This window comes from Deltaproteobacteria bacterium (assembly GCA_016219225.1).
Taxonomy (GTDB): domain Bacteria; phylum Desulfobacterota; class RBG-13-43-22; order RBG-13-43-22; family RBG-13-43-22; genus RBG-13-43-22.
The window spans coordinates 1-57,671 of record JACRBX010000048.1; the positions used below are offsets into that span (position 1 = coordinate 1).

At 54.7% G+C, this 57,671-nt stretch carries 51 protein-coding genes (1 of these 51 running past the window's edge); 12 read left to right on the forward strand and 39 right to left on the reverse strand.

Annotation, left to right across the window (positions count from 1 at the left end; genetic code table 11):
- The 5 genes from HY879_03960 to HY879_03980 form a co-directional block, all read right to left on the reverse strand.
- A partial coding sequence (locus HY879_03960) for a disulfide reductase (GenBank protein MBI5602488.1) occupies positions 1-208 on the reverse strand: 208 nt, incomplete at its 3' end.
- Positions 205-1,080: a CoB--CoM heterodisulfide reductase iron-sulfur subunit B family protein gene (locus HY879_03965; GenBank protein MBI5602489.1), complete on the reverse strand. Its 876-nt coding sequence runs from the start codon at positions 1,078-1,080 to the stop codon at positions 205-207. The genes HY879_03960 and HY879_03965, both read right to left, overlap by 4 nt.
- A 4-nt stretch (positions 1,081-1,084) precedes the next feature.
- Positions 1,085-1,657, reverse strand: a complete 573-nt coding sequence (locus HY879_03970) for a 4Fe-4S dicluster domain-containing protein (GenBank protein ID MBI5602490.1) — start codon at positions 1,655-1,657, stop codon at positions 1,085-1,087.
- An 8-nt stretch (positions 1,658-1,665) separates the two neighbouring features.
- Positions 1,666-2,202 carry a 4Fe-4S dicluster domain-containing protein gene (locus HY879_03975; GenBank protein ID MBI5602491.1) on the reverse strand — a complete coding sequence of 179 codons (537 nt, stop codon included), beginning with the start codon at positions 2,200-2,202 and terminating at the stop codon, positions 1,666-1,668.
- Complete coding sequence (locus HY879_03980) at positions 2,199-4,175, reverse strand: molybdopterin-dependent oxidoreductase (GenBank protein ID MBI5602492.1); 1,977 nt, start codon at positions 4,173-4,175, stop codon at positions 2,199-2,201. Before HY879_03980 ends, HY879_03975 begins: the two co-directional genes overlap by 4 nt.
- A 742-nt stretch (positions 4,176-4,917) precedes the next feature.
- Here HY879_03980 and moaA point away from each other — a divergent pair.
- The 12 genes from moaA (at position 4,918) to HY879_04040 (ending at position 18,851) form a co-directional block, all read left to right on the forward strand.
- Entirely contained in the window at positions 4,918-5,913 is a 996-nt protein-coding gene (gene moaA, locus HY879_03985) for a GTP 3',8-cyclase MoaA (protein ID MBI5602493.1), read from the forward strand.
- Between the two features lie 163 nt (positions 5,914-6,076).
- Positions 6,077-6,607 (forward strand): transporter, encoded by a 531-nt coding sequence (locus HY879_03990; GenBank protein MBI5602494.1) that lies wholly within the window; start codon positions 6,077-6,079, stop codon positions 6,605-6,607.
- Positions 6,608-6,748: 141 nt separating this feature from the next.
- Positions 6,749-8,008 carry an amidohydrolase gene (locus HY879_03995; protein MBI5602495.1) on the forward strand — a complete coding sequence of 420 codons (1,260 nt, stop codon included), beginning with the start codon at positions 6,749-6,751 and terminating at the stop codon, positions 8,006-8,008.
- A gap of 13 nt (positions 8,009-8,021) precedes the next feature.
- A complete protein-coding gene (locus HY879_04000; protein MBI5602496.1) occupies positions 8,022-8,360 on the forward strand; it encodes a hypothetical protein in 339 nt (112 codons plus the stop codon).
- A 24-nt stretch (positions 8,361-8,384) separates the two neighbouring features.
- Positions 8,385-10,235: a proteasome ATPase gene (gene arc, locus HY879_04005; GenBank protein MBI5602497.1), complete on the forward strand. Its 1,851-nt coding sequence runs from the start codon at positions 8,385-8,387 to the stop codon at positions 10,233-10,235.
- A 26-nt stretch (positions 10,236-10,261) separates the two neighbouring features.
- Positions 10,262-11,827: a proteasome accessory factor PafA2 family protein gene (locus HY879_04010; protein MBI5602498.1), complete on the forward strand. Its 1,566-nt coding sequence runs from the start codon at positions 10,262-10,264 to the stop codon at positions 11,825-11,827.
- A 47-nt stretch (positions 11,828-11,874) separates the two neighbouring features.
- Positions 11,875-13,842, forward strand: coding sequence for an acetate--CoA ligase (gene acs, locus HY879_04015; GenBank protein ID MBI5602499.1), 1,968 nt, complete (start codon positions 11,875-11,877; stop codon positions 13,840-13,842).
- A 295-nt stretch (positions 13,843-14,137) separates the two neighbouring features.
- A complete protein-coding gene (locus HY879_04020; GenBank protein MBI5602500.1) occupies positions 14,138-14,332 on the forward strand; it encodes a hypothetical protein in 195 nt (64 codons plus the stop codon).
- Position 14,333: 1 nt separating this feature from the next.
- Entirely contained in the window at positions 14,334-15,809 is a 1,476-nt protein-coding gene (locus tag HY879_04025) for a proteasome accessory factor PafA2 family protein (GenBank protein ID MBI5602501.1), read from the forward strand.
- Between the two features lie 6 nt (positions 15,810-15,815).
- Positions 15,816-16,532 carry a hypothetical protein gene (locus HY879_04030; protein ID MBI5602502.1) on the forward strand — a complete coding sequence of 239 codons (717 nt, stop codon included), beginning with the start codon at positions 15,816-15,818 and terminating at the stop codon, positions 16,530-16,532.
- A gap of 13 nt (positions 16,533-16,545) precedes the next feature.
- Positions 16,546-16,857, forward strand: a complete 312-nt coding sequence (locus HY879_04035; GenBank protein ID MBI5602503.1) for a hypothetical protein — start codon at positions 16,546-16,548, stop codon at positions 16,855-16,857.
- Between the two features lie 161 nt (positions 16,858-17,018).
- Entirely contained in the window at positions 17,019-18,851 is a 1,833-nt protein-coding gene (locus HY879_04040) for a radical SAM protein (protein MBI5602504.1), read from the forward strand.
- Positions 18,852-18,901: 50 nt separating this feature from the next.
- On the opposite strand, the gene HY879_04045 is transcribed toward HY879_04040, so the two are convergent.
- The 34 genes from HY879_04045 to HY879_04210 all read right to left on the reverse strand — a co-directional run.
- Positions 18,902-20,926, reverse strand: coding sequence for a PAS domain S-box protein (locus HY879_04045; GenBank protein MBI5602505.1), 2,025 nt, complete (start codon positions 20,924-20,926; stop codon positions 18,902-18,904).
- Positions 20,923-22,086: an FIST C-terminal domain-containing protein gene (locus HY879_04050; protein MBI5602506.1), complete on the reverse strand. Its 1,164-nt coding sequence runs from the start codon at positions 22,084-22,086 to the stop codon at positions 20,923-20,925. Before HY879_04050 ends, HY879_04045 begins: the two co-directional genes overlap by 4 nt.
- Positions 22,087-22,138: 52 nt before the next feature.
- On the reverse strand, positions 22,139-22,747 hold the full coding sequence (locus HY879_04055; protein MBI5602507.1) for a hypothetical protein: 609 nt from the start codon (positions 22,745-22,747) through the stop codon (positions 22,139-22,141).
- 225 nt (positions 22,748-22,972) lie between these two features.
- Positions 22,973-24,715: an aldehyde ferredoxin oxidoreductase gene (locus HY879_04060; GenBank protein MBI5602508.1), complete on the reverse strand. Its 1,743-nt coding sequence runs from the start codon at positions 24,713-24,715 to the stop codon at positions 22,973-22,975.
- 47 nt (positions 24,716-24,762) lie between these two features.
- Positions 24,763-25,962, reverse strand: coding sequence for a nickel pincer cofactor biosynthesis protein LarC (larC, locus tag HY879_04065; protein ID MBI5602509.1), 1,200 nt, complete (start codon positions 25,960-25,962; stop codon positions 24,763-24,765).
- Complete coding sequence (larB, locus tag HY879_04070) at positions 25,943-26,818, reverse strand: nickel pincer cofactor biosynthesis protein LarB (GenBank protein ID MBI5602510.1); 876 nt, start codon at positions 26,816-26,818, stop codon at positions 25,943-25,945. The genes larC and larB overlap by 20 nt, the downstream gene beginning before the upstream one ends.
- The gene (gene mftF / locus HY879_04075) at positions 26,815-28,410 is read right to left on the reverse strand and encodes a mycofactocin biosynthesis glycosyltransferase MftF (GenBank protein ID MBI5602511.1); all 1,596 of its coding nucleotides are present in this window, start codon (positions 28,408-28,410) and stop codon (positions 26,815-26,817) included. Before mftF ends, larB begins: the two co-directional genes overlap by 4 nt.
- A complete protein-coding gene (mftC, locus tag HY879_04080) occupies positions 28,359-29,390 on the reverse strand; it encodes a mycofactocin radical SAM maturase (GenBank protein ID MBI5602512.1) in 1,032 nt (343 codons plus the stop codon). Before mftC ends, mftF begins: the two co-directional genes overlap by 52 nt.
- Positions 29,371-29,652, reverse strand: coding sequence for a mycofactocin biosynthesis chaperone MftB (mftB, locus tag HY879_04085; protein MBI5602513.1), 282 nt, complete (start codon positions 29,650-29,652; stop codon positions 29,371-29,373). The genes mftC and mftB overlap by 20 nt, the downstream gene beginning before the upstream one ends.
- Before the next feature lie 241 nt (positions 29,653-29,893).
- Positions 29,894-30,010, reverse strand: coding sequence for a mycofactocin precursor (mftA, locus tag HY879_04090; protein ID MBI5602514.1), 117 nt, complete (start codon positions 30,008-30,010; stop codon positions 29,894-29,896).
- 232 nt (positions 30,011-30,242) lie between these two features.
- Positions 30,243-31,052 (reverse strand): mycofactocin-coupled SDR family oxidoreductase, encoded by an 810-nt coding sequence (locus tag HY879_04095; GenBank protein ID MBI5602515.1) that lies wholly within the window; start codon positions 31,050-31,052, stop codon positions 30,243-30,245.
- Between the two features lie 60 nt (positions 31,053-31,112).
- A complete protein-coding gene (locus HY879_04100; GenBank protein MBI5602516.1) occupies positions 31,113-31,424 on the reverse strand; it encodes a hypothetical protein in 312 nt (103 codons plus the stop codon).
- On the reverse strand, positions 31,421-31,750 hold the full coding sequence (locus HY879_04105) for a hypothetical protein (protein MBI5602517.1): 330 nt from the start codon (positions 31,748-31,750) through the stop codon (positions 31,421-31,423). Before HY879_04105 ends, HY879_04100 begins: the two co-directional genes overlap by 4 nt.
- Complete coding sequence (locus tag HY879_04110; GenBank protein ID MBI5602518.1) at positions 31,750-32,109, reverse strand: hypothetical protein; 360 nt, start codon at positions 32,107-32,109, stop codon at positions 31,750-31,752. The genes HY879_04105 and HY879_04110 overlap by 1 nt, the downstream gene beginning before the upstream one ends.
- A 3-nt stretch (positions 32,110-32,112) precedes the next feature.
- Positions 32,113-33,039: an Mrp/NBP35 family ATP-binding protein gene (locus HY879_04115; GenBank protein MBI5602519.1), complete on the reverse strand. Its 927-nt coding sequence runs from the start codon at positions 33,037-33,039 to the stop codon at positions 32,113-32,115.
- Positions 33,040-33,135: 96 nt separating this feature from the next.
- Entirely contained in the window at positions 33,136-34,245 is a 1,110-nt protein-coding gene (locus tag HY879_04120) for a DUF362 domain-containing protein (protein MBI5602520.1), read from the reverse strand.
- Positions 34,246-34,418: 173 nt separating this feature from the next.
- Positions 34,419-35,777 carry a DUF362 domain-containing protein gene (locus HY879_04125; protein MBI5602521.1) on the reverse strand — a complete coding sequence of 453 codons (1,359 nt, stop codon included), beginning with the start codon at positions 35,775-35,777 and terminating at the stop codon, positions 34,419-34,421.
- Positions 35,778-36,346: 569 nt separating this feature from the next.
- A complete protein-coding gene (locus HY879_04130) occupies positions 36,347-37,681 on the reverse strand; it encodes a sigma-54-dependent Fis family transcriptional regulator (GenBank protein ID MBI5602522.1) in 1,335 nt (444 codons plus the stop codon).
- 34 nt (positions 37,682-37,715) lie between these two features.
- Positions 37,716-38,906 carry a PAS domain-containing protein gene (locus HY879_04135; GenBank protein ID MBI5602523.1) on the reverse strand — a complete coding sequence of 397 codons (1,191 nt, stop codon included), beginning with the start codon at positions 38,904-38,906 and terminating at the stop codon, positions 37,716-37,718.
- A gap of 11 nt (positions 38,907-38,917) precedes the next feature.
- The gene (locus HY879_04140; GenBank protein MBI5602524.1) at positions 38,918-40,078 is read right to left on the reverse strand and encodes an iron-containing alcohol dehydrogenase; all 1,161 of its coding nucleotides are present in this window, start codon (positions 40,076-40,078) and stop codon (positions 38,918-38,920) included.
- Between the two features lie 415 nt (positions 40,079-40,493).
- Positions 40,494-42,170: an SMP-30/gluconolactonase/LRE family protein gene (locus HY879_04145; protein MBI5602525.1), complete on the reverse strand. Its 1,677-nt coding sequence runs from the start codon at positions 42,168-42,170 to the stop codon at positions 40,494-40,496.
- Between the two features lie 247 nt (positions 42,171-42,417).
- Entirely contained in the window at positions 42,418-43,725 is a 1,308-nt protein-coding gene (locus HY879_04150) for a TRAP transporter large permease (protein MBI5602526.1), read from the reverse strand.
- On the reverse strand, positions 43,722-44,192 hold the full coding sequence (locus HY879_04155) for a TRAP transporter small permease subunit (GenBank protein ID MBI5602527.1): 471 nt from the start codon (positions 44,190-44,192) through the stop codon (positions 43,722-43,724). Before HY879_04155 ends, HY879_04150 begins: the two co-directional genes overlap by 4 nt.
- A gap of 309 nt (positions 44,193-44,501) precedes the next feature.
- Entirely contained in the window at positions 44,502-45,530 is a 1,029-nt protein-coding gene (locus tag HY879_04160) for a TRAP transporter substrate-binding protein (protein MBI5602528.1), read from the reverse strand.
- A 145-nt stretch (positions 45,531-45,675) separates the two neighbouring features.
- Entirely contained in the window at positions 45,676-47,328 is a 1,653-nt protein-coding gene (locus HY879_04165) for an AMP-binding protein (protein ID MBI5602529.1), read from the reverse strand.
- 14 nt (positions 47,329-47,342) lie between these two features.
- Entirely contained in the window at positions 47,343-48,797 is a 1,455-nt protein-coding gene (locus HY879_04170; protein ID MBI5602530.1) for an FAD-dependent oxidoreductase, read from the reverse strand.
- Positions 48,798-48,863: 66 nt separating this feature from the next.
- Positions 48,864-50,354 carry a hypothetical protein gene (locus HY879_04175; GenBank protein MBI5602531.1) on the reverse strand — a complete coding sequence of 497 codons (1,491 nt, stop codon included), beginning with the start codon at positions 50,352-50,354 and terminating at the stop codon, positions 48,864-48,866.
- Positions 50,355-50,666: 312 nt separating this feature from the next.
- Positions 50,667-51,986 (reverse strand): TRAP transporter large permease subunit, encoded by a 1,320-nt coding sequence (locus HY879_04180; protein MBI5602532.1) that lies wholly within the window; start codon positions 51,984-51,986, stop codon positions 50,667-50,669.
- Positions 51,987-51,990: 4 nt separating this feature from the next.
- On the reverse strand, positions 51,991-52,575 hold the full coding sequence (locus HY879_04185) for a TRAP transporter small permease subunit (protein ID MBI5602533.1): 585 nt from the start codon (positions 52,573-52,575) through the stop codon (positions 51,991-51,993).
- Positions 52,576-52,589: 14 nt separating this feature from the next.
- Complete coding sequence (dctP, locus tag HY879_04190) at positions 52,590-53,606, reverse strand: TRAP transporter substrate-binding protein DctP (GenBank protein MBI5602534.1); 1,017 nt, start codon at positions 53,604-53,606, stop codon at positions 52,590-52,592.
- A 169-nt stretch (positions 53,607-53,775) separates the two neighbouring features.
- Positions 53,776-54,384, reverse strand: coding sequence for a TetR/AcrR family transcriptional regulator (locus tag HY879_04195; protein ID MBI5602535.1), 609 nt, complete (start codon positions 54,382-54,384; stop codon positions 53,776-53,778).
- A 158-nt stretch (positions 54,385-54,542) separates the two neighbouring features.
- Entirely contained in the window at positions 54,543-54,953 is a 411-nt protein-coding gene (locus tag HY879_04200; protein ID MBI5602536.1) for a MarR family transcriptional regulator, read from the reverse strand.
- 75 nt (positions 54,954-55,028) lie between these two features.
- Positions 55,029-57,302, reverse strand: coding sequence for a molybdopterin-dependent oxidoreductase (locus HY879_04205; GenBank protein ID MBI5602537.1), 2,274 nt, complete (start codon positions 57,300-57,302; stop codon positions 55,029-55,031).
- Between the two features lie 21 nt (positions 57,303-57,323).
- Positions 57,324-57,671 carry the 3' portion of a xanthine dehydrogenase family protein subunit M gene (locus HY879_04210; protein MBI5602538.1) on the reverse strand. Its footprint extends 528 nt past the window's final position, so only the last 348 of its 876 coding nucleotides appear in the window; its start codon lies off the right edge, out of view — the gene reads right to left on this strand; it ends in the stop codon at positions 57,324-57,326.

Sequence of the window (57,671 nt, forward strand, 5' to 3'; positions counted from 1 at the left end):
AGGAGGCCTCCACGACACAATCCAGACCCAGTTCCTTGATATCGTCCCGGATCAGCTTCTGGCCGGGTTCGCTGCACATATACTTGTAATGACGACAGACCGCCACTTCCCGGCATTCGTCGCCGATCTCTTCGCTTATTTTGGCCACATCCACTGTTCCGGCGATATTGGTGCCGCAGTGGCAGATATAGACTCCGATCCTTTTCATGAAATAACACCCTTTGCTTTGAGCATCGCTTTGGGACTGGTCAGGTGGTGTTGCAGGCCCAGCTCCCGGTAGGGCAGACCGAAAGCCAGGCCCATGAGCTGCGTAAAATAGATAACCGGCAGGTGGTATCGGGTGCCGTGTCTTTTAGCGATTTGGGACTGGCGCATATCCAGATTGGCCTGGCAGAGCTGGCAGGCCACTACCAGGGCATCGGCCTTTCGATAGGCCGCCTCCCGGATGATACGTCCGCTCAGCTCGCCAACGGTATCGGTCTTGGTGACCGCCAGGCCGGCACCGCAGCATTCGGTCTTGAAGTCCCAGGGCAGGACCTCGGCCCCCAAGGCGGTTAAGAGCTGATCCATCGAAACCGGATTTTCAGGATCATCAAAGTGGGTTACATTGGCCGGCTTAACCAGATAGCAACCGTAATAAGGCAGCACTTTGAGTCCCTTCAGCGGCTTTCGGACCTTGCCGCCGATGGTCTCAAGCCCCAGGCCATACCGCAGAAATCCTAATAAACTTTTCACCTTCAGATGATCGTTCAGATCCGCCCCGATTACCTCCTGGACCTCTTGACGGGTTTTGGGATCCGAAAGGCCCTCTTGCTGGGCGCTCAGGAGTCGACGGAAGCAAAAGGGGCAGGGAATCACCACCTCTTCCAATTGCTGCCTTTGGGCCAGGGCCAGATTGTGGGACGCCAGGGAGAGGGAGAGCAGGTGGTCCATCTTCAGGGCCGGAGAACTGCCGCAGCAGGCCCAATCAGGGATCTCTTCCAGGACCACATCCAGGTGGGAACAGACCTGGCGGACCGATTGATCGAAGGAGGCCGCGGTCTCTTCCAAAGAACACCCGGGATAATAGCTGACTTTCATGGCCTCAGGCTTTCTGGTTTTGTTTCTGCCGGATTTTTTGGAATATCCGGGAGACCTTTTGGTCATGACGGCCGGGGCGGATCATGGCCGCCGGGGTAACCACCCCCTTAAGGGCCATCCTGGCGCCGATGACGGCATCATTAAAAGGGTGCCCTGATCTCAGGTTATAAGCCATGACCGTCTTGAGTTCGCGGACCCGGCCGCCCTTTTCCACCGATTTCAGAAACAGGCTTTCGAAAAGGTGAATGCCGGGCTCGCCGGCCTCGATGCCCAGTCCGGCGCCTATTGCACACAAGGCGGTCGACACCGCATACAGGTTGATCTCCACCGGGCAGCGGGTGGCACAAGTCCCGCAACTGACGCAATACCACCAGGTCGGGTCTCTCAAGGCCTCCTCCTGCATGCCGCTGAGTATCCGGGCAATCAGCCTCCGGGGGCCGCCGACGATCGGCGAGAGGATCGGGCAGCCTCCACTGCATTTCCCGCATTGAAGGCATTTCAGCAGATTCTGGCCACTTCTCTCCATTACCTGATCCAAAAAGGCTTTTTCGTCCCTATGACCTTTTAAACGAAACATGATGCGACCTATCCCCGGGTGGACCAGAAGGTTTGACTGATTTTGACCGCCTGGCACAGACGGCGTTGGTGAACGACCGCCTGGGGATCGCCATAGCTCAAGGCCCCGGTGGGACAGGTGAGGGCGCAGGCCGGCCACAATCCGACCCCCAGGCGCTGTCGGCAGCCGTCGCACTTGGCAATTTTGCCGGTGGCCGGATTCAGTTGCGGATGGCCGAAAGGGCAGGCCACCGAACAGGTTTGACAGCCGATGCACAATTCCGGGTCCGAAAAGACCAGGCCCCGGTCGTCCTTCTGCATGGCCCCGGTGGGACAAGCCAATACACAGGCCGGCCGGTCACAATGAAAACAGGTGGCGGGCAGATACTGGGTGATCAGTCCATGATCGGTTTCCAAAGGGCCTATCTGAATAGCCGCGATGGGCCGGGGTCCGGCAGGAAGTCCATTTTCAATTTTGCAGGCCACCAGGCAAGCCTGGCAGCCGATGCAGGACGAGGCCTCGATCATCAGAATCCTGTCTTTGGGTTTGGTTTCGTCCGTCATCATAAGCCAATCGTCTTCAATCGATCCCGGGCCTCTTCAGGGCCTTGGCCTTTGCGGTACACCAGCACCCGATCCGCTCGAAGGCGTTGCAGGGACCAGACCAACCGGGTCGGCACCAGACGGCTGATGGTCGCTGGGCCCTCGATGATTTCATCCTCGGAGGCCACCAGGATGGTCTCCCCATTTTCCACCTCCAGGGCCTGAGCGATCCGGGGATGGATCAGGATCCCCAGATCATCATCCAATTCCCTGGTCCAGGGCCACCACCGGCTGGCCTCTCCGGATCGGGTCATCGTCCGGGTGACCTGGAAGCTAAGGGGAAAAGCCGATGAAGCGCCGGAGGACGACGGGTCGGCCGCCGCCTGCGGGGCCGGAAGAAGCGTTGCCTCCGGTTGGGCAGACCCGGCGGCGTCCCGGCGCCAGTAGACCAATGGGTTGTCTGGTGCGATCTGATCCATGAGCAGCCCGCCGGTTTGGATGCTGTTTTCAAACAACCATTGGTAGAAAGCCTTCTGGTCAGCCAGACCATTGGCCTTTTTCCAGGGGAAGTAATCCCCCCAGCCAAAGCGCTGGGCCAGTCGCATCCAGAAACCCAGTCCGGTGCGGCAGGCATCATGGGGCTTGACCACCCGGGGACTCCATTGTACGGCCCCGTCATTGGAGAAACTGATACCGTCTCTTTCCGCCCAGACCGTAGCCGGAAAGACCATATGGGCGGCTTGGCGCGTCCGGTTGGGAAAGCTGCCGAAGTAAACCGTCAGGTCCAAATCGTTGGCCTTTTTTTGCAGGGGAGACAGAAAATCGTCCAGACAATTGCCTGAGCCGATCAGCGCTTTGATCTCCAGGGTCTCCAGGACATCGGGTCCCAAAAGGTTCGGCTGGTAAGGAAATGTCAGGCTGTCGTAACCTGAAACCGCCGGCGGTACCTCTTCCAATCCAACCGTGGAGTCGAGAGGGGGAATCCCCGATTCCAGAGGATACCAGCCGCCGCCGGTCGTCTCCTGCCAGCCCAGGACCTGGGCCATGGTCAGCCAGATGCCGTAATGCCGGGCGAAGGCCAGACGTTTGGCGGTGATCAGGACGGCCGGTTGGCGGTTTCCCAACATCTGGGCCATGGTGCGGATCTTTTCGGCCGGCACGCCGATGACCGCCTCGAGGCCTTCCGTCGGCCAGGCGGCATAGCTGTCCAACCACACCTGAAAATCTTTAAATTTGGTTTTAGCCGCCGGACTGATCCAAGGCCCGGCCAGCAGATTTTTCATCAAGGCCAACCCCAGGTCGTTGCCCCGTTTGGGCTCGATCAACACCGCCATGTCGGCCTTGGAGAGCGTGGTCGTAAAGCGCGAATCGACGGCGATGATCTTTGTACCGCCTCGCTGGGCCTCCAGCACCCGTTCAAAGGCCACCGGATGGGTGGCGGCCAAATCGGCTTCAATCAACATCAAACAGCGACTTTGAGACCAACGGGCGCTCCCACGGGTTGGATGCCGCTGTTCAGCAGGAAAAGCGGCCTCGGCAGCTTCCTGCCAGGGATGGTAAACATGGGGGGTTCCCCAGAGGCGGGCAAAACGCTTGGCCCCCAGGTAAAAATCGAGACCGGCCTCCGGATCGCAGCCGATGAGCAAAGATTCGGCTCCGTGTTGTTCTTTGACCCGGCGCAGGCGTTCCGCTAATAAATCGATCCCCTTTTCCCAGTTGTCAAAGGCCTCAAAAGGGGCATTCAGTCTATTACGCGTACCGGGCAGGGTTATCCGATCCGATGAGGTAAGTCCTTGAACAAAGGCCAGGCCTTTGGCACATAAACGGCCCCTGTTGACAGGATGGTCGACATTGCCCTGGATATCGACAATGCGCTCATCTTTAACATAAGCCATTAGACCGCACCCAACGGTGCATTCCTGACAACAGGCGGCTATGACCTGATCGTAATCCTTGCGGGATCCGGATATACGTCTTAAGGATATGGTTTCAAGCATGATCATCCCGGCTAAAAATGGAGGATGCCCTGGTAAAGGGGCCTCATTCTGACAGATCCAGTGTCGAATAATCCATCTGTCAGTGATGCCTGCACATAGAGCAAGGTTTGTGCCATCGAAAAAAAACCAGGCCCCCGATCGACTCAATTTTATTACTTATTGAAAATACAGTCTATTTAACCATCGGAGGGATTGTTCCCCCTTTTGGTTGCAGGGGGAAAAAAACCCCAATTTCAGGCCCTGGAGTTTTTGTAATTGTTTGATAGGTAAATAAAAAAATCGGGTTGGGGTCTATTGGGGCCAAAATGGGTTTTAAGGGCCTGTGAAGGACCTGGCCCGTCCAAAAGAGATTTCAGGCTTCTCGGTCTGATTTGGGCTAACTTCTACTATTCATTTCAAAATTTCCCCAAAAGGCTGAAAGGGACCCGAATCAAATAAATGGTGTGAATTTTGCAAAGCGTCCTTTGGGAAATAGTCAGATTACCAAAAAGTTTTAAGTTTCAAGTTTCAAGTTTCAAGATACAAGATGCAAGTTGCAGGTTTCGGGTTTTCGCTTTGAGCTATTTTCGTTCTAACCCCTCATGCCCCAGGGGGCACCACGAAGCATGAAAAAGCGAATAGCGAATCATGAATGTTGAAGGAGAGTTTCTTTTAAATTCCGAAATCCGAAATCCGAAATTGGAATCTATTCTCGTGTTAAAGAAGTCATCCTCCGGCACACGGAAAGGATAGGAGTTCAAAAATGGGACGGACGTTGAACCTAATGGGGAACCACTCTTTCCGTAAGGTTGATTATCTGAGGATTTCTATCACCGACCGGTGTAATCTGCGGTGCTTTTATTGCCAGCCGGAGGAGGTCCCGATTTTCCAACATACCGATATCCTCTCCTATGAAGAAATCCTGTTCATAGTCAGAGCGGCGGCCAAAGCCGGGTTTCACAAAATCCGTCTGACCGGTGGCGAACCGTTGGTCAGACGGGACATCAGCAACCTCATCGGCAGCCTGAACTCTGTGGACGGGATTGAAGAGGTGACCCTGACGACGAACGGTGTATTGCTGGAAGACCAGGCTTCTTCTTTAATCACAGCCGGTCTCCGGCGCATCAATGTCAGCCTGGACACCTTGCATCCCTTAAAATTCTATAAGATTACAGGGCAAAATAATTTTCATCGGGTCAGACGCGGTCTTGAACAGGCCCTGGCCCTGGGGTTTGATCCGATCAAGATTAACATGGTCGTCATCCGGGGGGTGAATGACGACGAGTTGGAACTGTTTGCCCGCTGGGCCATGGAAAGCCCTTATATCGTCCGTTTTATAGAATATATGCCGATCGGCCCCAGGAACGGCTGGCATCCGTCCAGGTTTGTTTCGATCGATGAAATGCGCAGCCGTCTGATGAAGATGGGAGCCTTAGAGCGGCTGACCCCTTCGGAGTCTGACGGACCGGCTCAATGCTTTTGTCTGAATTCGTCCGGGAAGATCGGTTTGATCGGGGCCCTCAGCCATTGCTTTTGTCAAACCTGCAACCGACTGCGGTTGACGCCTGACGGCAAGCTGCGGCCCTGCCTGCTTTCTGATCAGGAAATCGACGTCAAAGGCAGGCTTCGGAGCAACTGTTCCCAAGAGGATCTGATTCGTCTTATTCACCAGGCCGTATTGACAAAATTCGAAAATTCCGGATCCACAGAACCAAGGTCGCAGAGCTGCAGTCGCGGGATGTCCCGAATTGGTGGGTAAGGCCTCTGTCTTCAAATTCAATAATAAAGGGGGTTGGTAAGACCATGAAATGGAAGCTGGGGATGCGGCTTTCAATCAAAATTGACCAGATGAAGGCCGCTGTTTTTCGGAATGAATGAATGCCTATGACAAAAACAACGTCAGAAAAAAAGGAGGAATGGGTATGACTACGGCCTTATTGATTGCCATTGCCGTTATGTGGCTCCCGGTCGCTTTATTGAATCTTGGTAAAGGGGAGGCCAAAGGTACTGGTGCCGCCACCGGTTTTGTCGGCATCGTCGTGGTGTTGGGTGCGATTCTTCAGGCGGCGGTTTTTAAAGACGCCTTTACCGCCGGGTTGCTTTTCGCCCACGGGATCCTGTACTGCTGTGTGGCCTATGCCTTGCTGGCCGGACTGACTGATCTCCGTTCCGTCGGCAATGTCAGCCTGACGGTGGCGTTTATTTCCACCATTTATATGTTTCTTTTCCTCACCGGCGGGCCGGTAATGGCCGACGGCAAACAATTAGTCGGCCAGAGTTCCTACCTGGCCATGACCTGTCTCGGATATGCCGTATTAACCTTCGAAGTCTGGCTGGCCTTTTACGGCAAAATAGGCGCCGGCGTAGTCGCCTGGTCACTTATTATATGGGTTCCGGTGGGACTTTGGATCCCGGCCTTCTGGTTGTTGGCCGCCGGCAAGCTCCCCTTTTAAAAAGTGCGGTACAGGTCCGGATTCTTGCCCTTTCCAGAGAGAGGCGAGAATCCGGAAATTTTTTCCATCTGGTTACTGGTTGCCCGTTAAAACCAGTAACCAGTAACCAGCAACCAGCAACGAGTAACGAGTAACCAGCCCATGGAACGTAAAGAAGTCTATATCGGGTTTCCCCCCCTGGCGGAAAAGGCGGCCATCGTCGAAGCCCTGCTCACGGACCCCCCCGGGATACGCTGGCGTGTGGTCCGGGAAATGTTTCATATCAAGGATCAAAAGGACCGTCAGGAGATCATCGAAAAGCTGCGGCCTCACCTGGAGAAGGCTTCGGATTGGCGCCTTAAGAACAGAATTATTTTAGGGCTCCGGGCTCTGCACCATATCCCTCAGGAAACCGGCTACCGTTTGGTCCGGCATCAAGGCGCCTTAACACCCATCGAAGTGGAACAGAGGGAACCCCTGAACGCCTCCTGGTCCAACCGCCCCTTTTTCCCGGTCGTGGATTTCCACATCCATCCCAAGATACCGGATCTCAAGTTTTTTACGGATATGCGTGAGGCCGGCGTCACCCATGGCGTTATTCTGGCCACCGATACGGACCCGGAAGACGTGGAACGGCCCGAAGTGCGCCAGCAATTATATCAGGCCTTTTCCAAGGCCCCGGCCTCCCGGGGCCTGAGTTTCCAATCGCTGCTCCGACATATCCGGGCCAGTTTGTACTCCCCCAGCCATGTTACCAATCAGGACGTGGCCGACTGGGTCGCAGATTATCCCGACCGGTTGATCGGCTTTGGTTCCGTAAATCTCTCCAAAGACGGGGCTTATGTGCGGGAGAAACTGGACGAACTGCAGCGATTCCAATTGAGGGGAATCAAATTCCTGCCCCATTCCCAATTTTTTAATCCGGCTGAAAATGAACATCTGGGAATGGTCTTCGAGTTCTGCCGCCAGACCGGGGCCGTGATCCTGTCTCATTCCGGATGCGGTCCGGGGCCATTTGAAATTATCGAACTGAGCCAGAATTCCCATCCGGCCCTATGGAGCCAGTGGCTGGCCCGATACCCCGATGTGCCGGTCGTCCTGGCCCATTTTGGTTCATACAGCACCGAAGTCCCGGGAATCTGGCTCTTCGATACCCTGCAGTTGGGCCAAAAATATCCAAACCTCTATGTGGATCTGGCGGCCGTGGATTGGCTCCTGGATCGGGAGGTGGTGATCCAGGAAATTCGTAAAACGATCGGGTTCAATCGGGTCCTCTTTGGAACCGATTATCCCTTACCCCTGATGGCCGGGGTCAGTTGGGCCTCCATTATCCAGAGGATCAGGGTAAACAGCTATTTAACGGCCAAGGAAAAACATAAGGTTTTGGGACAGAATGCCGCCCGTCTGCTCGGGCTTGGTTAAGGAGACCTGACTGATGACCACTCCGATGGAAGAAGCGGAGCTTCTCCGACTGGAACAATCCAACCCTATTGTGCCGGTGGCCGTGGAACTCGGCCTGCCGGTCCGGGGCAACCTGGGCCGGTGTTTTCGTTCCGAAAGCCATCTCGAGAATGAAGAACCTACCCTGTTTTTCAATGTGGCCCAAAACAGCTTTTTTTGTAAGACCTGCAGCGAGGTAAAGGGTGGCGTGATCGATTTCGTCTGTCAACAGCAGGGCTGGGATCGCCAGCGGGCCATCGACTGGCTGGTGCATCGAATGGAATTCGACCGGCTGACCAAGCAGCGCTACGCCCATAAGGGCAAAAGGAAATAACTTTGAAAAAATCGGGGAAATCCTGTGAGCAGTAACCAGAGAAAGAAACCGACTGAGATCCGTCGGCCGATCACGGCTGACCAGAAGAAAAAGATTAAGGCCATTGTTGCCGAAGCCGAATCGGTAGGTGGAGCAGGTCCCCTCAATCCGGAGAAGGGTCCCTCCGGGCCGGATCAAGCCTCCGATGACCTGCTGCGGCAGCATTTGGACGAATCCGAACGGAAACGCCTGATGCTCACCGAGGCGCTCCATGCCTCCAGGGATCAATTGCGTAAAATCAGAGGGCTGCCCGCGGACGAAGATGAGCGGGCTTTACCCTTCGGTTTCTTCGTAGACAACGGTCGGGAAACCCCTGAAGGACGGACGGTCATTATCCGCCATCACGGCCGTCTTTACGAAGCCAGGGTGGTAACGCCCGAGGCCTTTGAGACGCCAGGGCCCAAGGGGGCGACCTTTCATGCCCTGCGACAGCGTCGCCAGGATCGGGACCGCACCCCTGGTAATTTCCAGCCGGGAGAACTGTTGTTGCTCAACAACGACCTGCAGGTGATCGAAGCCCGGGGTTTTGACCTGATCTGCGGCAACCTGGCCACCGTCGACCTGGTGCTTAATGATGAAAAACTACTCATCCGCACGGTCGGGGATGAAACCATCCTGGTCAAGCGGGCCCAGCCTATGATGAAAGTCAACCTGGTGGTGGGTGACAACGTGGAATATGACCCGGACGCGCTGTTCGTTTACAGCCTGTTGCCTAAAGGCCAGGTGGACCGTCTGGCCCTGGAAAAGGTGCCCGATATCAGCTTTGCCGAAATTGGAGGCCTCTCCGGGGAGGTCCAGCAGATCCGGGATGCTATTGAACTGCCCCATCTTTTCCCGGAGACCTTTCGGGAACATCAGTTGGTTCCGCCCAAGGGGATCCTCCTTTTCGGGCCACCGGGTTGCGGCAAGACCCTGATCGCCAAGGCCGTGGCCAACAGCCTGGCCCGCAGCATCTGCGAAAGGACCGGGGAAAAGGGAGAAAGCTATTTTTTAAATATCAAGGGGCCGGAACTGCTCAACAAGTACGTGGGCGCGACGGAGCAGGCCATCCGCGACCTGTTCGCCCGGGCCCGCCATCAGGCTACCTATCGTACGCCGGTGGTGATCTTCTTCGACGAGATGGATGCCATGTTCCGGGTCCGTGGTTCGGGGATCTCTTCGGATATGGAAGCCACCATTGTACCCCAGTTGCTGGCTGAACTGGATGGGCTGCAAACCCTGGAACACGTCGTGGTCATCGGCGCCACCAATCGGGAGGATCTGATCGACCCGGCCCTGTTACGCCCAGGCAGGCTGGATCGGAAGATACGCATCCCCCGTCCCGACCGGCAGGCGGCCGTCGATATTTTCACCAAATACTTAACGCCGGACCTGCCCATCGATTCCGTTCTTCTCGAATCCTGTGGCGGTCCGGAAGTAGCCGTGCAAGGCATGATCGCCCGGGCCGTGGAGGAGATGTATAGCCTGAAGCCCGAAAATGAACTGTTGGAGATCTCCTTTGCCGACGGCAGTCGCAAGATCCTTTACTCCCAGGATCTGTGCAGCGGTGCGATCATTGCCAATATTACCCGGCGGGCCAAATTCATGGCGGTCAAGGACCTGGTCCAATGCGGACACAAGGGGATCCGGATCGAACATATCCTTCGGGCCATACGGGCCGAGTTTGACGAGAATGAAGATTTGCCCAGCAGTTCCAATGCGGCCGAATGGCACCGGATCATCGGTCGGGGCGGGGAACGGGTCATCCGCGTTCGATCCCTGCAGGTTCCCAGGGCCGCGCAGGACGGAAGCCGGCCTGGGGCAAGCCAGGTGAACATCCCGGACCAATTGAAGTGATCCTGATCTGAGGGAGAAGTGCAGCTATGAGTATTCCTAAAATCATCGGCCTCGAACAGGAATATGCCATGCAATTTAAAGGGGGCTCCAATCTCTCGGCCTTTGAGGTCTCCTGTCTGCTCATTAACACCTATGCCCGGAAAATCGGATTAAGGAAACCCGGTCAAGGTCTGCTCTGGGATTACGCCCACGAGACACCTTATCAGGATATCCGGGGGACCTTATTCCGGAAAAGCGCCTTCCAACAGATCGTCGGAGAGGAAGACAACCGCCGGATCAATGCCCCTCTGCCCAACGGCGCCCGGTTATATACCGATCACGGCCACCCGGAGTACAGCACCCCGGAGTGTTTAAGCGCCCGCCAGGCCCTGGCTTGCGACAAGGCCGGTGAGGTTATCCTGGCCCAGGCCCTGGAGGCCATGAAAGCCGTCTATCCCGAACTCCGCCTCCGGCTTTTTAAAAACAACAGCGATCATCAGGGACACAGTTATGGCTGCCATGAGAACTATCTGATGGATGCCACCGACCACCAGGCCTGGCTGGTCGAAAACCCCCATTGGGCCGCCAGGGTGTTGATCCCCTTTCTGGTCACCCGGCAGGTCATGGCCGGAGCGGGCAAAGTCGGCAGCGAAGAATCGGCCAGGCCCGGGGTCCTGTATCAGGTATCGCAACGGGCCGATTTTATGGAAAACCTCTTCGGCCTGGAAACCATGTATGCCCGGCCGATCATCAACACCCGAGCCGAACACCACGCCGATGCCGGCCGCTTCCGTCGTCTCCATTTGATCATGGGTGACGCCAATCTGTGCGAGACAGCCGCTTTTCTGAAACTGGGCACCACCCAGATTGTCCTCAAAATGATGGAAGATCATTTTATCCGGGAAGATCTGACCCTCCAAAACCCCCTGAAGGCCATTCGACAGGTGTCGACGGCCTTTGACCATCCCCTCGAAATGAGCCAGGGACCAAGGATGACCGCCCTGCAAATCCAGCGTCGCCTCCTGGAAAGGGCCGAAGCCTACCAATATTCGGATGCGGCGGCCCAATTGCCTGACTATGGTTTGATCGTGGAACGCTGGGCTAAGGTTTTGGACGGCCTGGAGGGATTGAAACTTTCAACCGACCTGGATATCGAAGATGATCCCGGCGATCTGATCCGGAAACTGGATTGGGTCCTCAAGCTTTGGCTCCTCAACCGCTACCGGCATTCCAGGAATTGCGGCTGGGACCATCCCTGGCTACGGGTACTCGATCTGCACTATCACGGGTTGGATGATGGCGAGGGGCTTTTTTATCACCTGCAGGCCGACGGAATGACCGACCGGCTGATTGCCGATGAGGAAATCCGGCCATTCGTTTACGAGGCCCCGGAGGATACCCGGGCCTGGTTCCGCAGCCGCTGCATCCAAAAATTTGCTGCCGAGATCCTCTGGCTCAACTGGGAGGTCGTGGGGTTCAATCACGGGAATGTCCATCGAATGATCCCCCTGCTCAATCCACTTCAGGGAACCCGGGATCAGTTTGAAAGCCTTTTTACCGAGGCCCGGAATTCCGTCGAACTGATTTCCCGATTGGAGAGCACCGGGATCTGATCTGGAATAATGTTTTTATCGCTCAACCCAAGTAAGGAGATTCATTCATGTCCCAAGGCATACAGGTATTGATGTCAGAGGAACGGACCTTTCCGCCGCCGAAGGAATTCAGCGCCAGGGCCCACATCAAAAGCATCGAGGAATACCAAAAAATCTATAACTGGTCGGCGGAGAATACCGAGGAATTCTGGGCCAGGATGGCCGGGGAGCACCTGACCTGGTACAGAAAGTGGGACAAGGTCTGGGACTGGGATTTTTATAAACCCTCTGTCCAGTTTTTTGTGGGCGGCAAATTAAACGCCTCCTACAACTGCCTGGACCGGCACCTGGGTTCCCCGCTGCGCAACAAGGCGGCCCTCATCTGGGAAGGGGACCTGGGGGACTACAAGACCTATACCTACCAGCAGCTCTATACCGAGGTGAACCGCTTCGCCAACGTGCTGAAGAAAAACGGGATCACCAAAGGCGACCGGGTGACCATTTACCTGCCCATGATCCCGGAACTGCCGATCGCCATGCTGGCCTGCGCCCGGATCGGGGCCATCCACAGTATCGTCTTCGGAGGCTTCAGCCCTTCTTCCCTCAGGGACCGGATCCAGGACTGCCAGTCGACCCTGGTGATCACCGCCGACAACGGCCTGCGGGGAAACAAACTGGTGCCCTTGAAAACCAACGCCGACGAGGCCCTCAAGGAGTGCCCTTTCGTCGGGAAGGTCATCGTGGTCAACCGGGCCGGGAAGACCGAAATGCAGACCGGCCGGGATCTTTGGTGGCACGAACAGATGAAGGCCCCGGATATCGGCAATTACTGCGAACCGGAGGTGATGGACGCCGAGGACCCCCTGTTCATTCTCTATACCTCCGGCTCCACCGGCAAACCCAAAGGGGTGCTGCACACCACCGGCGGCTATCTGCTCTATACCAACCTGACCTTTAAGTGGATCTTCGACTATCACGAGGAGCTGACCCATTTCTGTACGGCCGATATCGGCTGGGTGACCGGGCACAGCTACATCGTCTACGGGCCCTTATCGGCCGGGGCCACCAGTCTGATGTACGAAGGCATCCCGACTTATCCCAATGCCGGCCGGTTCTGGGATATTGTAGACAAACACCAGGTCAACATCATCTATACGGCCCCCACAGCCATCCGGGCCCTGATGCGGGAGGGGACGGACTGGGTCACCAGGCATGATCTGTCTTCGCTGCGATTGCTGGGTACGGTAGGTGAGCCCATCAACCCCGAGGCCTGGATGTGGTATTACAAATATGTCGGGAAGGAGAAGCTGCCCATCGTAGACACCTGGTGGCAGACCGAGACCGGCGGGATACTGATCACCCCCCTGCCCGGGGCCATGACCCTCAAACCCGGTTCGGCCGCCGGGCCTTTTCCTGGCATATTCCCCAAGGTGATCAAAGAAGACGGCTCGGCGGCCAAGGCCAATGAGGGGGGATATCTGATTATCGAAAAGCCCTGGCCCGGTATGCTGCGGGGCACTTACGGCGATCCGGAAAACAAGCGGATCAAGGAAGTCTACTTTTCCCGGTTCCCCGGGATGTATATGACCGGTGACGGGGCCAGGGTGGACCAGGACGGTGACTACTGGCTCCTGGGCCGGATCGACGACGTCATCAACATTTCCGGACACCGTCTGGGAACGGCGGAAGTCGAGTCGGCCCTGGTCAGTCACCAGTCGGTGGCCGAATCGGCCGTGGTCGGCTTTCCCCACGAGATCAAGGGTGAGGGCATTTATGTCTTTGTAACCTTGAAAGAGGGCTTTGTCCCTACGGATGAATTGAAGAAGACCCTGGTGGCCCATGTCCGCAAGGTGATCGGACCCATTGCCTCACCGGACAAACTGCAGTTTACTTCGGGGTTACCCAAAACCCGTTCGGGAAAGATCATGCGCCGGATCCTGCGCAAGATCGCCCAGGGCGACGTGGAGGAGCTGGGCGACGTCTCGACCCTGGCCGATCCGAGCGTAGTAGGGAGCCTGGTTAAAGAGAGATTATAGAAAAAAGCGAATGTCGAATATCGAATACTGAATAATAAATGTCGAAGGAAGGAAAATACAACCCACTTCATGATTTGAAATTCGATGTTCGATTTTTAATATTCGTTTTTTCGTTCTAAACTCTCATGCCTCCAGAGGCACCACGAAGCATGAAAATTTCTTTCGCCAGACATCGATTTTAAGGGTTTTTTTACTTACTTTGAGCTTTCAGCTTTGAGCTATTTTCGCAATAAAATACCCGGGGGCCCGCTAAGGAAAAGCGGCGCCTCGCCAGGTCTTCATCAGTGGAGGGACCATGCCTGACAGTTCGCAGATCCAGAAAACGCGGAAAAAATCGCCATTTAAAAAGACCCCACCGGAATCCCGGCAGGAGCCCCTTTCTCAGGAAAAACAGAGAAAGCTCAAAGAATTGGATGATTATATCGAAAGTGTCCTCCAGGAGGCCGGTGAAGATTTCTTAGATCGTTTCAAACAGGTCGAAGGGGAATAGGTTGCGTCACAGGATCTTCGGAACCGAAAACGAATATGCCCCTTTTGACCATAACCAGACGGCAACGCCCCAGGTCCCGCTATCCAACAGGGGTTGGCCCGAGGATCAAGGGGAATTGGCCGCCGGCCTGATCGAAGGCCTTCAGGGGTGCCAATACCCTCGGGCCGGAGAATTTTTGGGCAACGGTGGCCGATTGTACCTGGATCGGGGCGGGCACCCGGAATACGCTACCCCGGAGTGCCGCACGGTAAAAGACCTGGTGGCTCATGAAAAGGCCGGGGACGTCCTTATCCAGGCACTGGTGGAGAAGGTGCGCTCCCAACAACCCCACAACCGCCTCCATGTATACAAGAACAATTGCGATTCTTATGGCCACACCTATGGCGGCCATGAGAATTACCTGGTCACTTCCCTGGCCATGAAGCATCTCGATCGTCTCGTCCCTTTCCTGGTTACCCGCCAGATCTATACCGGTACGGGCAAGATCATGACTTCCCCGCTCTGCAGCCTTCCGGCCTTCCAAATCAGCCAGCGGGCCGATTTTTTCGACGCAACCTTTTCCGACCGGACCTCCGAGACCCGGGGCATCATCAACATCCGTAAACGCGAAATAGCCCGGCCCGGAGAAAACCAGCGCCTGCATATCATCGTGGGCGACAGCAACATGTCCCAACCGGCCCTGGCCCTCAAAATAGGAACCACGGCCCTGATATTGCGGCTGTTGGAAGAAGAGGCCCTGGGCGAGGTCTTGGCCCTGGGCGCACCGGCCCAGGCCATCAAAGCGATCTCCCGTTCTTTGAAGGCCCCGGTGGCCATCCGGCGTCAAGGGCGGACCTTGCAGTACACGGCTTTAGAGGTCCAATCCCTGTATTTGGAAAAAGCCCTTCGATTCTGTGCCCGTCCGGGCACCGACCCCGAAGAGATCCGCTGGCTGGGCCTCTGGGAATATGTTTTGAAGGCCCTTAAATTTTTGGAAATCTCTCAGTCCGAGATGCTTCTTATCAACGACCCGGGAGAATTGAAAAGAAAAATCGACTGGGTACTTAAACTCTGGCTCCTCAGCCGCTCCCGGTCCAAGGGTGCCGATGATCGGCAATTGAAACTCCTGGATCTGATATACCACGACCTGGACCCTGCCTCCGGGCTCTTTGAACGTTGTCAGGCCCTGGGGCTGGTAGACCGGCTTGTGGACGAGGAGCGCATCCGACAGGCCCGGCGCAATCCTCCTGCGGACACCCGGGCCAGGCTGCGGGGCCTGATCATACAAAAAGCTTTTCATCAAAACGTGGACGTCCAGGTGGAGAACTGGGAAAGCATCCAGGTCCGGGCCCATCATCGTCGGGCCGGGATAAACCACCCTTTCCGCAACCTTACCACCGCGATGAACAAACTGGGGATCCGTCTGGATGACCCCTTCCAGGGAGAAAATCCCCAGGCCCTGGAGGAACTGGAACAATTTATTTTGGCCTGGGGCTGATAGACTATGGATGGTCCGGATAAAAAAATCGTAAATATCAATAGAGACCTCGAACGCAGCCGGGTGCGTCACGTCGTGATCGGCCAGTATATGCTGCACGAGGTCCAGCACCATTCCTTGCAGCACACCGGTTCTCCTTCCCTGATCCCCAAGGCCCACAGCCCGATGGATATATACAAGTGCCTGCATCAGGGGGAATTCGGCGTGGGCCACAGCCTGGATTATCCCAAACGGTTCCGGCAGCGTCTGGTCCGGGAAACGATGGAAGACGAGCCGGAAGAAGGCGCCCAGGAACCGGCCTTGGAAGACATCTCGGCCGAAGGCCGGGTACTGCGGGTGAACCTGCGCGCTTTTAGAGGCCTTTTTAATCACGAAATAGACAAGCGTATCGACCAATTGGCCCAGGTCTGTTTTGAATCCGCGGAAACCGCCCGAGGGAGTGAGACCCGTTTCAGGGAAACGCTGGCTTTTTTTAAGGACCTCAATCAGGCCAATGAATTGAGGATCGGAAGGCAGTCCTTCGCCTTTCCCGGAGAAATGGTCGATCGATTCCTGCTCGAGGTCCATGATTTAACCCGACGTCTGGGGCAGGTCCCGATCTTCGGTCATTCGCCGGACTACCGCCGGCTCAATCATCCGGCCTACCGGGTAGTAGATCGGACGGTCCTGGAAAAATCGCCTTTGGCCGGACTTTTGAAAAAGACGCCGGAACCGACCAGGTAACGGAGGAAGATCCATGGATATCAAAACCGCGGCGGCGGAGTTTCACGGGGCCTGTCTGGCGATTCTGGATCAACCAGAACTCCCAGCAGAATTAGCCTACCGGATGCAGCGGATCATAGACCGCTTCCTGCCGGTGGCGGATAAGATGTATCTCAAGACGGTAAAAGGCTTCCAAACCGTTTTGCAGTGCACCCAGCAGGCCAGGACCATTACAGATCACCTGCCAGCCGGCCGGTACCTTTTCTATCGGCAGGTTACGGATCTGGAAAATACCCTGGAGGAACTCCTCAAGGCGGCCTACGCATTTCGCATCAAGGCCGGCTGAAATGAACCTGCCTTGGATTGTGGAGTTCGGAGTTCAAAGGAGTTTTCGATTGAAGAGTTAAGATCTAAGATATACGGATTTGATTTTGACTTCCTTCGACATTCATCATTCGTTATTCGATATTCGATATTCGCCTGTTTTATAAGGGTTCAAGAGAAAATATGGAAAATTCAAGCACTTCCTTCCAGGCCCTTTTACTGCAACCTCCCCCGGGAGATTTGACCGGCCCTTATCCGGCCCTGGGCTATTTGAAATCCTACGCCGCTCACCAGGGATTTTGCGTGAAAGTCAAAGATCTGGGGATCGAAGCCCTGGATCATTTAACCCGGCCAGACCGGATCGCCCCCCTTCTCGACCAGGCCCGATCCATGCTTGGAGGGCTCAAGGCCCAAAAAGCCTTGGATGCCTCGGCACAGCAGCATTACCGCTTTTTATTGGCCGCCCTGGCGGCCGGACGACCGCCTCAATGGTTCTCCACCAACCTGGAAATTTTCCGGGACCCCGACCGGTTTTATGACTATCGGGAATATCAGAAGGCCCGGCTGGCCTTGAATGCCTTTTTCGGTCTGCTCAGCGCCGTCCATTTTCCCACCGTTCTGACTGCCGCCGAGTATCCCACGGCCGGCAGTCTCAAGACCTGGCCGGCTATCCTGGAACATTGCCAGGCCAGGGTCAACCCTTATGTGCATTACTACGAAGAGGTCCTCTTCCCCCTGTTAGCCGCCCATCCGCCGGCCCTGGTAGGCATCTCCATGGTCTTTGCCAACCAGTCGGTCCAGGCCCTGGTCCTGGGCCGCCTGATCAAGAGGCACTTCCCCCAGATCCAGGTGACCATGGGAGGCGCCTATCTTTCCCAATGGGTCATGCTCCTGGAAGGTGCCCGGCTGGAAGAATTTTTTCAGTGCACCGATTCCATCGTTATCGGGGAAGGAGAAAAACCCTTTGCCCGGCTGCTGGGAAAAATTAGCAACGGCCAGGGGCTGGAGGCGGTCCCAAATTTAGTCTATCGCCAGCGGTCAACGGGGAGGATCCATCGGTCGGCCGCTTTTGAATATACGGATATCGCTCACCAGCCTCCCCCTGATTTTTCCGATCTCGACCTGGCCGCCTATTTGAGTCCCCAGCCTGTTATCCCCTACTGCATCAGCCGGGGTTGTTATTGGGGGAAATGTGTCTTTTGCCAGAACCGCTACGGGGACCGGCAAGTTCGCCGCTATCAGGTGGTTCCCGTAGATAAAGCCATCGAAGAACTATCGGCCTTGGCGGACCGATACGGCTCGAACCATTTTAATTTCAGTAACGACGTGATCGATCCGAAATATCTGAAGCGGTTCAGTCAGGCGGTCGAATCCTCCGGCCGGAAGTTTGTCTGGAATACGGATTTACGGGCGGAGAAGGCCTATACCAGGGATGTCTGCCGACTGATGGCCAGGGCCGGGTTAAACGCTGTGGCCATCGGGTTTGAAAGCGGCTGCCAGAAGGTCCTGGAAGCCATGGATAAAGGCAATCGGGTGCCTACCACCCGGCAGGTCTTGAAAAATTTATACCAGGCCGGGGTGGCCACCCAGGCCATGGGCTTTTTTGGATTCCCCGGAGAAACGGAAGCAGACGGAGAAAAGACCGTTCGGTTTTTGGAGGAAAACATCGCCTGTATTTCTTATTATGTTATGGGTCTTCTGCTGGTGCTTCCCGGCTCCAGGATGTACGAAGACCCCCGGCGGTTCGGGGTAACCGCTCTCCGATACGAAGGCAATTCCCTGATGACCCCGGAGCCGGTCTGGAAATCAGATATCCGTATGTCCATGGCCGCGGTCAATCGTCTCTATCAGCGGTTGAGCCGGCTGGAAGCCCTTTATCTCCTGGATGACTATCCCTACGTGGGAGGCTTATCCACCAATCATGGTTTTCTTTATTTTAAGTCCGGACCGGACATCCTCAAGGTCCTGCGAAAGCAGGAAAAGGAAGGAACCCATCAACAGATGCTGGTTGCTTGATATTGGGGTAGAGATTTTATCCAGCATCCCGCATCCAGCATCCAGCCCTTCTAATGCTCGCTGCTGAGGTGAGGCAGGTGACCATAGCCGGTTTGAATCTTGTACAGGATACGCAGGAGTTCAGCGCAGGCAATGGGTTTGCGCACCACCCGATCGACCCCGCAACGGGACAGTTCGGCCGGATCAAGCTTTTTATCCACACCGGTATAGAGCAGAAAAGGGGTTTTCGGACGTCCGGTCTGTCTGGCGTAATCCAGGGCGGCCCGCCCGAGTTCCAGTCCATTCATCCCGTCCATGCCAAAATCACACAGGATCACATCATAACGGTCCCCATAAATAGAGGCCAGACCTTTCTCGGCTGTACCGGCGGTCGTAAGATCGACCGGGGAATCTTCAAAGAACATCTCCATCATCTTGAGAATATTCTTTTCGTCGTCGATGAGTAAAAATTTTATTTTTGTTTCGTTTGAGGTTCGTTCGCCGGGGATATTTTCCTTCTCTTCTATGGCCGGAGCCTGGGACCGGGGCAGGATGATGGTAAAAGTGGCCCCTTTCCCCGGACCGCTGTTAACAACCATGTCCCCCTGGTGTTTCTTAATGATGCCATAACTGGAAGAAAGGCCCAGACCGCTGCTCTTTTCCCCTTTGGTTGTAAAAAAGGGCTGGAAAAGACGTTGCCGGTTTTCTTCTAAAATCCCTTCCCCCGTATCGCTGATCGACAAAAGAACATGTTCCGGTCGGTTCTCGGGAGAGATCGTCAGGACACCCCCTTTCGGCATGGCCTCCAGGGCGTTTTTGATAAGGTTCACCAGAACTTCGTACAGTTCGGACGGATTACCCCTGACCCGGCCTCCCAAAGGCCGGATATAGTTCAGACGATATTTGCCCGGGTTGGCCGGATTGGCCCAGAGTGAAGAGGTGAGCTGCACGGCTTCGGATACCAGGTCACCCAGATCGAACACCTTGGCCTCTTCGATTTTATCGGTCTTGGCTGCGGTAAATTCCTTGATCCGCCGGACAATATCGGCTCCTCGATGGCAGGCTTCCATCATGGTCAGAATGGCCTCGCGGCTTTTTCGGATTTCTCCGGAAGCCAGCTTGTTCAGGGCCGCTTCGCCGCCCCCCAGGATCATTTGAAGAAGGTTATTGAAATTGTGGGCCACGCCGCTGGCCATTTCCCCAACGGCCGACAACCGTTCGCTTCGAATCAGTTTTTCTTCCATCCGTTTCCGGGCGCTCAAATCCCGGGCAACGCTCAGCACCGCCGGTTTGCGTTGAAAATCGATAAGCCGCGAATGAAATTCATAGGGGATGATCTCACCGGATTGGGTAATTGTTTCGAGTTCAAATTGAACCGTTTCTCCGGAGCGGACTTTTTCGCCCATACGCCGCAAAACCTTTAATTGCGTCGGCCGGACAATGTCGGTAAAGGTCAGGTTAAGCAACTGCTGGCGGGTGTATTGCAGCCGGAGGCAGGCCACGTCGTTGACCTCCAGAAAGGCTCCCTGGGAATGACTGATAAAGACCGGATCGATGACGTTATCAAACAGTTCCTTATAGCGCAGCAGCCCTTCGTTTTTTTTACGTTCGGTGATATCCCGGGCCAGGGCTACAAAACATTTTTTCTCCTGAACCTCCACAACCATGCCGGTGACTTCGGCATCGACCAGATCCCCGTCCCTTTTGCGAAAGCTTCTTTCTTGAATGTGAACAACGCCCTCGGCCACTGCCTTGCGAATATTCTCGATGACCCCTTCGGCACCCGGGGCGAGAATATGTTCGATCCCCATGGTCAGGAGCTCGGCCCGGGAATAGCCCAACCATCGCAGGGTAAAAGGATTGCAGTCCAAGATGCCGTGGCTCTCCATATCCAGGATATAGATGGCCTCTGGGGCATTTTCTATAATGGCCCGGAAGTTGGCTTCCGAAGTACTGACCTTTTCCAGGACTTGATTGAATTCAGCGGTGGCTTCCTTGAGCAGGTTGGTCAGGATGTCCGACTTACGCTCAGATTGCTCCAGAAGCTCTTCCAACTCCTGGATCCGTTGTTCGAGGCTTTGGATCCTTTCCATCATCCAATTTCAAGAAGACTCAAGGTAATCGTTTCGTTATGGAAATAATTCGGCCCTCCGGCCGAGATCCGGCAGTATTCACCGTAGGTATAAAATCCGATGATGGGAACCGACAGACCGATTTCAGTCCGAACTCTTTGGATTTCTTCTTCGGTCCGGCGACCCAGAACGATCTTCCGGGCCATGCAGGAATAGCAGAAGGCTATAGACGGGGAATGGCCGCTCAAGGCGGATTTGGCCAGACCGGTGGCCTGATCGGCGGCCTCCAGGATGGAGGAGACATCACCACAGGTCAGATGGACCAGGGCCCCTTCGGTGATCTCCCCGGCAAAAGTAATGGAACGCTCCTCCCGGTTGACGGCCATTGTGGCCCGGATCAGATGGTAGTCCTCCTGGCCATCTTCCCCGCACCGTTCCAGAAGACCGAGCGGATATTCTACCCCAATGACCGGCAGCTTTTCGGCATGACGCCCCAGAAAGCGTTCGTAGACGTTCAAAGCCGGTTCACCATTCAATTCGTAGAGCACATTACCCCGGGAACGGGTAACCCGTTTGGCCAGCCCGATCGGCGACCAGCCGCTGCGTACCCCTGTTCCAAGACGGAAATCCCCATAAAAGGCGATGCCGCAAAGGGTATCCGTGTAGACCTGATCGCCGGCAAATTGCAGGGTCTTCAGAAATTTGCCGTTGTCCCCGGCGGTTCCTCCGGCGATGGGGATATGCCCGCCCAGGACAGAGGTGATACCCTTTAAGATGGCGCAGCCGTCTCCGGTCAGTCCGTCTGAAAAAATCTGTATATACCGGGGTGGTTTGGAGAAGGCCCCGGCCAGCCGCCGGCCAGCCCCTTCGCTGTCCTGACCGAGCCCCTGTACCGTGGCGATTTCAAAATCGATCTGATCGGTGGCGATACCCCCCAGGACGACCGAATTGGTGCTCAAGCCGTCTCCCGAGATCTCACCGTCAGTGGTACAACCCACCAGATTCTGACTGCCCAGGCTTTCCCCGATACCCTTAAGCAATTCCGGAATCCCTGAAGACGGCGCAGAGAATAACCAACAAGCCTTGGGGGTTTGCCCCAGCTCCCTTTCCAGGGTCTGGCCCAGTCGATGGCCCAGGTGCCGGGAAGGTGACTCGTTGGATCGGATGGTTGCTGCCTTAAACATTACGATTCCCCTATTCCATGTTCCCTTTTCCGGTCTATGCCCTGCTCTTGCCTTACCCGAACAGGACCTGAAGCCGCACCAGTCCCTGACCTTCGGACCAGTCCCGCAAAGATAACTCTGGCGGATCCAAAGGCTGCTGATTCATCTCAGCCCCTGTGCAGCTCTGCCAGCCCTCCTCCGCCAGCCGATTAAAAAGGTCTTTCATCTGCTGGAGGGAGATCAGTATCCCCCGGTTTAAAAAACAGGGACCCAGGTCTTTGATCAACAGGTTGAACAACTTAATGGTCAGAAGGCCCCCCGGATGACTGATCCGGTCCGGGATTTCCTGATAGGTAATGGTGTTACGAAAACAGGCCAGCAGGCCGCCCGTGCGCATGGTGGCTCCCACCAGCCCCGGCAGGGCCGCGGAAAGGGCCAGGGTATCCCCATTTTTGACTACGGCTGCTCCCATTTCGTCCACCGGCTTTCCATTTAGAAAAAGGGTCTGGATCTTATTGCCTATCTGCCTGGGGCTGAGCCCGTAAACTTCACAGAGAATATCCCGGATGGTCTGGCTTTGTTCGATAAACACACCGAACCCCTGCTGCAAGATAGGAAAGAAAGGGATCATCTGCCCGGTTTTGATAAATAGGCGAATATCGGCCATCTCAGGGGCCTTCATGGTTCATCTCCTTATTCGATATTTTTATTTTTCGCTGGTGTGCCACAGGAGGTATGGATATTTGATAATAATAGGTTAATCCTGGTCGGAAATCAAGAATTTTAAGGGCCGGTGCCAGGTCTGGCCCCGGCCCTCCGAAACCGGTCGAATCCTTCTCCCATTTTATAAAACCGGAGAGCCCCGATCAAAGGGGCTCCCCGATAAACGGACCCGGAGGAAAAAGGTCTACCAGTTGAAAACAGTATCCAGATCTTCGTCTTTGACCTGAAAAGTCACATTGTGGGGCGGAAGCATCTCGGTCTTGAAAAATCGGGGTAGCCGGTCGTGTTCGGAAGTAAACCCGGCCTTCTTGTTGAACTCTCTTTCGCCCTTCAGAATCGACTTGCCCAATTCTCCGACATCATTGGCCGTCAGGTTCAACCCATAAAAGGCATTGATCATGTCGATCAGGGCCTGAAAGGTCTCCGGCTGATCCAGGACGGCAAAGGCAATGAAAAGGCACATCCCCGTGGCATCGACAGCCGCTGTGGCAATTTGCAGATTCCGGGAAAGTTCGATCTGCCCTTCAGGCTTGAGGGGGTCAACCGTACCCCCCACCCCCAGGATATTGGTGGCCACGGCATATCCGGCCGTATGGTCAGCCCCCATGGGACTGGTGGCATAGGTCACCCCGATCCCTTGGACCCCCCGGGGGTCATAGGCCGGCATTGCCTGACCCTTGACAACCGGCACCCGTTCAACACCGAAGACTTTACCGGTAACGGCCGCGCCGTTGCCCAGGATCCTCCCCAGATGCGTCCCCTGCCCCACTTCATTGAGCAACTGGATGGCGGCCGCGGCATCCCCAAAGGGTACCAGGCCGGCCTCCATGGCCACTCCGATGGTGGCGCCCATTTCGATGGTGTCCAGACCGAAATCGTCGTCCATCCGGTCCAACCGGGCGATGACATCGATATCGCTGATCCCGCAGTTGCCCCCGTGGGCCCAGACCGTTTCATACTCGGGCTGCTTGGTTAAAAAGGCCCCGTCTTTGTCATAGAAGGTGCCGGAGCAGCGGATGATGCAGCCCCGATGGCAGGGGTGGGTGGCGCTTCCCTTGCCCCCCCGTTGTTCTTCCAGGGCGGCCAGAGTCTCGCCGCTGATCATGGAACAATTATCAAAGCGACCCCACATGAAGTTTTTGGTCGGATAGGCACCGGCTTCATTGAGGACGTTGGTCAGCACATTGGTACCATAGGCCGGGAGGCCTTCTCCGGTGACCGGATGCTTCTTCAGACCGGCCACGAAAACCTGGTTGGCTTCTTTGAATTTTTCGGGATCTTTGGGCGGCCGCATATTCAGGCCGCTGTCATCGAGCACAATGGCCTTGACGCCCTTGGAACCCATGACCGCACCCACGCCGCCGCGGCCGGCGTGACGGGTAGGTCTCAGTTCCATATCGGTGACCGCCACGGAGGCCGCACTCATTTTCCGCTCACCGGCCGGACCGATGGAGATGACGGTAATCTTGTCACCATATTGCCCTTTCATCCGGTCCACCAGGTCATAGTTGCCGAGATAACGCAGCCCGTTGTCCGCATTGACTTGGACACCGTCCTTGTTGATATAGATGTGATACAGGGTATCGTCCGCCGGTTTTCCCTCCAACACAATGGCCGCATAGCCCAGCCTGGCCAGTACCTGTGCGCCCTGTCCCCCGGCGTTGGCTTCTTTGATCCCGCCGGTCAGGGGGCTCTTGCACCCGACGGACAACCGGCCGGACATGGCGGCCGTCGTTCCGCTCAACAGGCCCGGGGCGATGACCAGCTTGTTTTCCGCGCCCAGAGGATGACAGAGCGGCGGCACCTCCTTGGCTATGACAGCCGATGTCATGGCCCGTCCGCCTGCCCCGGCGTAATCCCCCAGGGATGAAACAGTCGTTTGGGGTTCACCATCCGGTCCCATAATGATTCTTAAGATTTTGTCCATACGTTCTTCTCCTTTCTGAGTAGTTACTGGTTGGGACTTCTGTTTTTTTAGAGCTCTTCCTGCTGAACCATCTCCGAGGCCTTACATTGCGCCTCTTCCCATACCTTTTTTATTGGCACATGCTGTTCCCGGGCGATCCGTTTACAATCCTCATACTCCGGGGCGATGTTGACGGCCCGGTTATCGAACCGGGCCACTTTGCACTGGACCCGCCCGAAGCGGGTGCTGACCTCCTGGATCTTTCGGTTGAGCCGCAGACGCTGATCCAGACGCCAGCGCAGTCCGATGGTCGTGGTCTCCCGAAAAATAAAATCGGCCAGACCGGGCAGTTGTTCGAGACGGCAGAGGATGGTCACCAGGACCCCGGTGCGGTTTTTTTTCATCTGCACCGAAGTGAAAAAAATATCCAGGGCGCCCTGTTGTAAAACCCTTTCAATCAAAAAATCATAGAACTGCGGGTTCATGTCATCGATGGTCGTTTCAATAACCGCCGTTTGTTCCACTTCGTATTGGGTCAACCCCTGGGCCGTTTGTCCGATAAAAAGACGCAACAGGTTGGCCAGGGAGCGATCGGCGGTTCCTGCGCCCTGTCCGACCTTTTCCACGGTCATGGCCGGCATGGGCCCGAATTCGGTCGCCAGGGTGGTCAAAATTGCGGCCCCGGTCGGGGTAAGCAATTCCCCTTGAACCCCGGTAGCATAAACCGGCTTCCCGATGATCAACTCAGCCGTGGCCGGGGCCGGCACCGGCAGAAGGCCATGAGCGCATTCCACGGTTCCTGTTCCCACATGGAGTGGCGAGCAATGGATCTTCTCGATCCCCAGTCCCCGTATACCGATAGCCGCACCGACCACATCAATGATGGCGTCCATGGCGCCTACCTCGTGAAAATGGATGGAAGCCACCTCCGTCTGGTGCACTTTGGCCTCGGCCTCGGCCAGACGGCTAAAGATCTTCAGACTGTCGTCTTTAATAGCCTGATCCAGACGGCTTTCTTCAATGATCGCCCGAATGTCTTCCAGGTGTCGATGATGATGATGGTGATGATCCTGGTCGATAGTCACCAGGGCCTGGCTGCCGGACAACCCTTTTTTAACGACCTTCACGACCTTAAGGTCGTAGTGGGACAACGACAGCTTGGACAGTTCATTTTGTAGATACTCCAGGGGCAATCCCGCATCCAGGAGGGCCCCCAGAATCATATCGCCGCTGGCTCCGGAAAAACAATCAAAATAAGCGATCTTCATTTTCCATTTTCTCCTTTCTGTTCAGGAGGCTTCCATCCGGGTCCAGGGTTGTTAACCGGGAAAGATCGTTATGGCCGACAGGAGGTTCAAGAGGTTTTTGCTCTTGGCCGGCCGCGAGCTGATTAATGAGGCTGGCTTGATATCCTGCTCCGAAACCGTTGTCGATATTCACCACAGAGACCCCCGAGGCGCAACTGTTCAGCATGGAAAGCAGGGCGGCCACCCCCCCAAAACTGGCCCCGTAACCCACGCTGGTCGGAACCCCGATCACCGGACAGGAAACCAGCCCGCCGACAACGCTGGCCAAAGCCCCTTCCATCCCGGCGATGACGATAGCCACCTTGGCCTTGAATAAATCTTCGCAGGAATTCAGAAGGCGGTGCAGGCCGGCCACCCCCACGTCGTACAGGCGGTCGACCCGGTTGCCGAGGGTTTCGGCCGTAATGGCCGCTTCTTCGGCTACGGGAATATCGGAAGTGCCGGCACAAACCACGGCAATCCGGCCGGATTTTATAACCGGCCTGGGCTTGACGACCACAATGCGGCCCATGGGGTGAAATTGACAGTCGGTGGTGATTTCCAAGATAGCCTCATGGACCAGGCGGTCGGCGCGGGTGGCCAGGATGTTGCCGTGGTGTTTGGCCATCCTCTCCACTATTCCCTGAATCTGCTCCAGGGTTTTACCTTGACAATAGATGACTTCCGGGACACCATTGCGCAGACAGCGATGGTGATCCACCTTGGCATAACCCAGATCTTCGAAAGGCAATTTTTTTAAACGCTCCAGACCGGTATCGACACTTACCCGCCCCCCCTGGATATTTTCCAATAGATCTTTCAGTTGCTGTCTGTTCATCTTTTCCAATTCCTGTTTCCGTTTTTCGAAAAACGGGCTTTAGCGGTAAAAGGGTTCTGCCAGGGATCCGGCGGTTCAAGGCGAAAGAGGATTACCCGGCCAAAAACGATCCGGTAGAGCCGAAAACTTTTCTGTTTGATACATCCCCAAAAAACGCCGCTCTGGTAAAAAGCCTGCTCGGATAAAAAGAAGAAAGCAAAAAACGGAAACCCGAGCCTCGGTTTCTTGCGCAGGTATTCTACCAGGGTCGGGAAGACTATCAAGGCCGTCCCAATCAGCGCCCAATCGCTGAAGGCCCATAATAAAACAAGGATAAGCAGCAGGTAATAGCGGATCAGATGATAAGTCAGAAAAAAAATCAAGTGGAAATGGCCTCTGACTACGGCCTCAAAAACCAGACCCCAGCCCGGAATTTGATCCATTTTCCCGCCTAAACGAATCCGTCGGTAAATAGTCTCGGCTGCCAGGATTCCGATGGCTGGGACCAGCCAGTAAACCGAGCGCGTCCAAAGGGCCGTCAGAACCGCCAGAAAGAGGCCCAGTCCGCCGGCCTGCCAGGGAAATCGCTTGGAAATCTTGGGGTACCGTTCATACAAGAGGGCCTCGGAGGTACCATAATCGAACCGGCGCCGGTACCCGGCCATAAAACGGTTGCGGTGTTTATGCCGGACAACGCCTTTGGGAACATAGGTCAGATGATGTCCTGCAGCCATCAGTTTCCAGCATAAATCCACGTCCTCGCCCACTCTCAGATCTGCATCCAGCCCGCCGTGCCGATTAAGGGCCTCTTTGCGGACGAGCAAGTTACAGGTGGGGACATAAAAAGGGGAGTGCTCCCCTTGACCCATGATCGGACGGGGTCCCATATCCAGAGCCGAGCAGACTGCTTCATAACGGTCCATCCGGCTTTCCCGAAAAAAGCCCTCCACCCGCCCGCCCACCAGGACCAGCCGAGGGTCTTGAAAATAGGGGACCAGATCCTCCAACCACCCCGGATCGGCCAGACAATCGCTATCGATAAAGGCGATGATTTCTCCCCGGGCCGCGGCCGTGCCGGCATTGCGGGCCGCTGCCGGCCCTTGATTACGGGAAAGGGTAATCAACTGGACCCCGAAGCCTTTAACCACCGCCGCGCTATCATCCTTTGAAGCGTCATCCACCACGATGATTTCCAGTTTGGACCGGGGATAGCGGAGGGCGGACAACGATTCGAGGCAGGCCGCGATCTCGGCCGCCCGGTTATAGACCGGAATGATGATAGTGACGAAGGGATAAAAAGGTGCTGGAGAGGGGGCCCATTCCAGAAGGCCGGCCTGATGGAGCCTATCCAGAAAAGCCCTTTCGGCCGGCCGATTAACGAGGTCTTGATTCTGATCCTGCAAGATACCCTGCTCCAATTTCTTTAGCATCTCAAAGGCCGGGCCATTGACTTTGATGAGCCTCAACGGATTTTCCTGAATAACCATTCCCCCTTCGGCCGCCGGTTGGAGTCGCACCCCGGACTTCAGGGAATAAGTGCCTTGAAAAGCTGAGCCGCTCATCATCCTGTCCCGGCCATCAGAGGTTTGATCTGGACACAGTTCACCAGACATCCGGGGTCCGGCAATCCCAGCCTTCTTTGGGTGTGGTAGGCAATGGCCGGACAGCCTCCGTGGCACAGGTCGAAGCGGTAACAGCTTTCACAGGATTGTATTTCCAGTCCACGAAAAGACTGAAACACGGCAGAGGTCTCCCAAATGAAACCGAAGTCTTCCTCCGGCAGCCTTCCGGCCAGAAACTCCAGCTCCTGTAAAAAGGCACAGGGGTAAACCTGGCCCTCGGGAGACAGACAACAGGTGAGCTTGCCGGCCCCGCACATGTTTAATCCTAAAGAGCGCCGTTCTTCAGAGGTGACCGAAAAAAAGGAATCTCCGGTGGAAACAGCCAGGTGACGGCCCAGCCAAAGAGAGAAATCGGCCATTTGCTCAGGGGTGACATTCAGCCCGGACCAGAACCGTTTTCCTCGGCCGGAAGGTCTGAACCGCGAGACCCGCAGCTTAGCCCCGTAAGCGGCTGCCAGGCCGACCAGCTTGTCTAATTCCGGAAAACTGTATCGGGTCAGGACCGTGTTGATGCTGACCTCGATGTCTCGTCGGCGTAAACAGTCCAGGGCCTTGAGCACCCGCTGGAAACTCCCCGGACCCCGAACAGCATCATTGGAAGAGGCCGTGGCCCCATCCAGACTGACCTGGATATAGACCAGCCGATGATCCAATCTCCGGGCCGTCTCTTCGTCGATCAAGGTGCCGTTGGTACTGATGCAGGTGACTATCCCTTTTTGATGGGCATAATCCATTAAGTCCAAAAAATCCGGGCGCAGGAATGGTTCCCCGCCCCCGATATTCACTTGAAAAACCTTGAGTCCGGCCAACTGATCGATGATTCCGAACCCCTGGTCCGTGGAAAGCTCGCCCGGTTGTTTTTGCCCGGAATCGGAAAGACAGTGCAGACAACTCAAATTACAGGCATAAGTCACCTCCCAGGTGACGTTTACCGGGGCCGAAAGGCCCATCTCAACAAACCGATTCCCCATGAATGAGACCTTTTTCTTCCAGAAGTTGTATCAGTTGCCTTAGCTGCCGGTCGATCCATTCCCGGGGCCGGGTGCTTCCGGCCTGCAGCGCTTCCGCCCAGTCATTGATCCGCGTTCTCCCCTCAAAAAGACCTTCGTCGAGAAACTCTCCGCTGGCCAGAAAATAAAGCCGGGGCCCCCGGTAGTTATAAAAAAGAAGGCCGAATTTTTCCCGGCGCACCTGAACCCCGACCTCTAAATGATAAATCCGATTGGATTCCATATTAAATCCTCAAAGCCCCAGGGGGCACCACGAAACATGAAAAAGGATTCAAGGGGTCCAGGGGCCAAGGATTCAAGTGAAAGGCGTGGAATTTAAAACCCTGCGATTCCCCGGAGGGGAACCTTTTCTATAGCTCGACGAATCGGCTCCCAAAAGGGGGCCTCTTCGGAAGCTCGGCAGAGCCGAGCGGGTCGAGCGGCTGAACCCTCGAATCCTGGAATCCTGGAACCCTATTTTCGAACTAATATATCCCGCAAATGCCGTCTACGGCCAGTTCTTCAAGAACAAAATCCTCGAGGATCTTCGGCTGTTCCTGAATCTGCTCATCGGCCCTGATTTCTATGGTTTTGTTTTCCATTTCCAGTACTGAGATCATGGTATTTCTCCTTTGCTGTTTTCGTATTAAACCGCCATGCCCCGCCTTTTGGGGCATGGCACCACGAAGCATGAAAATAGGCTCCTTGGAAGACGGATGCTATTTTCGAACTAAACCGTCATGCCCCTGGACGCCAAGAAGCATAAAAAAATTTTCTCCGAACTCCGAACTCTAAACTCCTAACTCCGAACGACGAACACCGAACGGCATTTTCTTACGGCGCCTTGGCTGTCCAGCCGCCATCAACGGTAATCATGTTGCCGGTGATGCAGCGGGCTTCGTCGGTCACCAGCCAGCGTACAGCCCGGCCGATATCCTCGGGGGAGACCTCGGGGTCTTTGATCATGTGGCCGGCAAAAAATTGTTGCTTGGCCTCTTCCCCCTCCAGTCCGAAGTAAGCGGCTATTCCTTGCATCATGGGGGTCCAGACCGTGCCGGGACAGACCACATTGCAGCGGATATTGTGATCGGCCACCTCCATGGCTATTGATTTATTGAGACCGATGATCCCGTGTTTGGCCGCACAATAATGGCCGCCCATGCCAAAGCCGCGCTGGCCGCCCACTGAAGAAATGCTGACCACGTTGCCACTATGCTGCTCAATCATATGGGGGAGAACATACCGGCAGCATAAAAAGGTTCCCTTCAGATGGGTGTCCAGGACCTCGTCCCAGATTTCTTCGTCCATTTCGGCTATAGCCACCATGGAGGTGTTGCCGGCATTATTGACCAGGATGTCGATCCGGCCGAAGACCTCCATCACCTGTTCCACCATGGCTTCCACGTCGCCCCTCTGCCGGACATCACACTTGAGTCCCATGGCCCGGCGCCCCATAGCCTGGAGGCCGGCCACAGCCTCGTTCATTGATTCTTCAGTGGACATATCGTAGGGGATGGTATCCATGTTGGCACAGATGTCGGCCACGGCGATATGGGCCCCTTCTTCGGCCAGACAGCGGGCAATCGCCAAACCGTTGCCCCTGGCTCCTCCGGTGACGATGGCCACCTTACCTTCCAGTTTCATGCATTGGCTCCTTTCATTGCATTCAGCAGTTTATATCATCCAAATTCCAAATTATCCGGTTTAAAATTTTTGCAGCAGTTCCTGGAGCATGCGGATATCCTCGGAGGCCACACTGGCGCCATACTCAGCCACCTGAAAATCCAGCTCCTGCTGCAAGGAAGACAAAATCATCAAGGCATCCAGGTAATAGACCAGCTGCGGATTATGTTTAAAATCATCCTGATACCGTTCTAACAGGCTGTTGACCTCCAGCGCTTTCAACCGGTCGAAATAAGTCGCCTGATCGATCCGGTCCCGCAGGAAGCCGTCCATGAGATCGATGGCCTGATGGGCCGCCTTAACCACAGGTTCATGAATCGGATGGGGCATCATATAGGCCTTTCGGGTGAAGATTCAAGTCCATAACGGGCCAGGCTGGCCTCAGCCCTGGGGGTGATGATAAAACGGATGACGGGGCCGCTATCCGGTCGATCCACCCGCTCCCGCTCGACCAGCCCCAGGCGAAGCAGCGTCATTAACCGGTTCTTCACCCCCTGGGAGGAGATATTCAGGATCCGGCCGAAGGTATGGCAGTGAAACTCCCCAGGTTTGCGGTGGTGGCAGGTGCCGGTACAATAAGTGCCGCCTTCTTTTTTCAAAATATTCAGGATCTCGATCAAATCTGCACTTAATGGCGGCCCGGCCATGGCCATATTCATCAGGTCATCCGGACTACAAACGTTTTGGTCTTATGGATCAATTGGTCCAACTCAGCGGTGAGATCTTTGGTGATCTCCAGAGACTTCGCCTCGTCACCAGCGGTCATGCTGTCCTTCAGCTCCAAGGCCTTTTCCTTCATGTCCCAGGCGGTTTCCCCGGCCTTAACGGTTTTCAGGTAGGCCATTTTAATTATTTTTTCAAGTTCAGCACTCCGTTCCCCTAATTGAGAGGTGATCAGCAAAGCGGCTTCCTGGGATAATCCCTGGGAGTTGGCTTGAATGGCCTGGAATACCTCCAGCATTTCACGAGTCAAGGTAGGGCCTTTACCCACCACGTTCGGTCTGCTCTTTTCCGTCATTGATTAACTGCTCCTTTCCATGGCTTCTTGATAGCCTTGTAACTTTGGCTTATGATGATCACGACCCATTTCCCAGGGCCGCTCTGACACCACTACTTTTTCACGTGGCGGCAATTGCAAAAGCAGCCGGTCGGCAATCCCCATCATGGCTTTGGCCGACAAAGACTCCGGATTTTTATAGACAATGGGTATACCGCTGTCGGCCGCTTCGGAATATTGTCCATCCAGAGGGATCCCCCCTAAAAAAGGGATTTCGAAAGTTTTGGCCAGCCGCTCGCCGCGGTCTTTTCCAAAAAAGTGTTCGATCCGTCCACAATCCGGACATTGGTAGTGGTTCATATTTTCAATGAGTCCCAGAATGGGCGCCTTCAATTCCCGGGCGGCATTAATGGCCTTGCTGCAGACAATGGTGGAGATCTCCTGGGGTGTGGTGACCACGATCATGCCGTCCAGGTCCGGTATGGACTTCATGATGGTGATCGGTTCATCCCCTGTCCCCGGCGGCAGGTCCACGAATAAAAAATCCATTTCATACCACTTGATGGAACTCAAAAACTGCCTGAGCACCCGGGCCTTATATTGTCCACGCCACATGATGGGGGTCATCTCTGTCGGCCAGATCAAGGCCACAGACATAACCTTCAACCCCTGGGCGGTTATGACCGGATCGATTCCGTGAGAGCCGTGCAGGATATCCCGCATCTCAGTCCGGATGCCGACCATCTTGGGAACGCTCGGACCATGGACGTCGGCATCGAAAATCCCCACGACCAGATCTTTCTTGCGAACGGCGGCTGCCAGGTTGACCGTCACACTGGTCTTGCCCACGCCGCCTTTTCCGCTGATAATGGCGATTTTATAATTGACCTTGGCCATGGCATCGCGAATAGGGCCATGGTGATGATGCGGCTGGTGATCCATTGAATCCATCAGGTTAACCTCTCCTTCGAGTGATATTTCTTAAATTCAAAACGCGCAATAGGCGCTTAAATTGCCATTCAAATAGGTTTGGCTGGTGTTTATCCGCTATCCTGCGGAAAAAAATTCAAAAGTCCGGCTTCCGAGTCCTGATTGCTCGGCGTAGGCCAGCAGGTGTTCGGGGGTCTGGCCGGTGATGGCCTTAATTTTATCTTCCCCCTTGTCCAGGACCTTCAGGTCCTGGGCGATGGATCCTGGTATTCCCGGACTCCGAAGGATCATCTGGGTCGTGGCCCAATCGACAGCCACGGGATCACTGGATGCGATAATGCCGAGATCCGGCACGAACGGGATATCGGAAAAAGGGAATTCATCGGGCTGGGGGGTGACGGAACTCAGAAAATTGATAAAGAAGGCCTTCCCCCGCAGTTGGCTGAGGACCGTCTGGGCCGCCTCGATGACACATTCCTGAAAGATTGGCAAGCCCTCCGGCTGGATATGAATCGCCCGGCTTGGACAGCTTACAAAACACCCCAGACAACGGTTGCAGACCCGGGGGTCGAATGTTACCCGGCCGGGTTCACCGGCCATGGCCTTGGTGGGACAAAAGGACAGACAAATGCCGCAGTGATCACATTTTTCGGCCTCGTACTCGATTTGCAGACAGGCATGGACCTTGAGTTTTCCGGAAGCGGTCAGAAAGCCCAGTCCGAGGTTGTAAAGGGCGCCGGCAATCCCGAGCAGCGGATGGGCGGTAATGTGTGAAACAACGATCAGATTACCGGTGTCGGTTAGCAAGCTGCCGATGTCGATACCGGCTAAATGCCGGCCATCGGCCGGCCAGAATTTACCTTCTTCGTTGGTATAGCCCCCTGATTGCAGCAATTGGTTATGAAAGGTCTCTCCGCTGCTGAACCCCTGCAGTAAAGCCCCATCAACCCAACTGTAGCCATCAAAGCGCGAGCCCTTATAAAGGCTGCAACCGTCGGTCAACAGGGGCTTGGCACCCTGGGACCGGGTTTTTTCAAACAAGGTGCTGAAGATGACCGGCGGAAGATAATGACCGTAGCCCATTTCGCTTAGATTAAACTTAATGGCCAGGCTGATCTCCGGGACCACCAGGGAGGCCAATTCTTCCAGGCTCAGCAGGGTGTCGATCTTGCTGATGAGATTTTTTTCACAGGTTTCTGATCGGCCTTTAATCCAGTAGACATTCATACTAAGCCCTCATGCCCTTTTAAGGCACCATAAAGAATGAAAATGGTTTTCTCCGAACTCCGAACTCTTAACTCCGAACTTTATTGTTGTACTGAAATTTTTCTGAAAAGGGTTTCATCCCCGGGGATGCGGACAGGGTCTGAACCCCGCCCGCATCCCTTATCACCTAAAGATTAGATGGTTGGGTCAAAATTTTTCCAATCCCCGAGCCACTTGTCGAGGGGTTCGCGGTTGAAGGGAAACTCCCGGGCGATGTGATGGTTCTTGAATACATGCCGCATGGGCGTAACGGTCATCGGAATCTTGCGGATCTGCCACTTGGCGATATTCTCCGGATTGAGCTCCGGTTCATATTCGATCAATTCGTAATTCATGGTCCCCATGCCGATCTTCTCGGCCGCCTTGAGCTGAATTCGAGGCGTAAAGGCGTTGACCGCTTTAAATTTGTCTTCGCCCGGTTTGAGTCCCAGTTCCTCGGCCCTGGAGTTGGGGCCGATGGGGGCCTTGTCGATCATGTCGCAGACGGCCGAATCGATGGCCACCGGGTCTTTGGAGGCGAACACCCCCACATCCGGCGCCACATAGGTGCCGTTCCAGGGGAAGCAGTCACACTCCGGGGCAATGTCGAAGGCATAGGCCATGTAACCGATCTTGCCCGGTTTAAAGGTTTTGATACAGCCCAGGGCCGCGTCCGACATGGCGATTTGGGCCAGCGGGAAATAATCATCCCGAAAACCGATACCTTCCATCCCGGTAAACATACAGGTCACCTGGCAGGAATAGCACAGGCAGCACTTGGCATAGTCGATCACCACCCCATCGGGTTTGACGGTGATGGCCTCATCCGGGCAACTGTCTTCGCACATCTTGCTGAAGGGACACTCGGTGCCCTTACAGGAAGTCCGGTTGACCTTGGGATAGCCGATGGCTTCTTCCGGATCGCCCCAAAAGGCCAGGTGCGTCTGGTACTTGCCCCGTTTGGACTGGGCCCCGATGCCGAAGTTTTTGATGCATCCGCCATAGGCGGTAATGGGATGTCCCTTGGCGTGGGCCAGGTTAATGATGGCATCCGCTTCGTAGATCCCGCGGCCGATATAGGTCTCTTTTAAGATGTTGCCTTCGGGCAGTTCCACCCGGAGGTCGTCTTCACCGAAAAAACCATCGGAGATGATGAAAGGCGCGCCCAGGCTGGCCCAGTTCAAACCATGACGATTGGCGCCTTCCTGTTCCAACTGCCCGGTGCAGCGGTTGTTATAGAGATGATAGGTCAGCGTGGTGGTGTCGGTGACAAAGGGCCGACCGCCGCAGGCCTTCACTTCTTCCACGATGGCGGCCACAAATTCCGGTCGCAGACAGGCGGTTCGATTCCATTCGCCGCAATGAACCTTTACCGCGACGCTGTCGTCCTTTTCAATGCACTGGTCAAGGCCGGCGGCATAAAAAAGATCCTTGGCCTTGCAGATGGTGCTTTCCGTCCAGTTCGTCGCGCCGGAGGCCGCGAACCAGACCTTGGAGGATTTATTTTTGGACATTACTGATCTCCTTTCTTACTTGCAAAGTAGTGGATGGTCATATTTTCCAGATTAAAAAGTTTCCGATAGATCGAGCCGGATGGAAGGTCGTACCAACCCCCTTTCGGTGTTTTAGACTTGATAAATCGATGCCGTTCTCCGGATCCCCGGAATACCCGCTGAGGACTTCGATCGTTCGCATCGTTTCATCGGTCCGGATTTATCTCTGCAAGAAATAAGGTCAGCAGACATTATATGGCGGGGACAAAGCAAGTATCGTGCCTGCCTGTCCCATGGTTAAAACGAGGGACCGGCGGACATCCTGTTTTATAATTGATTTTATATAGATAAAAAATTACCCCCCTGAACCTGAGGAGGGGAGGCCGGGGCCGGTAAAGGGAAAGGAACCGGAGGGAGCCGAGAAAAAAGCCCCCGCCCGGAGGGGGAAGAACAACATCCAACTATTTGAATTTATAATTTTTTATTATTTTTTACCCCCATGGGGTTAAATGGGACAAAAGGCCACAATACAATTTGATAAACGCTCTTCGGTTTCGCTGAAGGCTGAAAGCTGATTGCTGACCGCTCTTTTACGAAAATATCTTATAGGTTTTGATTTTTTTGTAGAGGGTCTTGCGGTTGATTCCCAGGACTTCGGAGGCCCTGGTCTGGTTGCCTTCTGTTTCGGCCAGAACGTTCATGATGTGTTCTTTTTCCATATCCTCCAGGGTCTTGGGCTGACGTGAGGTATCATAATGCCTGGCCTTCACCTGGGCCGGAAAATCCTCGGCCCGGATCATTGAGTCGGCCAATAAAGCGGCCTTGCCGATGACGGCCTTCAACTCCCGAATATTCCCAGGCCAGGGATAATCGGCCAAGACCCCCAGGGCCTCTTTGGAAATATCCATTTTCTGTCCGTCTTTAACATAATGGCCTAAAAAATATTTGGCCAGGATGGCAATATCTTCAGGCCTTTCCCGCAGCGGAGGGATCGGTATCACAAATTCGGTCATGCGGTAGAACAGATCGCTTCGCAGGTCTCCCTTGCGGATGGCTTCCTGCAGATCCAGATTGGTGGCCAGGATGATGCGGGTGTCGATGTGTTGTTCTTTCACCTCACCAATCCTCCGGAACCGGCGGGTCTCTAAAAAGCGCAGAAATTTTTTCTGCAGCTCCATGTCGATGTTGCCGATTTCATCCAGAAAAAGAGAGCCGGCGTGGCTTTTTTCCACCAGCCCCAGCTTGGCTTCGGTGGCCCCGGAGAAAGCCCCTTTACGGTGGCCGTAGAGCTCGCTTTCAGCCAGATTATGAGAAAGGAGCCCGCAATCCACCGTCACAAAAGGCCCGTCCTGGCGCAGACTTTGTTGATGGATCTGGAAGGCCAGCACGTCTTTCCCGACACCGGTTTCCCCTTGGAGCATAACGGTGTAATCGGTTTTGGCCACCCGGGCGATCAGGTCGTAGACCTTTTCCATGCCCGGGCTCGGACAAAGGACGATAGGCGGGGTTTCCGAAGGCCTTTCCCCGGTCCATTCCGGTTTGGACAGAGATTTTTCCCGAACCTCCTGGACGGCTTTTTTGACGATGGAAAGCAATTCATCGAGTTTGAACGGCTTGGTCAGGTAATCCCGGGCCCCTAACTTAAGGGAATCCACGGCTGTTTGAATATCTCCGTAAGCCGTGATCATGATCACTTCAGGAGCGGGATCCTTTTTTTTCAACCTCCGGAGGACTTCGATACCGTTCATTCTCGGCAGCCGGATATCCAGCAAGACCACATCAAAAGAATTTTCCTCGAATAATTTCAGCCCCTCTTCTCCGCTTCCGGCCGTGGTGACCTTGAAGCCTTCCAGGGAAAATTCATTCCTGATCAGATGCCGGATATTCGGCTCGTCATCGATGGCCAGAATTTTTCCCTGATCCATGACTTAATCTCTCCTTGAAAATTTAACCAGTCTCTCAGGACAGGCTCGCCGGGAAACGGATGGTAAAGACGTATCCCCTGCCTTCCTGAGCGGTATAATAGAAATCACCTTGGTGGTTTTTTATGATGTTGTAACATAATGAAAAATCGACTCCGGAGTCTATCTGCCGGCTGGGACAGGAAGGTTCATCCCCCGGTTCGGATGGTCCGGGTACCGAAAGACGCCCTGTGCTTGAAATCTGGATCTCAATGCTGTTTCCTTCGTTTCTGGCCGACAGGATGATCTCTCCGCCGTTTTCCATGGTTCTGAAGCCGTAATTCAGGAGATTTAAAAATACATGTTTCAACTGGGATTCGTTTCCCAGGACCTCTTTGAGGCCGGCAACCAGGTTATCCTTAAGGATGATTTGGATAGCGCTGTCCTTGGCATGCTGCCGAATGAGGGCCACCGTATCGTTGATGATATCGCCGATCCCCACCACCTCGTAATCGTCGCTGGAGATTCGGCTGAATTCCTGCAGATTCCGGACGATATCATTACAGCGATAGGCTTCGTGATTGATAATTTCCAGATACTCCTTGAAATATTCCCTCGTTTTAGGGTCTCCCCATTCCGGAAGGCTGGCCAGCCGCTTGAGTAGTCCTTCCGAAAAACCGGCAATGGAAGCCAGGGGATTGTTGATCTCATGGGCGATACCGGCCGCTAAAAAGCCTACGGCGGCCAGTCGGTCGGCTTGAATCAGTTTAAATTCGGTGTTTTTTCTTTCCGTGATGTCCCGCCGGTGGAGGAGAATTTCATTCAAGTGACCGTAGGGATTCTTGATAGGGGAAGTGGTCCATTCATAATAGCGTCCGGAAAAAACCCCCTTGGTGATGAGGACTTCCCCGTGGAAAATCTCTTCGGTCTCCAGGGTGCGCAGAGCCGGGCATTCTTTGCAGGTCCGGCTTTTTCCGTAATAGATCCGGTAACATTTTTCACCGATGACCTTGGGAAACCGGTTCCTTTGTACCTGATTGGCAAAGACAATGTTCAGGTCCCGATCCAATATGGTCAGCCAGTCGCTCATGCTGTTGAAAATGGCTTCCAGTTGATTATGCCGTCGCGCCAGCTCGATATTCAGATCTTCCAGTTCCCGGATTTTGGAACGGACTTCCTTGAAGTAACCGATTTTGGAAAAACCGATACCCTTCAGGTCGACATGAATCGGTTTTGATTCTGGGCTCATGGCATCCCCGTTTACCATACCTCTCGATAAATTTTCTCGATTTCGGCCACGGAATAGTGGTAGGGATTGGTCAGCATGCACACTTCTTCCTTGGCCATTTGAGCCAGCGTGGGAATATCTTCTTTTTTTACACCGAGTTGGGAAAGCCTGTCCGGCAGGCCGAGCTCTTCGATCAGCCGGCTGATTTTCTCCGGCACCTCTGAGGCCAGATCCTTGACGTCCATCCCCCTGGATTTTACCCCCATGGCCCTGGCTACATTGGCGAACTTATCCTGGGCATGTTCCATATTCTGGCGGACCACGACGGGAAGCAGGATCGAATTAATCAAGCCGTGGTGCAGGTCGTACATGCCGCCCAGAGGATGAGCCAGGGCGTGCACCGCACCCAGGATGGCATTGGAAAAAGCAATTCCGGCCTCCAGGCTGGCTACGGTCATACCGCTTAAGGCGTTGAGATCCCGGGTTTGGGCGGCTCGGACCAGATTGCCGGAGGCCAGCTTAACCGCGTGAATAGAGTGGGGATCGGTCAACGGCCAGGAAAGGGAGGATACATAAGCTTCGATGGCATGGGTCAGGGCGTCCATACCGGTGCTGGCAATGAGCTCTTCGGGCAGGGTAAGCAGGAACCGGGGATCGATAATGGAAATATCCGGCATGATGGCCCGGCTGAGAATGGTCATTTTCATGCTCCGACGGGTATCGGTAACGATGGCAAACTGGCTGACATCCGCACCGGTACCGGCCGTGGTGGGCAGACAGACCATGGGAGGAACCGGCTGGGTGATGAGGTTGCACCCTTCGTAGTCGTAAATCCGGCCGTTGTTGGAGGCCAGGATGCCGATGCCTTTGGCCGTATCAATGGGGCTGCCGCCGCCCAGGGCTACAATCACATCGCATTTTTTCTTCAGATAGAGATCGACGCCTATTTCGACCTGGAAATCCCGCGGGTTGCTTACCACGTTGTCATAAAGAACGTATTTCAAATCCTCTTTTTCAAGGTATTTGATGGTCTCATCCAGCCATCCGGCCTTTATCACCCCCGGATCAGTGACCAGAAGAACCCGCTCACCTCCCAGGCGCCTGGCGCACTCCCCGACTACGGACAGCGATCCGGCGCCGTGGATGATCTCCGGAACTTCAAATTTAAGCAAACAGTCGTCAAGGTTGGGCATTGAATAAATCCTGATTGAATGAGGACGCTGATTTTCGCCGATACCCGCAGATAACTATTCTTTATATTCAAAATCTTGGCAATCTGCGTCCAAGAAGGAATTTCCTATACTATTGAATTAGGAAATTTCAATACAATTCAGCCAATTGGTTTTCATCCGGAAACTCAAAATTCCCGGCTGAAGCTTGGCTCACAGGCTTTTAGAAGGAGGTTGTCGTATGGTTGGGCCGCCTGTGATTAGACGAATTGATTCAATTCTTAGTATTTTTCAAAAAAGGAGTCAAGGATTATATTTTGTCAGGCACTGCTTCGAGGTGCCAAGGGTGCTCTTCTCGACGGCTATGACCGGAGGCGGGACAGGTTGCAAGAGGGCCTGACCCGCCAGGGGGCCGGGCACTCTTGCTCTTAAGGAGAGTTTACTTCGGAGAAATCTTATAGACGGCGTTTTCCACATCGCTGGTTACATAAATGGCCCCGGAGTCGGAGACTGCGACGCCGGTCAGCATATAGGCCGGCATGAATCCGGACGGAACAGGAAGGCCGACAGCCAGATTGATGACCAAGGGTTTCGCCTCTCCGGTGGCCGGATCAATCTGGATGAGTTGTCTGGTTCCGGTATCAACCACCAGTATCTTGCCGTCCGGTTTCACGGCGATCCCCTTAGGGGCCGAAAGTCCCGAAGCAATGACCTTCTTGCTTCCGGTTTTAAGATCGATTTTGGTAACCCGGCCGGCCCCGAACTCGGTGACATACACGGCCCCAGGTCCGGCTTTGGCCAGATAGGTCGGAACGGCCAGGTCTTTGGCGATCGGGGTCCGCTGTTTGCCTTCTTTGTCTGCAACCCGCAAAATACTTCCCGTACCGACCTCGGCCACCAGGATACTCCCGTCATCCAGCATCAGGGTGCCGGTGGGGGTTTTGAATCCCCTGATAACATACAGCAGGTTATCCGTCTTACGGTCAAAGACCTGAACGGCATTGGTGAACCAACCGGACATCAAAACAGTATCCCCGTGGATGGAAGCGGTGTTCGGGAAGGCCGCGCCCTTGTTGGGATCTTTGATCGATCCGGTAAATCCGTCAATCCTTTTATAAGTAAAATTGTCCGCCACGTAAAGGGTGTCTCCATCGGGATCCGTTGCGACGGCGATCCCTTGAGGACAGGCCAATTTCCCTTCTATGACGGTCCGGACCTTTCCTGTTTTCACATCCACCTCATAGAGACTGTTATTTCCCATATTACTGACAAACATCCGGTCTTTCGAATCGATGGCCAGGTTGTCGAGATGGGACTCCAATTGGGCGACCACCTTTTTTTTACCGGTCCTGATGTCCACCTGGACCACCTCGCCCGTGGCTGTGTCCAGGACAAAAAGATTTCCCTTGGAATCAAACTTGGCCGCTGCCGGGACCTTGAAGCCGTCGGCGACAATCTCCACTTTACCGGTTTGCACATCTACTTTGGCCACCTGTCCCTTGAACCATAGAGGCCCATAGATGTAGCCATCGGCCCCGACCCGGAAGGCATTGAGACCGCCGAGCTTTTCGGCAATTTTTCGGTTCTTCTGCCCTCCCGAGAGGTCCATCTCCCACAGGGCATCCCCCAGGAATACCTGGGATACAAAAACGCGTCCGTCTTTACTGGCCGCTATGGAGTTGGCCCCGGGCATATTATCGGCCAGGGTGACAGTTTTTCCATCCGCACCTTTAGCAAAGACCTTTCCCAAAAAAAAGGCGTTCCAGATAACCCTTCCACCCGGTTCAAAAATGAGGTCATCGGCGCCGCCGGTGGGAGGAGGTAAAAACATCATGGTCTCGCCGGTTTCTTTATTGATGCGATAAGTTGCCAGACCGGCCACGGTGCCTCCATAAAGGGTATCCTGGCTGTCAAAGGCCAAACCGTTCAGACCGGTAAAATGGCAACCGGGAACGAGGACCTGGATCTTGTACCCTGGATCCAGAACGGTCGGCATGGTGGTGCTAAATGCTTTGACTTGTGCCGGGGCAAGAATAAGGAAACAGAAACCAATGAAAATGACCATAGATCTTACGACAAGACTCCCTGAAACCAGTTTCCAATTCTTTTTCTTCATTTCCTTTCCTCCTTTTCGTTATTGATGGAATCGTAAAAAAACGCTGAAACCCGCATCACGTCATTCCGGCGAAAGCCGGAATCCAGGGAATTCAACTATTCCTGGACCCCGGCTTTCGCCGGGGTGGCGGCCTCGGGAAATTTTTACATAGTCATCTGTATTGATGAGTTCGTAAAAAACCCTTGAGACCTCAATTGTGTCATTCCCGTAGTCATCAGTATTGTGCCTGTCTTTTGTCCAATACGTTTTACTTCCCGAGCATCAAATCGGGCAGAAAGGTGGCTAATTGGGGGAACAGGAAAAGCAAGGCCCCCACGACGACAAAACTGGCCAGAAAGGGAACCACGCCGGAATAGATGACATTAAAGGACTCGCCGGTGATGTTCTTAACCACAAACACACTGATGGCCACCGGCGGGATGATCGTCCCGACCATCAGGGTAACCCCGATCATAACGCCGAACCAGATAGGGTCATAGCCGAGCTTTTGGACCGCCGGATAGAGGATCGGCGTGACCAGGATCATAAAGGCCAGGTCATCGATAAAGGACCCGCCCAGCAGGTAGAAGAGAAAAATGATGACCATGACGAGCACCCGAGGGAAAGGGAGAGCTGCCAGCCAATCGCCGGCGGTCTGGGGGATTTGGGTGATAGCCAGAAAGTGGCCCAGAATGGCCGAGCAGGCGATGAGGATAAGGACCATCACCGCCGCCCTCAGGGACTCATCGATAGACTTGACAAATCCCTTGAAGGTCAGGCTCCTCCGGAGTAAGGCCAGGATCAGGACCGCAATGGTTCCGATGGTCCCGGACTCGGTCGGGGTAAAGATACCGGCCATCAGACCGCCGATGACGATCCCGAAGATGATGGCCACGGAAATGAATTCCGGCAGGGAACGCATTTTTTCTCCAAAGGTGAATTTTTCTGTGCTCCTCGGACCAAGGGTCGGGTCGACCTTGCACCAGACGTAGATAATACCGACAAAAAAGGTGCAGATAAGCAATCCGGGTATGAGGCCGGCCAGAAAAAGACGGCCGATGGATTGCTCAGTCATGATGCCATAAATAATCATGGTGATACTCGGCGGGATGAGAATGCCGATGGTGCCGACACTGGCCACAATTCCGGTGGACAACTTTCTGCTATAATTATACCGGGTCATTTCCGGGACGGCCACACTGGAAAAGGTGGCGGCCGTGGCCAGGGTCGAGCCGCACATGGCCTTAAAAAGAGTAGCGGCCACGACGGTGGCCATAGCCAGGCCGCCGGGGACGCGGCCCACCAGTTTGTAGGCCGCTTCATAAAGCTTCTTGGCGATGCCGGCGTTAAAGGCAATCTGTCCCATGAGCATGAAGAGCGGAACGACGGTCAGGCTATAGGAGGACAGAACGTCAAAAAAATCCTGGGCCATGAGACTATAGGCGGCGTCAAAACCGGAGAGAATGGCAAAGCCGCAAATACCGACCATGGCGATTCCAAAGGCGATCTCAACCCCGGTGAGGAAGAAAAAAATCAGGAAAAGACAAGCCGAAAGGCCTAAGACATATTCATTCATTTTTCCCCTCCCTGGTCATAAAAAATTTCAGCCACCGATACGAGGCACTGGGCCAGACTACTGATGGCCAGGCCAAAAACCACCGGGTAGAAAGGGAGTCTCAAGCTGAGGGTCACCGACCGGGTGTCGATAAACTTTTTCCCCATGAGGATAAAATACCAGGCCGCTATGAGAAACATGCAAAACACCAGGATTCTTGTGATGATTCGAAGGATCCTCCGTGGTCGGGGCCCAAGCTTATCAATCAGAAGATCCACATAGACCTGGGCCTTCATCTGTGATGCCCGGGGCAGGGCAAATCCGGTAACCAAAGCCCCTAAGAAAGCGACGACTTCGTAGACCCCGACGATCGGTCTCCCCACAAATCGCAGAACAATGTCCGAGAAGGTGAGCACCATCATGATGAGCAGGACTATCCCGGCAATCACGGACAATAAGCTGGACAAACGATTGACCCATACCCGCATAGGTATCCTCCTTGACTGTATTAAGCCTTCATGCCCCATGGGCAAACCACAAATAATGAAATATCGAACATCGGATGTCGAAGGAAGGCAAGAACAAATTATTTCATGATTCGAAATTCGATATTCAAAGCGTCCAGGGGCCAGGGGTTCAAGGGGCAAGGTTTTTACACTTGCAACCTGCAACTTGAAACGTGTATCTTTCTTCTTTAACTCAACCCTGCCCCCTGATCCCCGACCCCTGAATCCTGATTCCGTTCTTCATGCGTGCAACCGCAACTTGAAACTTACAACTTGCAACTTTTTTTCTCATCACGGATTAGGATTGGCTTTCAGCCAGTCCTGAAGGAATTTCAGGGATTCCTCTCCGGGCAATCCCAGCTTTTTCATGCTTTTCACATAATCATCCAGGATGGGTTTCATCTTCTGACCTGACAGGGCGACCTCTTCTTTGGAGATCTTAAAGACCTTCGCGCCTTTGGAAACCGCGAAATCGATGCCCTCCTTGTCGATATCGTCCCAGGCCAGGGCGGTTTTCTCGATCCATTCCTTACTGACCTGCTCCAAGGCCTTTTGAAATTCCGGCGGCAAAGCGGCCCACTTGGCTTTATTCATCACCACGCCCATGGCGTTGGTATAGCCGATACCGTCATTGATCTGCACCCCCCGGAGCAGGTCGCCGAATTTCCACCCCTTCAGGCTTTCCACCGGCAGCAGGGAACCGGCGATGACGCCCCTCTGAAACCCTTCATAAGAGTCAGCCAGGGGGATGGAAACGGGTATGCCGCCCATGGCCGTAACGATCTTGGCCGTGTCACCGGCGCAGCGCACCTTGACCCCTTTCAGGTCATTGATAGAGGCCAACGGTTTCAGGGTCGCAAAATGTCCCGGGCTGGTGGTATAGAAATAAAGGATCTTGACGTCATCGTATTCCTTGGGCTTGAACTTTTCATACCAGGCGTTGAACATCCGGGTGCCCTGACGGGCGCTCTTCACCCCCAATGGAAGGTAGATGGCCTCCGTCAATGGGAAACGGCCGGCGTTATATTGCTGGGTAACCATGCTGATATCCGCTATGCCCTTGACAGCCGCCTCATAGGCCTGATTGGCCGGGACCAGGGTGCCCCCCGGAAGATAGGTGATCTTAACCTTTCCATTGGTGCGCTTTTCCACTTCCTTGCACCACTGATCCGCCAGGACAGCCATCTTGTGGACCGGCGGGAAAAAGTTGGCATACTTGAAGCGAAATTCCTTTTCTTCAGAACGGGCCGGACTACCGGCAGCCAAAACAAAAAACATAGCCAAACTGCAAATCAAACTAACCATTCCAAGTTTTTTCATAATGTCCTCCCTTTATAAAAAATCTGATTTTTCAAAACTCCCAAAATTTCTTCCGGTTTTTTTTCCTCTTCGAATAAAGCCCATCGCCTCCTTCGTCTACAAAAATGGATTGCTTTTAAATTCCGAAATCCGAAATTGAAACGCCTTACCCCTTTTTTTCTTCCTCCACCAGCATCCGCCTCAGTATCTTTCCGGCGGCACTTTTAGGAAGTTCCTGTTTGAACTCAATGGCCCGGGGCCGCTTGTAGGCGGACATGTTGTCCTTGCACCAGGAAAGGATTTCCGCCTCCGTGATTTTGCCGGCATAGCCCTCCTTTAAAATGATAAAGGCCTTGGGGGTCTCACCCCGGTAAGGGTCGTTCACTCCGATCACGGCGGCTTCTTTCACCGCCGGGTGCTTATATAGGAGGTCTTCCACCTCGGCCGGAAAAACGCTGAATCCGGAACACTTGATCATTTCCCTGGAACGGCCCAATAATTTCAGGTACCCTTCCTCGTCCATAAGCCCTATATCTCCGGTATGAAGCCAGCCGTCTTTGAGGACTTGACTGGTCTCCTCCGGTTTGTTCCAGTAGCCCTCCATCATGGAACCCGCTTTGATAATGACCTCTCCTTCCTCGTTTGGTCCCAGCTCCTTTGTCCCGGTCTCCCGGTCAACGATCTGGAGTACATTATTAGACCCTGGAATACCCACAAAACCGGGCTTGTAGCGGAACAGGGGGGTGCAGGTGCCGCCTGAGGACATGGTTTCCGTGAGCCCATAGCCTTCACCGATGACCGTGTTAGGCATGAGGGCCTTTAATTTTTTTTGGAGCTCCACGGAGATGGGTGCCCCGCCGGTCCAGAGACACCGGAAGGAGCTGAAGTCATAATCCTCGACATTGGGCAGGTTCAGCAGGGCAATCACCATGGTGGTAGCGCCGACCCAATAGGTACACCGATACCGGGAAATGGCCTGGGCCACCACCTCCGGGACGAAGCGGGCTAAAATAACGACCCGGGCGCCGGCCGCCAGCGGGGTGCACATCAGGTTGATCTGACCCATGACATGAAAAAAGGGCGCCACCCCCAAGAAGATATCGTCTTCCCGGTGGTGGTACCAATGGAGGGACACAAAGCTCGCCGAAGCCAGGGCATAATGGCTGATCATGGCCCCTTTGGGGGTGCCGGTCGTGCCTCCGGTATACTGTAAAACCGCCAGCTCTTTTTTCAGATCGGTTACCTGGCACAGGGGTTCATCTTTAGACTGTCTGATGAAAGTCTCAAAAGCCAGGGTATCGGGAAAAGACCGGCCGGCCAGGCCGGCTTCCGGCGGCAGAGGCAGCAGGGGCTTTTCCGGAAGATAGTCTTTGAGAGAAGTAAGGATAACCTTTTTTAGGGGCGTCCGGGACCTTACTTTTTCCACTTCCGGGTAAAGGGCGTCCAGACCGATCAGGGTCTGGGCCCCGGCGTCGTTCAGTTCGTGTTCCAGTTCGGCCTGCTTGAACATGGGGTTGACCGGGACGACGATGGCGCCGGCCCTTTGTATCCCGAAATAGGCCATAACGAACTGGGGACAGTTCTCCATATGAAGGGCCACCCGATCGCCCTTCTTGACCCCCAGATCGACCAGCCCCCAGGCTATGGCGTCAATGGTTCGATTAAGCTCCTGATAGGTGATGTCCCGGCCATAAAAGGTGAGGGCTATCCGTTCGGGTGTCAGTGCCGCCCATTCCCGTATATATTCGGACGTGGGCTTATCCACGGTAAAGGTCTTAGGGACCCAAGAGGGCCAGACTTTGTACCATCTGTATTCCATATTCCACCTCCTGATTAATTTAAAAAATAACCGATGACATTTTCACCGGCCAGCCATCCGGACACCAGGGCAAACCCGCAGGCCGCCCCGGCGGCGATCATATCGTAACTATCCCCGTACAGCCCGCCAGCATCGTTGCCGACCGCATAGAGACCGGGGATGACCTGGTCGGCATGGTCGAGGACCTCGGTTTTCTCATTGATCTTAATGCCTCCATTGGTCCCGCAAAAATCGCCAAAGCACTTGAAGGCGTAGAAGGGAGGTCTTTGAACCGGCCGTAGATACAACCGATCCTTAGCAAAGGCCTCGTCGTAACCTTTTTCACAGAACCGGTTGTAGACCTCGACGGTTTTTTTAAAAACTGCGGGGGTGACCTCCATCTTCAAGGCCAGATCTTCGATGGTCCCGGCCACCATGATGTTCCGATTCTTTTTGGCCAGGGCTTCCTTCAATTCATCATCGAAACCGGTTAACCGGGTCCCGGGGGGCACAAACATGCCCACACCGACATCGACCCCTTTTTCCACAAAATAGTGCCGGGCCTGGTCATCAAAGATCCTGAAGACGAAGCCCCCTTTCTGGCGGGCCATGGCATTTCCGCAATAAATCGAATTATGGACAATGGCCTCGTCGCAGAAGCGGAGACCCTGCTGGTTGATCCATAGCTCGGGCTGGCGAACGGCGGCCACGATATGTCCGGCCGGTTTTAGGCCGGGTCCGACCGGACCGCCGGAGGAAAAATTGAGCACTCCCAGGCCTTCCTTGGCTGCCCCGACGGCCCAGGCCATACGGAGACCCTCACCGTATTTCTCAAAATTCCCCAGGGGAAAAAGATTGCCCCGGAGGTCCAACCCCGTATATTTTTTGATCAGCTCCGGGTCATTGGCATAACCGCCGGTGGCAATGATCACCGCCCTGGCCGAGACCGCAGTCTGCCGGCCTTCCTGATCTTCCACCAGGACACCGGTAACCGGGCCGTCGTCCTGCCGCCTAAGCTGTTTGACGGCGGTCTGGTATTGTATGGCAACCCCTTTTTCGACGGCCCGAGAAAGCAGGACCTTGATCACAGCCGCGCCGCGTCCTTTGAAAAGGTGCCAGGTCCTGGGGGCCCCTGGCCAGAAAGAAGAGGGCTCGGTGAATTCAACACCCATCTGTTCAAGCCAGTCGATAGTAGCGGCCGATTTATCCACAAAGGCCCTGACCAGGGAAGCGTTGGCCTTCCAATGACTATAGTCCATGATGGCTTTAAAGGCCTCGTCCCGGGTGACCCGTACATTCCGTTTCTTCTGCAGGGTGCTTTCGGCCCCGAACATGCCTTCAGGGAACCGGGTACTGCCGCCGGCCACGTTCATCTTCTCATAGACTTTGACCCTCAGATCGCTTTCTGAAAGGGCGAGGGCCGCCATGAGACCGGCCCCCCCGGCCCCGGCTATCACTACATCGCACTTTGTTTTTTCGTCATTACCCATGTTCATCATCCTCCTTGGCCTATTGCCGGCAGGAGTGCTTCGGGCCTTCATAAAGAGAAACTTCCCTTATAGCTTGGGAGGAAAGGCCGGAAGTTCATCGAATAAAGGGTGTCCTTCCCGGTTCTCCACCCTGGCCGCCCGCTTAGCCGCGGCTTTGTAGCGGGGAAAATCGGCCAACTGCAATATGGACATCTTCTGGGCCTCGAGCGAACCCTCGGCATGAATGGTCAGCACATCTTCATAGGAAGAAGTCAGGTCCCTGACCAGCTTGACCATGCGCAGCCGTTCTTCCGTGGGGACACCGGCCTTGCCACCCAGATATTTGTCCAGAAGGTCATGAGTCTCGGGATTGAAAAAGTCTTTGGCCGAGGGACAGGTGGCCACGATCCCGCCGGCGATGTCCTGGATATATTTGGTGGCTTCATGCCAGTTATTGGCGAACTGATATTTGCAGATATTGGCGATCATCGGATTGGGGTAAACAAAATCCGAATCCTCCTCCTTAATGCAATGTTCCACTGCCGCCCGGCCCAGGGTCTCGATCATCTCCGTATACATGACCAGCCAGGTGAGTTTTTCACGGATGTGGGATACCTTTTCAATGCCGTTGTACTCGGCCATCAGGGCCGCGGCACCGGTAAAAAGCTCCAGCTCCATGGCCTTGTAGGTCTCGGCGCTTAGACGATGGAAATTGGCGAACATATAGGCCACCTGACCGGCAAATTCCCATTCGCCTTTCAGAAAGAGGCGCTCGTTAGGGATAAAGACATCATCAAAAATGATGGTGGCGTCATTGATAAAGACGCTGCCGGCAATGTGGTGATCGAATAAACTCACCCCTTCGCTCACCTCCGGCTCGGCCGAAATAAGGGTGATGCCTTTGGCATTGAGGGGTGCCCCGAAGGCGAGGGCATAAGCCTTGTCATCCTCTTTCATGGCCCGGCAGGGGGCGATCAACACTTCATTGCATAAGGGGGCCTGGCTGATATGGGTCTTGGCTCCGCGGACGATGACGCCGTCTTCCCGTTCTTCGACGATCCGCAGATAATAGTCCTGATGTCCTTTCTGCTGTGAGGGGCGCAGACTCCGATCGCCCTTGACATCGGTCAAACCCATGGCAAAGGATAGATCGTTTTTTTGCAGATGCCGGCGGTAGGCCTCCACATTGGCGGCGTAATGGGTGCCATATTTTTTATCGATCCTGCGGCTGACTACGGTCACCGAATTCAGGCCGTCCTTGGCCACGAACTTGGCCCCGGAGGGTTTTCCGAAACTAACCCTGGCCCAAAGTTTGACCATCTCCCGGAGCCGGAAAAGGTCCTCTTGGGTCCGCTGAGGCATGAGGGCGAAACTGACCCTTTCGCCGTCTTCATCCAATTCCGTGAGAAGGTCCTGGTACCTGGGGTCCTGATTGAGGACATAATCCATGGCCACCCAATCGCGGCAGATCTTCAGAATCGGGTGTTCGGTCACATCGGGAATTTTTTCGCCGTTTAAGTACATGACCCGGCCGTCTTTCAGGCTGTTGATGTATTCTTGTGGTGTTTTAAGTGCCATTTTTATTCTCCTTTGAATTTTATAGTTAATCAGTTGTGAACGATTTGGAAAAAGTTGAAAAATGCCCTGCCGGGTTTCCCCTTCAGGCCCAACCGGTCCTTCGAAGGGCCTTTTAGAGACCCTGCCCATATCAACTACTGAACGGTCAGTCTATCATTTAGGCAAAAAAAACAGTGCCCCTATTGCTTTGTTCTTCTAAGCCCTCATCCCCTAGGGGCACCACGAATCAAATAATGAATGTCGAAGTAAGGTTGGTTTTGAACCCGCAACCCATAACTCGTAACCCGTAACGCTATCTTCGTATTCCCCCCTCTACCCCCCGGCTAACAATTTCCGGGGCAGCCAGGTGGCCAGCTCCGGAATCAGGATAACGATAATCAGACACAAGGCCTGGATGCCCACAAAGGGTATGACCGAGCGGATAATATCCCCCATGGAAATATGAGGTGGCACAATGGCTTTCATATAGAAAAGATTGAAGCCAAAGGGTGGGGTCAGATAAGCCATTTCCATGTTGACGATAAACAGCAGGCCGAACCAGACAGGATCGAAGCCCAGGGTCTTGATTACCGGGACGAAGACCGGCGTACAGATCATGATGATCCCTCCCGGATCCAGCAACATCCCGAGGATGAAGAGCACCACCTGCATGCCGATTAGGATCATATACTTTGAAACCGGCAGGGTGGCGATCAATCCCTGAATGAAGTCCACGGCCCCGATGGCCGTATAGAGGGAGGTGAAGGCAGTGCCCCCGATAATGATCCAGACCACCATACTGCTGAGCCGCAGAGTGGCGTAACTCGATTCCTTGATCACGCTCCAGGTGAGGCTACGGGATACGGCGGCGCAGAGTATGGCCCCCAGGGCGCCCAGGGCCGCAGCCTCAGTGGGAGTGGCGACTCCTTTGAAGATGGACCCCAGGACCAGGGCGATGAGGACCAGGGGCAGAACCACGGCCCGCAGGGATTCGAATTTTTCCTTCCAGGTGGCCCTTTTATCTTTGGGAAGGGCCGGTCCCAGATCTTTCTGAAAAAAACAGCGGATCAGGATATAGAAGATGAACATCAGACCCAGCAGGATCCCCGGGACAATACCGCTGGCGAAGAGGGCGCCGATGGATTCCCCGGAAAAGAGGCCGTAGAGGATAAAAGGGATACTGGGCGGGATCAGGACCCCCAGTGCCCCGCCGGCGCTGATGCAGCCGATGGAAATGTCTTTGTTGTAGCCCCGCTGCAGCATGGAAGGCAGGGCGATGAGCCCCATGCTCACTGTGGCCGCCCCGCTGACCCCGACCATGGCGGCGAAGATCATACAGATGATCACCGTCCCCACAGCCAGTCCGCCCCGAACCCCGCCGAACCAGCGATACATCATTTCATAGAGGGCTTTGGCCAACCCGGACTGTTCGAGGACTACGCCCATGAAGATAAAAAGGGGGATAGCGATGAGGATAAAATTCTGCATGACCCCGAAGGAATTGGACGAGATCTGCATCAGTCCCTGCGACCCCCAGAGCAGGTAGGAAAAGATGACCGCTGCCCCGCCCATGACCATTACCAGGGACGCGCCGGTGGCCAAAAAAAGGAGCAGCCCGGCGAACAAAAGCGTTGTGATCAGTCCGAGGTCCATGGGACTACCCCTTTCTACCTATAGAACTAAGGGTTTGGCAATCGCGGATGAATTTGGCGATGGCCTGTAAGAGGAACAATAAGGCCCCCAGGGGGAGCATGATCCGGAAGGGATAGAGCGGCGGTCCCCATTGCGTGGAATCATGCTCCAGGGTGACCAGCGACCGCCAGGCCCCTTCTCCCCCTTTCCAGAGCAGGATGCCCAGGAACGGGACGGTCAGCATGAAAAAAGTGATAATGTCCAATATGGCCCTTCCCCGCACGGAAAAGCGGTTGTAAAAGATGTCCATGTTGACGTGTTTATTTTCCTTGGCCGTGTAGGCTCCGCCCAGGATGATGAAGGTGCCGAACAGCATGGCCGACATTTCCTGTGCCCAGACGGTCGGCCGTCCGAAAAAATAACGCATGACTACGTCGTAACTCACCATCAGGGCCAGTACCACGATCAATAGTCCGGCCATTTTCCCCACCGACTCGCTGAGCCAATCGATGCCGGTCAGCAGGCCGCCCCCGCTCTTTGGTGGACGGGGAACGGTCTGGGTCTCCGGCGCGACACCAGGCAGGGAGGTTCCTTTTTCTTCCCTGTTCATGCCTCGCCTCCTGATCAGCGGCCTTTTTCTTTCCGCAATTCCTTAAGCAGGTTGATCGCCTTGGCGGACAGGGCATCCTTCTTGGCCATCTCCATCTCCATGCCCTCGCTCACCTTATCCATTTTTTTCTGCTCGGCCTCGGGCAGGTTGACGAATTGGACCTTCCATTTTTTGGCCATTTCCTCTTTGGCGGTTTTGGTCAGGGCCCGGGAACTGTTAAAGCCGGCCATACCGCATTTCTGCAAGGCCGATTCCAGGGCAGCCCGTTGTTCCGGTTTCAGTTTTTTCCAGAGGTCCAGGTTGATCATGATGTTGTTCCAGGAGCCGATGATCGGTTCCGGTTCCATGTAGTTTTTCAAGACTTCCTGAAATTTCATTTCGTACATGGGGCCCGCGTCGCCCCAATGGGCGCCGTCAACCACGCCTGTGGCCAGTGCGGTATACAACTCCCCGGCGGCCACAACCGTCGTGGAGGCCCCCAACTTGCCCAGGAAATCGGCCATGACCCCCATGGCCCGTAGTTTCATTCCTTTCAGGTCCTCCACCTTGTTGACCGGTTTTTTGGTCATCAGGCCCACCGAAAAGGGTTCGTAAGGGATGATGTAGACGTTGTGCTTGGCATAGCCTTCACGCAGGAGGTTTATGAACCCCTTCTTGAACATGAATTCCCGGACTTCGTCAAAGTTTATGAAGGAATAAGGCAACCCCTGACCGACTTCGCTCACCGGGATGGCCTTGTACCAGAAGCCTTCCGGATAAAGGGCCATATCCAGGGTCCCTTTGCCGACGGCGTCCATCATCTCCTTCACCGGGACTATCGAGCCCGCTGGAAAGATGGAGACCTCCAGGGTCCCCTTGGAGGCCGCGGCCACATCCTGGGCAAAGGTGCCCATGGACCTTTTGGTCTGGGTAGGGATCAGGTGGGTCTGCATCCGGATTTTCACTTTGGGTTCTTCAGCGGCCTGGCTGTAACTCCCCGTAGCCAGCGCTACCACCATTACCAGGGCCAGTAAAATCTTTCTAGACGTCATCTTCCTTCCTCCTTGATAAATAATTAAATTGCTATTCTGAAAATTTAGTGCAAACTTTTTAAACGGCGAGGCCATCTGCCTCTGGCCGGACCATCCCAGAGACCTGATCCAATATCCTCGACCGGAACCCTGTGGACTGAACGATCAGTCGAGATTAACCTCAAAAAATTTAAGGCCCTTTTTGAGTCAGGCCTTTCAAAATAAAATCTCGAACCGTTTTTACAAAGGCCCGTGCATCCAGCGATTCCCCCTTCACCAGCCATTGGACCAGCATCCCGGTATGACAGGCTATGACGGCATGGGCATAAAGGGCTGAATCCACATCCCGGTTCACCGAGCCGTCCCGTTTCCCGGCTTCCAGCATGCCCTCAACAATGATATCGAACTTCCCATAAACCGCCTTGGCCACCTTCTCGGCCTCGGTATGGGTGCCGGATATCTCATTTAAAAGGGTGTTGAAGGCCAGGCACAGGTCCCGGTTATCCCGGGCAAATTCTGTTGAGTACTTATGAAAAAGGCGATACCTGACGGTGAAATCTCCTTTACAGCCTCGTACCGTTTCGCTTAATTTGTCCAACAATTCGGTTTCAAATTTTCGAAAAATAGTGATCAGGATTTCTTCCTTGCTCTTGAAGTACCAGTAAAGGGTACCTCTTCCGATGCCAGCCGCTTCGGTGATCTCTTTTACCGACGTTCCCCGAAAACCATTGGCCAGGAAAAGTCGTGTACTTTCACGGATTATTGCTTCTTTGACGTCGCTGGTTTTAGGTTCGTGCAAGTTCTTTGCCTATTCTTTATTGACCGTTCAGTCCATGATTTATTCCCTTTAATATATCGAAAAAAGGATGTCAAGAAAAAAAATTCCCTTTCAAAAAAAATCCGGGGAGAATAAAGGGGCCCATGAGGGCTTAACGGGAAACAGACTATCCGACCGATTCAGATCATCTTTTGACTGTTCTGGATCAATCTTCTGACGTTAGTCAGGAGATCCTGTTTTTCCTCAGGAGAAAAGCCTTTCAACATCATTTTCAAACACTGGTCGCGCTCTTTTTCGATCTTTTTCAGGGTTTCTTTTCCCTTAGCGGTGATTTCGAGCAGAGTGACCCGCTCGTCTTTAATGTCCGATTTTTTGAGGATAAAGCCGTTTTTTTCCAGCCTCTTGGCTATGCCGGTCATATTGGCACCCGGGACGAGCATGATGCGGCTCACCTCGGTGATCCGGCTTTGTCCATCGGTTGAGGCATCCAAAACCCTCAGGACATTGTATTGGGGGAAGGAGAGGTCCTGGTTCCTGAAAATGGTCGATATGGCCCTTTTAAAGATCTCGGCCGCTCGGACCACGGCCATCAGGACCTTCTCGTCCCCGCTTAAATCGCTTCGATAGTTGACAACTCTCACAAATAATCCTCTAACCCTTACAATCTATTTTTCTTTCCGCAGACCCTGTAAAATCTTCTCCGGCGTTATGGGCAAATCCAGACACCGGTAACCGGTGGCATGATAGACCGCATCGGAAATGGCCGGAGCGGTGGGGGAGGCCAGGCCTTCTCCGCATTCTTTGGCCCCCATGGGGCCTTCCGGTTCGTAGGTGTCCACGTGAACCACTTCACTGGGGGGCATATCCAGGGCGTTAGGCATCTTATAGTCCAGGAAGTTGTTGTTCAGGGTCTTGCCCCCGTCCATGACAAACTGCTCGGAAAGGGCATAGCCCAGACCCATCTGGATGGATCCGGCCAACTGTCCCTCCACGGCCCGGGGGTTGATCACCGTGCCGCAGTCATGGGCCGTCCACATCTTTTTCACTTCCACCAGACCGGTCTCCTGATCGACTTCGACCTGGGCCACCTGGGCCCCGAAGCCGAAGGCCGGAGTGACCAGCCCCTTGTCCCGGGGGGTATAGGAACCCCTGGCCACCAGGGGCTCCCCCCGGTTGGCCTTCTGCACCATGGCCACCGCCTCCCCGAAAGATAACCCTTTATCCGGCCGGCCCTTGGCCTGGACCCGGTTGTTCAGGCACTCAAATTCATAGATGACATTTAAATTGAACCGGGCCGAGACGGCCCCGAACAACTGGGCCTTGATCTTTTTGGCCGCATCGATCACCGCGTTTCCGGCCATCAGGGTCACCCGGCTACCCCAGGAGCCCAGGTCGGCCTGGGGGGTCATGGCGGTATCGGCCGAGGTAATCCGGATGTCCTCCATCCGCAGTCCCAGCTCTTCGGCCAGGATCTGTTTGAGGGCCGTATCCGATCCCTGACCAATGTCGGAGGCCATGGTCAGCAGGTGGACGGTGCCGTCGGTAAAGGCCCGGACTTCGGCAGCCGAAAAGGGATATTGGGTATTGAACCAGTTAAAGACCCCTCCGGAAATAAAGCTGTAGCAGCCGATACCGATCCCCTGCCCCGGTTTGAGATTTTTCCGTTTTTCCTTCCAGCCGCTCATCTTGGCCACGGTCTTGATGGAATCGATAAAGCCGCAACTGGAAATGGTGGCCACGTCCGGGATCTTATCTCCGCTCACCTGGGCGTTTTTGATCCGCAGATCCACCGGGTCGATCCCCAATTCCTCGGCCGCACTATTCATCTGGATCTCGGTGGCGTAAAGCGACTGGGGAGCACCGAAACCGCGCATGGCGCTGGCCGGGGGCTTATTGGTGTAAACGTGTTCCCCGTGAAACCGGTAGTTGGGATAGCGGTAGAGCATGGCCCCGAAATTGCCGCACAGGAAAGTGGCCGTGGGTCCCATGGCATTATAGGCCCCGCCGTCTAATTGAATTTTCAGGTCTTTGGCCATCAGGGTCCCATCTTTCTTGAAGCCGACCCTGGAATGGAGCTTCATGGGGTGTCTGCGGCGTCCGGCCAGAAATTCTTCTTCCCGGCTGAGGGTGAACTTGACGGGCTTGCCGGTTTTTTTGGCCATCAGGGCGGCACAGAATTCCCAGGTCCTGAGTTCCATCTTGCCGCCGAAGCCGCCGCCGACAAAGGGTTTGATCACCCGGATATCATTTTCCCGCATACCCAGGGCCGAGGCCAGAAGACACTGGACGATATAAGGAACCTGGGTCGAGGTCCAGAGGGTAATCCGGCCGTCCTGATCAGCCTGAGCCAGGGCCGAGCAGGGCTCCAGATAGGCATGACTGACCGCATGGACCGTAAAGGTGTCCTCCCGGATATAATCCGATTCCGCAAAGCCCTTTTCCACATCGCCGTATTGGATCTTCCGGTTGACGCTGACATTATTGGAGCAATAGTCATGAATGACCGGGGCCCCCGCTCCTCTGGCTGCGTCCACGTCAAAGACGGCCGGCAATTCTCCGTATTCCACGATAATTTTTTCCAGGGCTTCCTGAGCCGTGTCCGGGTCTATGGCGGCCACTGCGGCCACTTCATCCCCGATAAAACGCACCTTGTCCACGGCCAGGGGGTATTCGTCCTGGGTTTCCGGAAATAGCCTCCAGTTGCCGTATTTGATCTTGGGCGTATCCTCGCAGGTCAGTACGCACTTGACCCCCAGCATGGCCTTGGCCTTACTGGTATCGATATATTTGATCTGGGCATGGGCCAGGGGACTTCGGAGTATCCGGCCGTAAAGCATCCCCGGCAGTTTCAGGTCGTCCGTATATTGGGCCCTGCCTCTGGCTTTGGCCTCGGCATCGTTCCTGGGCACCTCTTTTCCGATAATATTGAATTGTTCCATGTTCCTTCCTTTCCCCTTAGGCTAACGTTTCCTGGCCCGTTTTTGGGCTTCTAATAAGGCTCGACGGGTCAATACGGCGACCATCATTTTCCGATAGGCCGCGCTGGCCCGAACATCAGAGATGGGCTTGGCTTCTTCGACGGCCTGTTTACCGGCCTTTTCGATGAGTTCCGGTGTCCACTGCTGCCCTTGTACCAGCCCTTCCGTCTTTTTCGCCCGCAACGGGATAGGGCCCACGGCACCCAGGACAATCCGGGCCTCGCGGCAGGTTTCCCCGTCAAAAATAGCCATAACCCCAACGCAAACGGCTGCGATGTCCACCTTGCCCCGGGCCGAGACGTGCTGGTAGGCCGTTCCGGAATGGGGGGG

Bases quoted from the DNA above. Each gene is read 5' to 3' on its own strand.
- HY879_03965 (MBI5602489.1), bottom strand. From the start codon at position 1,080: ATGAAAGTCAGCTATTATCCCGGGTGTTCTTTGGAAGAGACCGCGGCC.
- HY879_03970 (MBI5602490.1), bottom strand. From the start codon at position 1,657: ATGTTTCGTTTAAAAGGTCATAGGGACGAAAAAGCCTTTTTGGATCAG.
- HY879_03975 (MBI5602491.1), bottom strand. From the start codon at position 2,202: ATGATGACGGACGAAACCAAACCCAAAGACAGGATTCTGATGATCGAG.
- HY879_03980 (MBI5602492.1), bottom strand. From the start codon at position 4,175: ATGCTTGAAACCATATCCTTAAGACGTATATCCGGATCCCGCAAGGAT.
- moaA (MBI5602493.1), top strand. From the start codon at position 4,918: ATGGGACGGACGTTGAACCTAATGGGGAACCACTCTTTCCGTAAGGTT.
- HY879_03990 (MBI5602494.1), top strand. From the start codon at position 6,077: ATGACTACGGCCTTATTGATTGCCATTGCCGTTATGTGGCTCCCGGTC.
- HY879_03995 (MBI5602495.1), top strand. From the start codon at position 6,749: ATGGAACGTAAAGAAGTCTATATCGGGTTTCCCCCCCTGGCGGAAAAG.
- HY879_04000 (MBI5602496.1), top strand. From the start codon at position 8,022: ATGACCACTCCGATGGAAGAAGCGGAGCTTCTCCGACTGGAACAATCC.
- HY879_04010 (MBI5602498.1), top strand. From the start codon at position 10,262: ATGAGTATTCCTAAAATCATCGGCCTCGAACAGGAATATGCCATGCAA.
- acs (MBI5602499.1), top strand. From the start codon at position 11,875: ATGTCCCAAGGCATACAGGTATTGATGTCAGAGGAACGGACCTTTCCG.
- HY879_04020 (MBI5602500.1), top strand. From the start codon at position 14,138: ATGCCTGACAGTTCGCAGATCCAGAAAACGCGGAAAAAATCGCCATTT.
- HY879_04030 (MBI5602502.1), top strand. From the start codon at position 15,816: ATGGATGGTCCGGATAAAAAAATCGTAAATATCAATAGAGACCTCGAA.
- HY879_04035 (MBI5602503.1), top strand. From the start codon at position 16,546: ATGGATATCAAAACCGCGGCGGCGGAGTTTCACGGGGCCTGTCTGGCG.
- HY879_04040 (MBI5602504.1), top strand. From the start codon at position 17,019: ATGGAAAATTCAAGCACTTCCTTCCAGGCCCTTTTACTGCAACCTCCC.
- HY879_04045 (MBI5602505.1), bottom strand. From the start codon at position 20,926: ATGATGGAAAGGATCCAAAGCCTCGAACAACGGATCCAGGAGTTGGAA.
- HY879_04050 (MBI5602506.1), bottom strand. From the start codon at position 22,086: ATGTTTAAGGCAGCAACCATCCGATCCAACGAGTCACCTTCCCGGCAC.
- HY879_04055 (MBI5602507.1), bottom strand. From the start codon at position 22,747: ATGAAGGCCCCTGAGATGGCCGATATTCGCCTATTTATCAAAACCGGG.
- HY879_04060 (MBI5602508.1), bottom strand. From the start codon at position 24,715: ATGGACAAAATCTTAAGAATCATTATGGGACCGGATGGTGAACCCCAA.
- larC (MBI5602509.1), bottom strand. From the start codon at position 25,962: ATGAAGATCGCTTATTTTGATTGTTTTTCCGGAGCCAGCGGCGATATG.
- larB (MBI5602510.1), bottom strand. From the start codon at position 26,818: ATGAACAGACAGCAACTGAAAGATCTATTGGAAAATATCCAGGGGGGG.
- mftF (MBI5602511.1), bottom strand. From the start codon at position 28,410: ATGTCTGGTGAACTGTGTCCAGATCAAACCTCTGATGGCCGGGACAGG.
- mftC (MBI5602512.1), bottom strand. From the start codon at position 29,390: ATGGGGAATCGGTTTGTTGAGATGGGCCTTTCGGCCCCGGTAAACGTC.
- mftB (MBI5602513.1), bottom strand. From the start codon at position 29,652: ATGGAATCCAATCGGATTTATCATTTAGAGGTCGGGGTTCAGGTGCGC.
- mftA (MBI5602514.1), bottom strand. From the start codon at position 30,010: ATGGAAAACAAAACCATAGAAATCAGGGCCGATGAGCAGATTCAGGAA.
- HY879_04095 (MBI5602515.1), bottom strand. From the start codon at position 31,052: ATGAAACTGGAAGGTAAGGTGGCCATCGTCACCGGAGGAGCCAGGGGC.
- HY879_04100 (MBI5602516.1), bottom strand. From the start codon at position 31,424: ATGATGCCCCATCCGATTCATGAACCTGTGGTTAAGGCGGCCCATCAG.
- HY879_04105 (MBI5602517.1), bottom strand. From the start codon at position 31,750: ATGAATATGGCCATGGCCGGGCCGCCATTAAGTGCAGATTTGATCGAG.
- HY879_04110 (MBI5602518.1), bottom strand. From the start codon at position 32,109: ATGACGGAAAAGAGCAGACCGAACGTGGTGGGTAAAGGCCCTACCTTG.
- HY879_04115 (MBI5602519.1), bottom strand. From the start codon at position 33,039: ATGGATTCAATGGATCACCAGCCGCATCATCACCATGGCCCTATTCGC.
- HY879_04120 (MBI5602520.1), bottom strand. From the start codon at position 34,245: ATGAATGTCTACTGGATTAAAGGCCGATCAGAAACCTGTGAAAAAAAT.
- HY879_04125 (MBI5602521.1), bottom strand. From the start codon at position 35,777: ATGTCCAAAAATAAATCCTCCAAGGTCTGGTTCGCGGCCTCCGGCGCG.
- HY879_04130 (MBI5602522.1), bottom strand. From the start codon at position 37,681: ATGGATCAGGGAAAAATTCTGGCCATCGATGACGAGCCGAATATCCGG.
- HY879_04135 (MBI5602523.1), bottom strand. From the start codon at position 38,906: ATGAGCCCAGAATCAAAACCGATTCATGTCGACCTGAAGGGTATCGGT.
- HY879_04140 (MBI5602524.1), bottom strand. From the start codon at position 40,078: ATGCCCAACCTTGACGACTGTTTGCTTAAATTTGAAGTTCCGGAGATC.
- HY879_04145 (MBI5602525.1), bottom strand. From the start codon at position 42,170: ATGAAGAAAAAGAATTGGAAACTGGTTTCAGGGAGTCTTGTCGTAAGA.
- HY879_04150 (MBI5602526.1), bottom strand. From the start codon at position 43,725: ATGAATGAATATGTCTTAGGCCTTTCGGCTTGTCTTTTCCTGATTTTT.
- HY879_04155 (MBI5602527.1), bottom strand. From the start codon at position 44,192: ATGCGGGTATGGGTCAATCGTTTGTCCAGCTTATTGTCCGTGATTGCC.
- HY879_04160 (MBI5602528.1), bottom strand. From the start codon at position 45,530: ATGAAAAAACTTGGAATGGTTAGTTTGATTTGCAGTTTGGCTATGTTT.
- HY879_04165 (MBI5602529.1), bottom strand. From the start codon at position 47,328: ATGGAATACAGATGGTACAAAGTCTGGCCCTCTTGGGTCCCTAAGACC.
- HY879_04170 (MBI5602530.1), bottom strand. From the start codon at position 48,797: ATGGGTAATGACGAAAAAACAAAGTGCGATGTAGTGATAGCCGGGGCC.
- HY879_04175 (MBI5602531.1), bottom strand. From the start codon at position 50,354: ATGGCACTTAAAACACCACAAGAATACATCAACAGCCTGAAAGACGGC.
- HY879_04180 (MBI5602532.1), bottom strand. From the start codon at position 51,986: ATGGACCTCGGACTGATCACAACGCTTTTGTTCGCCGGGCTGCTCCTT.
- HY879_04185 (MBI5602533.1), bottom strand. From the start codon at position 52,575: ATGAACAGGGAAGAAAAAGGAACCTCCCTGCCTGGTGTCGCGCCGGAG.
- dctP (MBI5602534.1), bottom strand. From the start codon at position 53,606: ATGACGTCTAGAAAGATTTTACTGGCCCTGGTAATGGTGGTAGCGCTG.
- HY879_04200 (MBI5602536.1), bottom strand. From the start codon at position 54,953: ATGGCCGTGGTCCGAGCGGCCGAGATCTTTAAAAGGGCCATATCGACC.
- HY879_04205 (MBI5602537.1), bottom strand. From the start codon at position 57,302: ATGGAACAATTCAATATTATCGGAAAAGAGGTGCCCAGGAACGATGCC.